Origin of the sequence: Hymenobacter sp. 15J16-1T3B (assembly GCF_020711235.1) — a bacterium.
Taxonomy (GTDB): domain Bacteria; phylum Bacteroidota; class Bacteroidia; order Cytophagales; family Hymenobacteraceae; genus Solirubrum.
On sequence record NZ_JAJFAV010000014.1, the window covers coordinates 106,246 to 161,646 of the forward strand.

Here is a 55,401-nt window from a genome sequence, read left to right on the forward strand (position 1 = left end):
GCTGCAGCTCGTGGTAGAGGCGCACGTGGGGCGTGCGGTTGAGCACCAGCCCGTCGAGCAGCTTGTTCAGCCCCGACATAAAGCTGAGCAGGGCCACGAACATGGTGATGCTGAACGTGACGCCCAGGGCGGCCACCAGCGTCTGCCGCCTCCGCGCCCGCAGCAGGGCCCCGGCTACTTCCACCAGCAGCGGCGCGCTCATGAGGCCGGCACGGTTAGCTCGTCGCCGGGCCCGAGGCCGCCGAGGATTTCCACCATCTGGTAGTCGCGCAGGCCGACGCGCACCGGCACCGGCTCGCCCCGGCCGTTCAGCACCGTGGAGTCGTTCACCAGGGCCCGGCGCGGCACCAGCAGCGCCCGGCGCTTGGTGCGCAGCACAATGCTGGCCTCGAAACTCAGCTGCGGGTACAGCACCGGCGGCCGGCGCACGAACCCGGCTTCGACCAGGAAGGTCTTGCTGCCGGCGTTCATCAGGGGCACCACCGCCGTCACCCGCGCCGGAAACACCTGGCCCGCGTAGCTGTCCAGCGTCACCAGCACAGGCTGGCCCGGCCGGATGCGCACGATGTCGGCCTCGTCGACCTGCATTTCCAGCACGTAGCGCCGGGCCTCGCCGAGCAGGGCCAGCGGCGTCTGCGGGCTCACGGCCTCGCCCGGCCGGGGGTAGAGCTTGTAGACCACGCCCCGCACGCGGCTGCGCAGCACAAAGTCGCGGGTCTGCTGCCGGGCAATCTGCAGGTTGGTACGCGCCTGCCGGGCCGCGAAGTCGAGCTGCCGCTGCAGGGTGTGGTAGCGAGCCAGCGCCGCCGTGTAGGCCGTGCGGGCGCCGGCGTAGGCCAGCTCGCGCTGCTCCAGCGCCTGCCGCGTACCGATGCTCTGCGCCCAGAGCCGGCGCTGCCGCTCCAGCTGCCGTTGCTCGTCGGCCAGGGTGCGGCGCTGCAAATCGACCTGGGTCTGGGCCTCGCGGAGCTGGTCCTGGTTGGCGGCCACATCGGCGTAGCGGGCGGCCAGGGCGGCATTTTGGGCGGCCAGTTGGGGTACGTCGCCAGCAATGGCCAGCAGGGGCGTGCCCACCTGCACGGAGTCGCCCTCGCGCACGTAAACCGCTTTGATCAGGCCGCCGACGCTGGCAAAGGCCTGGTACTGCCCGGCGCTTTTGACGGTGCCGGCCGCGTACACGCACTCGGAAATGGGGGCTACCACCGGCCGCACGTGCTCGGCCTTGGGCCCGCAACTGCCCAGAAGTACCAATACGAGGCCGCCGAGCCACAGCCACCGGGTCGGGTAGAAGCAGGGCCCGCCGCTTCTACCCGACCCGGTGGCATTCCGATGGTGTAGATGGCGGCTGACAGGCATGGCTAAACGATTGGAGTGGTAGCACAACGGGGGAGTCGGGCGCCCGCGTGGGTTGGGGCCGTTCTGGTTGATCAGTTCGGGGAAGAAGCTCAGGCGGTGCGAGAGGATGCGTCGCACCGCCGCAAGGCCAGGGCGCAGGACGTGTACACCCGAAGTTTCTTTGCCCAACAACACGGCACCGACATCGGGCAGTGTCGGTAGCCCGCCCCGGAGCTTCTGGCCTGCGTCGATCAGGTGCTGCACCCTGCCGACGGTGTGGCGCAAATACAAAGGAATGCACCTGGTGCGTGAGCCTACCGAGCAGCATCAGCGCGAGTGTGTCCGCCACCAGGGCGCGGTAGGACTGCGTGTAGACCACCAGCCGGTGGATACTCTGCCACCGCGTCATCGGTGTGGAGCGGATGGCGAGGTGGAGAACCGGTAAACTGGACTACAGGCCCGCCATGCCCTGGCGCGGCGGCCGGCTCAGGCGAAACAGGTAGCCCGCCTGCAGCAGCACGCCGGTGGCATATACCCGCGACGCGCCTTCCGCTGCGGGGGCGTCGAACATTTTGGTGAAGCTGCGGTAGTAACGTGCGTTGAGCGTCCAGCCCTTGGGCGCGCGGTAACCCAGGCCAGCTACCCCGCTCAGGCACAGCGGTGTCATCTGCTGCCGGCCGCTGTAGGCCCGGTGCTCCTGCTGCACCGAAGACTGGTTGGTAAATTCCGTGGTTCGCCGCTCATCGGTGCTGGCCTGGACGAGATAGTCGAGCTGAGGCCCCAGCTCCATGAACACTCGCGCCGTATTCATTTGCGCCAGCACGGGCAGGCTCAGGTAAGTCAGCATGCGGTTCTGGCGGTATGAGTAAGCGGCTGTGCCGTCGGGCAATCCGGCGGTTTGCGTCACGCGCTGCCGGTAGCCGGTGCGGGTTACCAGCAGCTCGGGCTGCAGGCTGGTTTCGTTACGGGCCGCCAGCGGAATCTGCAGGGCCACGCCTTCGCTGAAGCCAGGGCAGACGCGCTGCCGGGTGCGGTAGTTCGGGCCGTGCAGCCAGGTCACGTCGCCGGCCAGCCCAGCCAGGGAAAAGCCGGTTTTAGGCCCCAGGCAGAGGCCACGTGCTGGTTGGGCGTGGGCGCCGGCGGCGGCCAGCCAAAGCAAGGCCACCAGCCCGGCCGCGCCCAGCACCGGGCGCGGCTGCCGCCGCCCGGTGCTGGGCGCGGCCAACCAGCCACCCGAAAAGCAAACGCGCGAGGCCGGCCAGGCCGCCGGGCCTGCTTCCGGCGCGCAGAAATGGGAGGTGTACGCATAGTGCATGAGGACTGCGCAGTTGAGTTGAACAGACCTAAATAGCACGCCCGCTGCCCAAAAAACGATGAGCAATGCCACATGGGTTAATGACTTATGTCATTAATTTCAAGCGGTTTGTCATTTGCTTTCCTCCGCCTCCCGGTCGAATGAAGTTCCCGACAGCTAGGCGCTGAGGGCGGCCCGCGCCTGCTTTTTCGGCTGCCGCTTGAGGTAGCCGCGCTGCAGCACAACGTGCTGCAGCGCCTCCATGCTCTGGCTGAAGCCGGCCGTGCCCCGCTCCACGTGCTGCATTGGGCCAGCATAGGGGGACGGGGCGCGGTGATGCGGGGAGAAAGGATGAAAAACCGCCGACTCAGACGGGCAGTGCCGTCGCTGGCGCCGGCGTCAGCGCCGCTGCCAGCGCCTGTTCGGCCTCGGCCATGTTGCGCATGCCGGTCAGCAGCGCGTCGGGGGTAAAGGAAATGCTGTCGATGCCCTGCGCTACCAGGAAGCGGGCGAAGTCGGGGTAGTCGCTGGGGGCCTGCCCGCAGAGGCCGATGGGCCGGCCGCTGGCGTGGGCCGCCCGAATCACCTGGGCCAGCAGCTGCTTGACGGCCGCGTTGCGCTCATCGAAGAGCGGGCTGACGATGGCCGAGTCGCGGTCCAGGCCCAGGGTGAGCTGGGTCAGGTCGTTGGAGCCGATGCTGAAGCCGTCGAACACCTCGGCAAACTCGGCGGCCAGGATGACGTTGCTCGGAATTTCGGCCATAACGTAGATTTCCAGCCCGTCGGGGCCGCTGCGGCGCAGGCCGAATTCCTGCATCAGGGCCACCACTTTGCGCCCTTCTTCCACGGTGCGGCAGAAGGGAATCATGGCCTTCACGTTGCTGAGGCCCATGCCCTCGCGCACCCGGCGCAGGGCCTCGCACTCCAGCCGGAACCCCTCGCGGTACTGCGGGCTGTAGTAGCGCGAGGCCCCGCGGAAGCCCAACATGGGGTTTTCCTCCGCCGGCTCGAATTGCCGCCCGCCGAGCAGGCCCGCGTACTCGTTGGTTTTGAAGTCGCTCAGCCGCACGATAACCGGGCGCGGGTAAAAGCAGGCCGCCACGAAGCCAATAGCCTGGCTGAGCTGGTCGACGAAGTACTCCGGCTTGCTGGGGTAGCGCGCCGTCAGCTGCTCGATTTCGGCCCGAGCCGCCGCGTCCTGCAGCTTATCGAACTCGACCAGCGCCATCGGATGGATGCGGATGGCGTTGTTGATGACGAATTCCATGCGCATCAGCCCCACGCCCTGGCTGGGGTAGCGGGCCAGCTGCAGGGCGCGGGCGGGGTCGGCCAGGATGAGCAGGGGCTTGGTGCGGGGCCGGGGCACGGTTTCCAGGTCGATTTCCGTTTCCGTCCAGGCCAGGCGGCCGGCGTACACCCGGCCTTCGTCGCCCTCGGCGCAGGACACGGTAATGAGCTGCCCGTCTTGGATCTGCTCGGTCGCGTCGTGGGTGCCCACCACGGCCGAGAGGCCCAGCTCCCGCGCCACGATGGCCGCGTGGCTGGTGCGCCCGCCCTTGTTCGTAACGATGACCGCGGCTTTCTTGAGCACCACGTTCCAGTCGGGGCTGGTGCTGTCGGCCACCAGGATGTCGCCGGGCTGCAGGCGGTGGCCCTCGGCGGGCGAGGCCAGGATGCGCGCCACCCCGCTGGCAATCTGGCTGCCCACGGCCTTGCCCGCGGCCAGCACCGGTGCTTTTTCTGTGAGGTGGTACTCGTGCAGGCGCAGCTCACGGCGGCCGTGGTGGATGGTTTCGGGCCGGGCCTGCACAATGAACAGCTCGCCCGTCAGCCCGTCCTGGGCCCACTCCACGTCCATGGGCAGGCCGTAGTGCTCCTCGATGAGCAGGCACCAGCGGCCCAGTTGCTCCACTTCGGCGTCCCGGAGCACGTATTGCTGGCGCTTGGCGGCGGGCGTGTCGGTGTTGCGCAGGGCCTGGCCGCCGGCATCGTCTTCGGGGGCGTAACGCATGGTCTGGGCCTTGTCGCCGAGCTTTTTGCTGACCAGGGCTCGGCCGCCGCGGCGCACGGTGGGCTTGAAGAGGTAGAATTCGTCGGGGTTGACGGCGCCTTGCACCACGTTTTCGCCCAGGCCCCAGCTACCGGTCAGGTAGATGAGCTGCTCGTGGCCGGTTTCGGGCTCGATGGTGAAGGCCACGCCGGCCGAAGCCAGGTCGGAGCGCACCATCAGCTGCACGCCCGCCGACAGGGCCACGCGTAGGTGGTCGAAGCCGTGCTGCAGGCGGTATTTGATGGCCCGGTCGTTGAACAGCGACACGTAGCAGCGCTGCACGGCCGCCAGCACGGCCGCCTCGCCGCGCACGTTCAGGAAGGAGTCGTGCTGCCCGGCAAAGCTGGCGGTGGGCAAATCCTCGGCGGTAGCGCTGCTGCGCACGGCCACCTGCACGTCGGCGGCGCGGCCGGCGCACAGCTCTCGGTAGGCTACGCGCACGGCCTGCGCCACGTCGTTGGGCAGCTGGGCGGCCTGCACCAGGGCCCGGGCTTCGGCGCCGGCCTCCTGTAGCCCCTCAAAGGTTTCGGGGTCGATGCGGGCCAGCAGCTGGGCTAGCGGTTCCGGTAGGTGGTTAACTTCCAGAAAACGCCCGTAAGCGGCGGCCGTGGTGGCGAAGCCGTCGGGCACGCGCACGCCCTGCGGGGTGAGGCGGTTGTACAGCTCGCCCAGGGAAGCGTTTTTGCCGCCCACCACGGTTACGTGTTCGTTGGTCAGCGCGCCGAAAGGCAGTGTGAAAAGGTCGGTTGGGTTCATGGGGCAGGCGAAAAAGCGACGGGTGAGCGGGAGAAAAGCAGCCATCAATACAGTAGGCCGTCAACTGCGGTCGGCAGCAAAGCCGGGGCCGGCTCGGCCTCGGCCGGCAGTAGCAGCACCGGCACCGGGCAGCGACGCGCCACGGCAGTGGCCAGGTGGCAGGGCCACAGGCTGGCTAGAAGGCTACGCGGCCGGGCCACCAGCACCAGCCAATCGGCTTGGATATCCACCGCGGCCTGCACCAGCCCCGCGCTGCGCGAGGCGTGCTGCAACTGGTAAGAAGACGGGTCCGCCGCGGCGAGCAGTGCCCCTGCCTGGCGGGCGGTGGCCACCACGCGACGCATGTCCAGTGCCGGACCGGCGGGCCCGGCCACGTGCACCACCGTGTAGTCGGCCGACAAGCCTTGCAGCAGTGCTAGAAGCCGCCGGGAGGCCGAACCCAGGCGAAACGCGGCCCCGTCGAGGGCCAGGGCCAGCTGCCGGGGCAAGCCGGGGCCGCCGGCGGCTTCAGCCGGCACGAGCAGCAGGGGCAGGCGGGTGTCGCGCAGCGCCGGCAGGGCGTAGTTGTAAAGCAGTTGGTCGATTAGGTAGTGCTCGGGCGCGAGGCCCAGCACCAACAGGTGAGGAGCCTGACGGTGGATGAGAGCTTGCAGCGTATCGTGGAGTCCGTCGGCGGCCGGCTCCACGGAGGCAACGACCGGCAGCGTCCGCGCCAGCTCGGCCAGGGCCGCGGCCGCGTCGAGCTGCTGCTGGTCCAGGTACTCGACAGGCATGGGCAACAGACCAAACTCTGGCTCCACCACGGCTTCGGCTTTTAGGTGCACCAGCCGCAATTCAGCCCCGGTAGCCGCCGCCAGCAGCGCCGCGTAGTAAGCCGCCCGGTGCGCTTCGGGCGAAAGGTTTGATAAGACGACGAAAACCGGTTTCATCTTCAGCCAGGGCTAGAGTTACAAAGGTTTCGGCAAGCACGCCGCGCTTCGGGTTAGCTTAGGCAGCCGGCCCCGGCCCCGGCCCCCGCACTCGCAACAGGTTGAGGACCGAGCCGGCACCACCCTCGTAGGCACAGAGCGCGGCGGCCTGCCGGTCCAACCAGGTATTCACCGTGCCGGTAAGCGTGGCCCGCTCACAGCGCGCACGCCCCGCACGCTTTTCACCACGTGCAGCACCAAGTCTCTATCCGACCACGCCGGCACGTTGCCTAGCACCATTACCCGGCCTTCACAGGCGGTGCAGCTCACTTCGTAGTGGCAGGTAATAGCGTCCTGCAGCAGAGCCTCCTCTACGTCGCGGCGCAACGTCACGTCGGGCAAATCCACCCAGTCGCGCCCCTCGATGGTGTTGATGACGCCCCGTACCCCGCGCACAGCCTGAGCAATTTCCTCGGCTCGCTCCCGCGCCAGCAGGTGGTCTGCGTACCCCGATAATGCCACAATCCCCTGCGCGCAGTTGATAGCAATCCAGGGGTATTTTACCCCGCTTCTGATGGTCTGCAGGCGTTCCACGGCCGCCGTGATGTCATCATCAGCCAGAGCCGTTTCCGGGGCGAAACCGGGTTGTGATGTTTCCATGGCCGTTTCAGGTTCAAGGCCCCAGCCGATTGGTCGTAGTTGCTACCCGAAATTGCTCTTTCCATTCCCGTAGTAGCATGACGAACAGCATCTTACCCGGTGATTTATATCACTGTCGTGGCAACAGCATTCATCAAGCTAAGTCAACGGGGCGTCAGCCCGAATAAAATGGCATAGCCTCTGATTAGTTCTTTTATTAGCGCCACTGCCTGGCAGCTGAGCAAAGCCAAACTTGTCTTCCATAGTGTCCTCCAGCCAAACAAAAAGGCAGGTGGTAAGTCCCGTTATGTACACTAGGCCGCTCGTTATTGCTGCTAAGAAAAACCCCGCTGGTGCACCACCAGCGGGGCTTTTGTGATATCCAAACGAAGATTGCGCTGTGCAAATGACCAAATAGCAATTGATGGGTTATCCAAAAGTTGCTAAAGGATGACTCACGCCGCCAGCTAGTGAACCATATCGGGCAATTTGTCCAGGGAAATAGGTTTGTGGCCCAGGTTCTGCCGTGCGAACAGGGCTCCTTTTGCCATGGGCTCTATACAGCGCTTACCATTGTGCCCTGGCAACTCATCTCACGTTGGTGCATGAGCAAACCGGCGAGTTGGCGCTGAAGATCAGCCGCGGTGCCTCCAGCGAAAATTTCTTTGCCCACCTGTGCCGATTGAGCTGCTACCCGCTGCTGTGGGCGACGGCCGGGGGCGGCACGTCACGGGCCGACTTTCACGACGACCAGATTGCGGCCGCCCAGCACGCCGGCCCTACGCAGTGGCCGCCAGGTAACACCCGAGGCCAGAGCGGCGCTGACCGGCGGCCTCGCGGCGGAAAACCCTGGCAAACGGCCACACCAGTGGCCGAACAAGGGAACAACGACCATATGGGATACCAAAGCGGACCGGGCTGCCAAGGCAAGTGATGTCCGAAGAAAAGCCGCATCCAACCACGAAGGTCGGGAATCCGTATTTTCAAGCAGCCCTGCTTCATTAGGTCTGAAAAACTCTATACACGCGCCCGCTTTTGGCCGGCTTGTGCATTCAATATGGTAACGCTTCGATTATCAGCGCCCAGCGAGTTAGCCAGACTTCAGCAGCTGGTATCCTGGCCCTGTGCTGCTCGCACCCGGAACATGTACCGAAACCGTTGTGTTACCTTGCGTGCTTTCTCACCCGTTCCGAATGCCTGCCACCCGCCATTACTTTTCTAACGCTCTGGGGTCTATCGACTTCGTGCCGGGAGCTTACGTGCAGTTGCGCTGGTCGGGGCAGCCGTTGAGCAGCCCGGAGCTGCGCGCCCTCTACATCCATGTCCGTAACGTGCTGGAACGCAAAGGGCTGCATTGCCTGCTGGTGGACCACCGCGCCATGGCCTCAGCCCCGGACGCGGCGGATCAGCAGTGGCTGCTGACGCAATGGCTACCCGAAACCGCGGCTCGCACCCGAGCTACCCACTACGCGGCGCTGCCCGCACCGGATCCGGCCCGCCGCTTGCACACCGAGCCGGTGGTGCAGGACCTGCGCCGGTACCTGAGCGTGGCCCTGTTTGACGACCCCGAACAGGCGGCAGCCTGGTTCGACGCGGCTTAGTTCCCGGCAGATGCCCGCCGACCTCCCGTTGCTGCGCTGGCTGCGCCGGCGCTTCGATCTTTCCCGCGACATGGCCGACCCGGTCGACATCGTGGCGGACGTGCGAGAGGGCATGGCCTTCCGCGGCACCAACCTGTGGGTACTCATTTTTGCCATTCTGGTGGCCTCGGTGGGACTGAACGTCAATTCGACGGCGGTCATCATCGGGGCCATGCTCATTTCGCCGTTGATGGGCCCCATCGTGGGCATTGGCTTCGGCGCGGCCACCGTGGAGCTGGAACTGATTCAGCGCGGCGTCAAGAACCTGCTCGTAGCGGCCGGCATCAGCGTGGCGGCCTCGACCCTGTACTTCCGGCTCACCCCGCTCACCGACGCCGGCTCCGAGCTGCTGGCCCGTACCCAGCCCACCACCTGGGACGTGCTCATCGCCCTGTTCGGCGGGGCCGCGGGCGCTATTGCCCTCACCCGGCGCGAACGGGGCAATGCCGTGCCGGGCGTCGCCATTGCCACGGCGCTTATGCCCCCGCTGTGCACGGCGGGCTACGGGCTAGCCACGGCACACTGGACGTTTGTGTTCGGGGCGCTGTACCTGTTCAGCATCAACTGCGTGTTTATCAGCCTGGCCACCTTTTTGGTGGCGCGCATCTTGCCGCTGCCCCACCATACCTTCGTGAGTCGGCGCCGCGCCCGACGCGTGCAACTCAGCATCTGGCTGGTGGCCCTGCTCACCGGCGTGCCCAGCATCTACCTGGCCGCGCGCATTGTGCAGCGCACCGTGTTTGCCCACAACGCCCAGCGCTTTGTCGACGAGCAGTTCAATCAGCAGCCGGGCACCTACGTAGTCACCCGTCGCATCGAGGCCGACACGCGCAGCATCAACGTGCTGCTGGCCGGGCAACTCCTGACCCGGACGCAACTGCTGACCGCCCGTGCCACGTTGGGCCGCTACCGGCTCGACAAAGCGCAGCTGACCGTGCGCCAGGGCTTGGCCCAACTCGACTCCGCCGACGCCCAAACCATGCGCAACAGCCTGCTGGAAGACGTGCGCAGCCGCAACGAACAAACCCTGGCCGGCTACGATGCCCGCCTTGCCCAGCTGCAGCAGGTACTCACCCAGGCCGACAACCCCGCCGTGACGGGCCTGCCCGCGGCCCCAGCGCTGCTGCGCGAGGTGCAGGCGGAACACCCCGCCGTCCGCCAGCTCGGCCTGAGTCGCTTGGTGCAGCCCGCCGTCGATTCGCTGCGGGCCGACACGACCCTAGTGGTTTCCGTGCGAACGGAGCGCCCGTTGCCCGCCGCCGAGCAGCAGCGGCTGCGCCAGTGGCTGGCGGTGCGCGCCGGCGGCAAGCGGGCTGTACGGCTGCTGGTCAACGAGTAAGTGCGGAGCTGATTCAGACTTCCGCCGGCTTGGCAGGCGCTGTAAGGTACCTGCTCAAACAAGCGCGCACGCCTTCAGGGTTTAGGACAGTCGCTGTTGGAACGCCTCCAGCAGCTGCAGCACGGCCCGCCAGGCAGCGGCGTGTTCGGTGGCCGTGGCAGCAGCACGGAGCTGGTTGGCGGCGATGAGCAGTTGGCGCAGCACCGGGGTCAACTCCTGGGCTACCTGCTGCCAAAAGACGGATAATTCTTGGCCTTCGGCGGCCGAAGCCCGCAAGTCGATTAGCAGGGCCGCGGCTGCGGCCAGTTGCCGCAGCACCAGTAGCTGAGCAGCCTCGGGCGGGCGCGGCGTGGCCGCCGCCAGGCACAGTGCCCCGATGGTGATATGCAACCGCGTTACCAAAGGCTGCACGACGTGCCGCTGCAGGCCCAGTTGCTCCGCCACGCCGGCATCGATGAGGGCACTAGGGTGCCGGTGCGCTGCTTCCAAGCGTATCAGTTCGCGCTGAGCAATGGCGGCGGCGCAGAGGCTCGCCGGCCGGGGCAAGTAGGCCGGCTCGGCCGCCGATACCGCGTCCTGCCAGTCATAGGCCGCGTCCAGCAGTACCAGGCAGATGGGCACGTCGAACAGCCGTGCCGTGATGAGCGCCAGTTCGTCCAGTAGTTTTTTGCCGACCGCGTGCACTACGCAGTACCCGGCAACGCTGGTTACTGTGGCAGCGGGAAAGGGCATATCGTGTAGCAGAACGAGGCCGGTGGCAATGCTCATGAAGGGTAGCTGGGGAACGGGCTGCGCTGTCTAAATATATTAAAATAACGATGCTCGGCACCCTCTTCACGCTGGAGTGCTTAACCTGGAGAAGCCGGTGACCTCGCTGCTGGCCGGCATGGGTATCATAGTACTGGTGCTGGGCTTTGTCTTTCCGGACTTTGCGGCCCGCTTCATCAGCGGCATCATTGTCGCCGTGCAACGGCCCTTCACGGTCAGTGACGCGATGCAGATTGACGCCTACTTGCCCGCTCGACGTGTTGCCGCAGCTGCGCCCGGCCCCGGAGTCATCGACCAAATAAGGCCAATCGGCGTAAGCTTAAGCCAGCCGTTACACTTGCCACGGGCCCGTCTGCGGACCGCAGTGGCACTACCACCCTGCACGTATGCCTCAACACACCTACCGCACCTTTGCCCTAATGCTGGCCGCCTCGTTCGTCGTCATGTACACGGTGATGTTTCTGAACGTGGACCGCTTGGCGCACATCTACCTCAGCCTGACGCGCACCTACATGACCCTGCTGATGGTGGCCCCGATGGCCGTGTTGATGCTGGTGTTCATGCCCCACATGTATCCAGACAAAGCGCGCAACACGCTTATCCTGGTGAGCAGCGCGTTGGTGTTCGTCCTGGCCCTGCTGGGGCTGCGCACCCAGGCGCTGGTTACCGACGAGCAGTACATGCAGGCCATGATTCCGCACCATTCCTCGGCCATCATGGTCAGCCAGCAGGCCCGGCTAAAGGACCCGGAGCTGCGGCAACTCGCGCAGGACATCATTCGGGCGCAGGAACGGGAAATTGCCCAGATGGAACGCATTCGCGCCCGTCTGAAGCACTGAATCCCGGCGGTCTGGCCGCTGACATCCCCTGACGACTTGTGTAGTTTGCGGCCCAGTCGCTCCGTTTTGCCTATGGATTTGTTTGCCCTCATTACGCTGCTCATCGTGGTAGCGGCGGCGTTTGCCTACCTGAATTCGCGTTTTCTGAAGCTGCCCGACGCCATCGGTATCATGGTCGTGTCGCTGGGCTTCTCGCTGCTGTTGCTCGGGCTGCACGCCGTGCAGCCCACCTGGTTCGCCCTGGCCCGCCGCACGGTGGCCGGCATCGACTTCGATCAGGTGCTCTTCGACGTGATGCTGAGCTTGCTGCTCTTTGCCGGCGCCTTCCACACCGACGCGGCCCAGCTGCGGGTGGAGCGGCGCTCGGTGATGCTGTTCGCGCTGGTGGGCACGCTCTTGAGCACTTTTTTCATCGGCACGGGGCTGTACGGCATCAGCCAGTGGCTGGCGCTGAACCTCTCGTACCCGCTGTGCCTACTGTTCGGCGCGTTGATTTCGCCCACCGACCCCATTGCCGTGCTCGGCATTCTGGCCCGCTTCAAGCTGCCGGAAAGCGTGAAAACCAACATCGTGGGCGAGTCGCTCTTCAACGACGGGGTGGGCGTGGTCGTCTTCGCCACCATTTACGAGCTGGTGCTGGGCAAGGAGCTGGGCGTAGGCGGCATCGGCTGGCTGTTTCTGCAGGAAGCCGGCGGCGGCCTGCTATTTGGCTTGGTGCTGGGCTACGGCCTGTACCGGCTGCTGCGCTCCATCAACCACTACCAGACCGAGGTGCTGCTCACGCTGGCCGCCGTGATGGGCGGCTACCTGCTGGCCCAGCACCTGCACATTTCGGGGCCGCTGGCCATGGTGGTAGCCGGCCTGTTCGTGGGCGACCGGGCCCGGCAGGACGCCATGAGCCACGAGACGGAGGAGTACGTGGACAAGTTCTGGGAGCTAATCGACGTGATTCTCAACGCCCTGCTGTTCGTGCTCATCGGCGTGGAACTGCTGGTCATTGAGTTCGAGCCCTCGTACTGGCTCATCAGCTTGCTGGCCGTGGTGCTGGTGCTGCTGGCCCGCTACGCGGCCGTGTGGCTGCCCTTCCGCCTGGCCCGGCGCTGGCTCAACCTCGACCACAAAGCCCCGCTGATGATGACCTGGGGCGGGCTGCGCGGCGGCATCTCGGTGGCGCTGGCCCTGTCCATCAGCAACGAGGTGCCGCACAAAGGCTTGATCGTGGCCATTACCTACGCGGTGGTGCTGTTTTCCGTCATCGGGCAGGGCCTCACGCTGGAGCGGCTCATCCGCCGGCTGTACCCGCCCGGCGCCAGCGAGTCGGCGGAGGGGCCCGGGTAGCACCCACCCAAAAAAACCAGTCTGGCGGTGTAAGGAAACGCGGGGCCGCGCGTCCAGCCGGTTACCTTTCACCAGCTTACCTGCTGCCGATGCCTGCGCGCCCGTTGTCACTTCCCACATCCGCGGCCCGATGAGCCAAGTTGCTACCACGGCCGAGCCAGCGCGCTGGCTGGAACGCTACGGCGACGAGCTGTACCGCTTTGCCCTGGGCCGGGTGACCGACGCGGCCACGGCCGAAGAGCTGGTGCAGGATACCCTGGTCAGCGCCCTGGGCGCGCTGACCTCGTTTCGGGGGCAGGCCTCGGAGCGGACCTGGCTGTTTGCAATTCTCAAGCGCAAGGTCATCGACCATTACCGTCGCCAGGCCCGCTCGCCCTTCATCCCGCTCGACCTGAGCCCGGAACAGGCCCCGGAAGCCGAATTTTTCCGTCCCGCCGACGGACACTGGCGCCCGGAGCACTACCCCACGGACTGGGCCGCCGACGAGGCCAGCAGCCGCAGCGACGCGGCGCTGGAGCAGCGGGAGTTTCAGGCCGTGCTGCAGGGCTGCCAGCAGCGCCTCGCGCCGCAGCACCTGGCCGTGTTCGTGCTGCGCTTCGTGGAGGAGCAGCCTGCCGTGCTCATTTGCCAGGAGCTGGGCTTGTCGTCGGCCAACTACTGGGTGATTATTCACCGGGCCAAACTATACCTGCGGCGCTGCCTGGAAAAGAACTGGTTTCGCCCACCCGCCCCGCCCCATTCCTAGCGTCATGCCCATTTCTTCGCCCCTGTTCAACTGCCAGCAGGCCACGCTGCTCATCGAGCGGCGGGCCGACGAGGCGCTGCCCCTCAAAACGCAGGTCCAGCTCTGGGCCCACCTGCGCCTGTGTCCGCTTTGCCGCCGCTACGCCGTGCAAAGCGTCTTCATTGCCCGGCAGGCCCAGGCCGCCGTCGACTACCGCGTGCCCGCCGACGTGGTGCTGCCCGCGGCGGCCCGGCAGCGCATTCAGCAGGCGCTGGACCAGCACTCGGCCGAGTAGCCGGGCGCGGAAAAGCAATGTGCAAGCTGGTGTAAGGCCCCACCGACCGCCGCGTCTACCGGGGCAAATCAGTTTACCTCACTTTTTCCGTAGCCCATGCGCCAATTCCCCGTTGCCGCCCCCCAAATTCTGCTGGCCGCCCTGCTGCTGGCCGCGCCCTTCATCCACGCCCAGGACGGCGGCAAAAAGCCCGCCGATAAGATGCAGACGGCCAAAGACAAAATGACCAAAGACAAGATGGCCAAGAAAAAGATGAGTGAGGGCAAGATGTAAGCTGCCTCAGCCCAACAGCCCACGGCCCCGTTCACTGATGCGTGAGCGGGGCCGTGGGCTGTTGGGCTAGTGTATTTGGACAGTAAGCCCAAAGCACCTCATGCTGAGCCCCGTCGAAGCAGCTCTACCGACTAACGGAGCGGTAGAGCTGCTTCGACGGGGCTCAGCATGACGGCCTATACGGCCTCAGAGCTCCATTTATTAGTTGTTCTTCCACAAACTAAACCCGACCGGGCTTACCGAATGCGCTCCAGGTGCCAGGTGCCCACGGGCGGCCCGTCGGCGGCGGTGCCGGTGGCGGGCGGGAGGTGCAGCGGCCGGATGGACTCGGCGGGCATGGTGGCCTGGTTGGGAGCGGTAAACGAGGGGCCGCTGTCGGTGCCGGCGTCGTAGGCGCGAGCGGGTACGGAGCGGCGCGCCACCCACTGGCCATCTACCAGCAGGTTTTCGCTTTCGAGGGCGGCAAACCAGTCGGGGCTGGGCGCAATCATCGTCACCACCGTCAGCAGCGGGTGGGCGGCGTCGAGGCGGATGGTGTCGGTGAAGGTACCGGGCGAGTTGAAGCCGCCCGCCCCGTCGAGCAGGGCCAGGGCCGCGCCGCTGCTGCGCAGGGCGTTGATTTCGGTGCGCAAAAAGCCGTTGTGGCCCAGCTCGGCCATGTCCTTGATGCCCCGGCTGGCCAGCTGCCCCGAACGGTACACCAGCCCGTCGGCGCGATGCGAAACACCCATCGGCGGCGAAAAATGGGCGCCGTAGGGAAAGTCGGCGTGGGTGCTTGCGCTCCACGTGGCCTCGAAGGTCACGCGGTACACGGCCGGCAGTACGCTGGGCGCCGCCTCGGCGGGGGCGTCATCGTCGCGGCCGCAGGCGCCCAGCAGCAGGGCCAGCAGGCAGGCGTAGCGGGTGGTTTTCATTGGAAGGGCCAAGGATGGAGGAACAGAAATGCAAGGGATAATGCGGCCGGTTAGTGGCCGGCGTGCCAGTCGTAGCCGCGCTCGGCCCAGTAGTCGGCGGGGCGCTGGTCGGCGAAGCGGATGGTGCCGATGCGCTTGAGGTGCTTGATGCCGTACTTCAGGGGCGTGACCAGCCGCAGGGGCGCGCCGTGCTCCAGAGTGAGCGGCTGCCCGTTCATCTCGTAGCACAGCAGCGTCTGCGGGTGCAGGGCGCTGGCCAGCTCCAGGCCCACGTAGTAGGCCGCGTTGGGGGTGGCCAGGCCCACGTAGGGGGCCGCATCGGCCGCGGGGTGGTTGGGGTCGGCCAGGGGCTGGCCCGAGCGGGTGGCCAGCGGGTAGCGGGCCAGAAAATCGGCGAAGCGCACCCCGGCCCAGGTCACCACCACGCTCCAGCCCTCGATGCACTTCAGCTCGGTGGTTATTTCGGTGCGCGGCAAGGCTTTAAGCTGCTCGATGCTGAACTCCTGGCGGGCCGAGCGGCCGTATGGCTGCACCACCAGGCGCCAGGCCGCCGGGTCGAAACCGGCCTCGTCGAGGCCCACGTGGCCGTTGACGCGCGGCGTGCGGGCGCGGGCGGCGGCAAATTCCGGGGCCAGGCGGGTATTGCTGTAATAGGCGTTGCTGAGGCGGGCGTTGGCGTCGAGCACCCCGCGCAGGCCGCTGGGAATGCCGTCGGCGTCGGGGGTGTGGAGCAGGTAGCGCCAACCGGCCAGCCCAGCTATGCCCGCCAGGCCCAGCGCCAGAAAGGAGCGGCGCGAGCGGGTGGCAGCGGCGCGCAGGGCGGCGGCTTCCTCTTCGGGTGTGGCGGGCAGCTTCGGGGGCGTTTCGGGGAGCATGGGCGCGGCAGTTAAGGGCGGACAGCAGTGGCGGCCGAGGGGGCTGCCGGGGCGGTGGTTTCGGTCGGCGCAGTCGGCACATCCTGGATTTCGAAGCCGGCCACCATGGCGCGGAAGTTGTTCCAGCCGGCCCGCACTACTTGGGCGATGTGCACCAGGAAAAACAGCACGTAACCGATGGTGAGGGCGAAATGCTCGGCGCGGGCCCACTCGTAGCCGCCCAGCGCGGTGGTCAGCCAGCCCAGCTGCGTGGGCTTGTAGATGGCCAGGCCGGTGAGCAAGGAACCCGCGCCCATGAGGATGACGGTGGTGTAAGCCAGCTGCTGGGCGCCGTTGAACTTGCGCGGCGGCAGCGGCTCCTTGCGCAGGCCCACGTCGTGCAGCACCACCTGCCAGGCCTCACGAAAGGAGCGGCGGGTGGGCAGCAGGTAGCGCCACTCCCCCGACAACGCGGTGTAGAGCACGTACAGCAGGCCGTTCAGGGCAAATACCCACATCAGCACGAAGTGCCAGGACATGCCCTGGGCCAGCTTGTGGTCCATGTGAAAGGCCGCGTAGAACGACTGCGGGAAGAACTTCAGCAGCGTGGTGCGGCCCCAGCCGAGGCGGTACACGTCGTTGGCCCAGTAAATCCACAGCCCGCTCCAGATCATCAGGGCCAGCACGGGGAAGTTGAGCCAGTGAAACCAACGGATGGCCAGCGGGTGTTTTTCGACGACGACTTTCATGGGCAAGGCGGCTTGGCAACGGACGACGCTAGGTACGAAACCGCCGGCGCAACTGGGTTCAAAGCCGGCAGCAGGTCCACTTAAGGCGCTAGACGCACGCTACTACTCGACCTTACACGGGACGCCCTATTTTTTTTCCACCGAAAGAAGCCGTGCGCCAGCCGATTAGCTGGCAGCCGCTTGTAAGGTTTTCGCCCGCGCCGCGTCTAGTTCCCCGCCGGCCCTTGGCCCGCTTCCCCTACATCTTCTGCCCATGCTCCGCGCTGCCTTATCCCTGTCCGCTGCCGCCTTGCTGGCGCTGACGTTTCGCCCGGCCCCCAAGCCGTCGACCACCCCGCCGCGGGCCGCGGCTGCCCGTGTGCCGGTTGTGGTGGAGCTATTCACCTCCGAGGGCTGCTCCTCCTGCCCGGCGGCCGACGAGGTGCTGCGCGAGCTGGCGCGCACCCAGCCCGTGCCCGGGGTGGAAGTGCTGGCCTTGGGGCAGCACGTGGATTACTGGAACCGCCTGGGCTGGAAGGACGCTTTTTCTGCGCCCCAGTTCACCGAGCGGCAGCGCGACTACGCCCGCCACTTCGGCACGAACAGCTACACCCCGCAGGCCGTGGTGAACGGCCGCTACGAGCTGGTGGGCAGCCAGCGCAGCCGCCTGCTGGCCACCATCACCCAGGCCGCGCAAGAGGCGCCCGCCACCGTGGCCCTGACGCGCACCGCCGGCCACTTGCAGGTGCGCGTCGACCAGCTACCCGCCGGCACTGCGGCCGCCACCGTGCTGCTGGCCCTGACCGAAACGGGCCTGTCGAGCCTGGTGGGCCGGGGCGAAAATGCCGGCCGGCTGCTGCGCCACGCGGCCGTGGTGCGCACGCTGCGCCCCCTCGGCCCGGTAGGCCCGGACGGCCGCTTTACGGCCACCGTCCCGCTAACCCTGGCCGCCGGCTGGCAACCCGCCCAGTTGCAGGCCGTGGTGCTGGTGCAGGAAGAGGCATCCCGTCGCATCGTCGGGGCGGGTTGGCTGCCGCTGGCTGCCGATTAATTGATTGGGAGTTCGGGGGCCGAGAAACGGGGCGCTCTGGTAGCGGGCTTGGCCTCCTGGCTGAGCGTTTCGCGCAGAAAGCTGGTTTTGAGGTGCTCGTAAAGCGAGTGGGAGTCGACCAGGGAAGCCACGGCCTGGGCCATCATGCCGCTGAGCAGCAGCTGAAAAATGGCGCCGTGGCGGTCGGTCATTTCCAGTACCAGGATGGCGGCCGTGAACGGGGAGCGGACCACGCCGGTCAGAAAGCCCACCATGCTCACCAGGATGAGCAGGTTGCGGTCGTCGAGCGGCACCTGGCCCACGCGGCAGAGCACGTCGCCGAGCACGGCCCCGGCGCTGAGCGAGGTGGCAAACACGCCGCCGGCCCCGCCGCCGCTGTAGCTCAGGGCCATGCCCACGAAGCGCACCGGGAAGAGATACCAAGGCGTCAGCCCGTCGTTTTGGAACAGCAGGCGGTTGATGATGGGCTTGCCCGTGCCCACGCCCTCCGAGCCCACCCAGTAGGCCAGCCCGGCCAGCAGCAGGCCGCAGCCCAGCACCCAGCCCGCTTGCTGGGCCGTGGTGGCGAAGCGGCGGCGGAAACCATTAATCCAAAGCAGCGTCTTGGCAAACAAGGCCCCGGCCAAGCCGCAGATGATGGCCACCAGCGCCACCGTGGCCAAAAACCAGCCCGCGTGGGCCGTCACTTTGGGGTAGCCCAGGTAGAGGTAAGGCCCGAGAATGGCCTGCGCCGTGAGCCCGGCCACGATGACGGCCGAAAACACGGCCATGCGAAAGCGCGCCATGTGCATCTGCGTCAGCTCCTCTACCACGAACACGATGCCGCCCAGCGGGGTGTTGAAAGCCGCTGCCAGGCCGGCCGCGCCGCCCGTCACCAGGGCAATCTGCCTAGAAAGCTGCGGCCAGCCCGGGGGCTGCAGGCGGTTGATGGCCCGGAAGATGGCCGCCGAAATCTGGATGGTCGGCCCCTCACGCCCGATGACGCCGCCGCCCAGCAGCAGCATCGCGCTGCTGAGCACCTTCACCACGGCCACCTTCAAGCTCAGCAGGTAGCCGGTGCGGTGGTAGTGCCCCGGCGTCGACAGCTCGATGCCGGCCATGACCTGCGGAATGCCGCTGCCGCGCGCCGCCGGCGCCCAGCGTTGCACCAGCGCCCACGACGCCAGAAAGGCCAACGGCGTGAGAAGAAAGGCCAGCAGCGGCTGGGCCCGCAGCCAGGCAAAACTGGTTTGCTCGGCCCACACGAACAGCTTTTCGTAGCCGACGGCCACGCCGCCCACGATGATGGAGGCAAACCAGAACGGGAAGCTCTGCAGGACAAGCCGGCGCACACGGTCGGAATACAGGCGTTTGAGGAAGTGGCGGTCAAGCCAGGCCAGCACCCGGGCGTAGCGAGTCGGAGAATCAGGCATGCGAAGCAAAAAAGGGAACAGCGGAAACGCCCCGGCGCTTCCGCTCAGCCGCAGAATGGCGGCACAATATTAAGATACTACGTAGCCAACCGGCCGGAAGTGCCCCGCCGGCGCAAATAGGTGTCCTAGGCCCGGGCGCCACCCAGGGCTGCTGGCCGCCGTAGGAATAGAGCAGGCTCCACCCACTGTGGGGCCAGAACTTTAGCGCCGCGCTTTATGGAGTTCCTGACAATCAAGACTATGCCTGGCACCCGCGAAGCTAGGGCAGCTGTCCGACCCGTAGAAAATAAGTTAGAGCTGGCAGGGCCGCAGCCGCCGTGGACGGCTCTCGGTACCGACGACCACGCTGGCCGACAGGGGACGCTGGACCAGGTCGACTTTCGGGACATGCAACTCAAACAAGCTTAGCCGCGCCCGTATGCTCATGCGCTTCCGTCCCCTCTGGCAACGCCTGCGCGAATCCCTGTGGTTTGTGCCGGGGCTGCTGGTGCTAGGCGCTTTCGGTTTGGCTTACGCGCTGATTGCCTTCGACACCCGCACCTCTTTCGACGGGGCCAAGCGGTTTCCGCTGCTGTTTGGGGCTGGGGCCGAAGGTTCGCGGGGTATGCTCACGGCCATTGCCGGCTCCATGCTGACGGTGGCGGCGCTGGTGTTTTCCCTGACGTTGTCCACCATCTCGCAGGTCAGCAGCCAGTACTCGCCGCGGGTGCTGCGCAACTTCATGCGCGACCGGGGCAACCAGGTCGTGATGGGCTACTTCGTGGGCGTGTTTGCCTACTGCCTGATCGTGCTGGGCACTATCCGCTCGGCCGACGAGCAAAAGTTCGTGCCCTCCACGGCCGTGCTCGTGGGCCTGGTGCTGGCGCTGGGCGGGGTAGCGGCGCTGATTTACTTTATCCACCACATTGCCGAGTCGCTGCAAACGGGCACCATCCTGCACCGCATCAGCCGCGAAACCACCCGCGCCCTCGACGTGCTGTTTCCCGAAGAACTAGGCGAGCCCGCCGAGCCCCTGACCGCGCCGGCGCCCGCCGCTGGGCCGGGGCAGCCCGTGTGCGCGGCCCGCACGGGCTACGTGCAGCAAATCGATGCCGAGGCCCTGCTGCGCTGGGCGGCTGAGCACCGGGTGTTTGTGCGCTTGGAGCAACCAGTAGGCGCGTTCGTGGGCGAGCAGGATAGGCTGGCCCGCCTGCAGCCGGATGAGCATTCAGCTTCACCGCTGAGCGCGTCGGACCTAGCCGGGCTGCGGGCCTGCGTGGTCATCGAGCTGCACCGCAGCATCGAGCAGGACGTGGCATTTGGCCTGCAGCAGCTAGTCGACATTGCCCTGAAGGCCCTCTCGCCCGGCATCAACGACACGACCACCGCCATCATGGCCGTCGACCACCTCGGCCGGCTGATGCAGCGCCTGGCCGGGCGGACCTTTCCGGCTCGCCTGCGCGCCGATAACCGCCAGCAGCCGCGCGTGCTGGTGCCCGCCCCCGACTTCGACGCCTACCTGCGCCTGGCCTTCGATCTGGTGCGCATCAACGCCAAGGGCAACCACGCGCTGCTGCGCCGCCTGCTGCGCGCCCTGGCCCGCACCGCCGAAGCGGCCAACACGGCCGAGCGCCGGCGGGCCGTAGCCCGGCAGGCCGAACTCTTGCGCGAGCTGGCCGAGCAGAACCTGAGCACCGACTACGAAAAGCAGTCGGTGCGGGCCCTGTTGGCTGAGCTAAGCCCGAGTTGGGAGCCGACGCCCACGGCGTAGGCTAGATGAACAATAACGCTGCAAAGCCCCGCCGGAGCATCCCAACTAATAACTGATGGAGAAGCGTTGGCGGGGCAGACGCCAGATGAAGTAGCTGATTCTTCCGGGGCTAACCCGCTGGGCAGCCGCTACAGCAGGCGGCGCAGCAGCGCGCGCACGTCGGGCACACCGGGCACGTGGTAGCGTGCCAAGGAGCGCGGGGCGCTGCCGACTTTCACGGTGTAGGCCTGGGGCGGCAGGGTGCGGAAGGTGTCCTCGTCGGTGCGGTCGTCGCCCAGGGCCAGGATAAAGTCGGCCGGCTGGGTTTCGAGCCAGCGGGCGGCCGCGGCGCCCTTGTTGATGCCGCTGTGCTTGAGCTCCACCACCCGGTTGCCTTCGAGCACCTGCAGCTCGGTATTAGCAATGAGGAAGGTCAAATGGCTCATCAGTTCCCGCGCCCGTTGCCGGCCCAGGTCGGGGTCGGCGCGGCGGTGGTGCCACACCAGGGAGTAGTCCTTTTCCTCGATGAAGGAACCGGGCGTACGGCGCACGTACAACTCCAGCACCGGCCGGATTTCGCTTTTCCAGTCGGCCTGCAGCTCCCGGTACAGCGTCCACTCGCCGCCGGCGGGCCGCAGCCAGACCCCGTGCTCGGCAATGAAATGCACCGGCAGATGGCCCAGCCAAGCTTCCAGCGTGGCCCGGTCGCGGCCGGTGATGACTACCACCCGGTTGCGCGGGTCGTCGGCCAGGGCGCGCAAGAGCAGGCGCAGCTCCTGGTCGGGGCGGGCGCGCTGCGGGTCGAGGCGGAAGGGCGCCAGAGTGCCGTCGTAGTCGAGCAGCAGTAGGCGGGTTTCGGCCTGCTTATACTCCCGCACGAGTTGGGCGGTGGTGGCCTCGTCAAGCAGGGCAGTGGCCAGGGTGCGCTGCCGCTCCTTGGCCTCGGCCAGCCGGCTCATAAACAGCTGCGTCCACTCGAACACGTCGTAGCGGCGCACCAGGTCCTGCAGGTGAGCCAGGCGCTGCTGCTGCTCCTCCTCGGGCATGGTCAGCGCCTCGTGCAGGGCGGCTACCAGCTCGCGGGTGCTGGTGGGGTTGATGATGAGCGCGTCGGACAGCTCCCGCGCCGCGCCGGCCCGCTCGCTGAGAATAAGCACGCCGCGCTGGTCGGCTTTGCTGGCTACAAACTCCTTGGCCACCAAGTTCATGCCGTCCCGAATCGGCGTCACCAGCGCCACTTCGGCCAGGTGGTAGAGGGCGGCCAGCTCGTCGAAGGGAAATGAGCGGTAGAAGTAGTGAATGGGGTTCCAGCTGATGGTGCGGTACTGGGCGTTGATGCGGCCCACCAGCTCGTCGATTTCCTCCTTGAGCGCCGCGTACTGCGGCACTTGGTCGCGGGAAGGCACTACCACCATCAGCAGGCACACCTGCCCGCGCCACTCCGGGTAGCGCTGCAGCAGCTGCTCGAAAGCCCGCAGGCGCTGGGCAATGCCTTTGGAGTAGTCGAGCCGGTCGATGCTGAGCACCACGCGGGTGTCGCGCAGCACCTCGCGGTAGGTGGCCGCGTGGGCCAGGGCGGCTTCCGATACGGCCGCCTCGGCGTAGCGCTGGTAGTCGATGCCCATGGGGAAGGTGTCGACGAACACGGTGCGGGTGGCGGTTTCGATCTGCCCGTTTTGGGTGGGCAAGCCCAGCAGCTGCGAGACGGAGCTGAGGAAGTGGCGCAGGTAGCCGAAGGTGTGGAAGCCGATGAGGTCGGCCCCGAGCAGGCCGCGCAGCAGCTCGGTGCGCCAGGGCAGCACCCGGATCAGCTCCTGCGAGGGAAACGGGATGTGCAGGAAAAAGCCGATGGTGGCCTGCGGGCGGGCCCGGCGCAGCATTTCCGGCAGCAGCAGCAGTTGGTAGTCGTGCACCCAGATGGTGTCGTCGGGGCCGGCCAAAGCCAGCACGGACTGGCAGAATTTCTCGTTTACGGCCACGTAGGCGTCCCAGTGGGCGTCCTCGTAGCTGGCGTATTGCGGGAAATAGTGAAAGGTCGGCCAGAGCGTTTCGTTGCTGAAGCCTTCGTAGTAGTCCCGGATTTCCGTTTCCGTCAAAAAGACCGGCGCCATGCTGTTGAGCTGCAGCTGCTCGGTGACAAACTCCTGCTCGGCCGCATCCTCGACGAAGAGTCCCGGCCAGCCCACCCAGACGTTGTTGCCGGCGCGGTAGATAGAGCCTAGGCCGGTGGCTAGGCCGCCTTCGCTGGGGTGAAAGGAGAGGCCCTGTTCGGTGCGCAGGACTTTGGTAGGCAGGCGGTTGGAAACGATAATCGTTCTGGGCATGCTCAGGAATTAGGTGAAACATGGGCGGCACCGGGCCGCCGGCAACAAGCTGGGCGCTGCCCTCGATCCGTCAGCGGATTGAGGGCACAAGCGGAACCGGGAAGCCTAAATGGCGAGTGGCCGGCTACTGCAAGCTACGCGTTTCCGCCTGTTTCGGCTGAGTCTGGAAAGCGTCGTAGGAGGACGTAGTGGCTAAAGCGGGACGGGCGGGCAGGGGGTAGCAAGGCCAAGCGGCTTGCGCTACCAAATGACAAGCCCCGGAATAAACGAAAGCCGCGCCTTGGCAGGGGGAGCGGCTTCATTCGGAAGTATATGGCGGTTGAATGCCGGCCTTATGGCACTGGCAGGCGCACCGAGGGGCCGCCACAGCGCACCAGGCATCCCGCTCGGCAGTCCCGCCGGCAGGGGCAGCACCGCCCTGCCCACGGCGTCGGGGCGGCGCAGAGCTGCATGCGGCCCCGGGCGTCTTACAGTTGCACCGCCGCGTCTGGGCAACGCCGCGCAGCATGGTCGGGATACGGGCCGGGGTGGGGCCCGGGCCTAGGCCGGCAGGGCCACCAGGCGCGGGTCGCAGTGGCCCGTCGTGCCGTCCTGGTCAACCTCGCGCCGGCGGGTAATTTCTCGTCGCGCAGGCTGTAGGCTCAGCTGCTGCTGGCCACTGCCACCGGCCCACCGGGGCGTAGCCGTGCCCATCGAGGCTGCGCTCCACCTCAAAGTAGGCGCTGGTCGTTTCCTGGGCCCTAGTTCAGGCTACGCGCACGGCGGCCGGGCCGTCGGCCTCGGCCGTAAAGCGCGACAGGGGCACGGGCAGGTGCCAGAATAACTGCCCAGCGTAAACACGGCCAGGCTGCTGACGCCGTTGGCCGTCAGGCTGTTGGTGGAAGTACGCTGGCTGGGGTGGGTAATGGCTGCCAGGGCCCGGTGAGGCCGCCGCTTCAGTTGTGGCAGTCGTTTCCGCCGGCGCTTTGGGCGTCGGTTCAGGTGGCCGTGGTGCCCGTAGGGCCCGCACCGTGTTGGAGGCTGTGGCAAGGCTGACGCCGATATCCGAGTAGGTGAAGGTGGTCTTGCTCCGGCTCAGGGCGCTGGCCGGGGCCAGGCGACAGTCGGCGGGCTTTTTTGAATTTTACCCGAGTAACTCAGCGGGGCTGGCAGCAAGCTGGATTTTCATCGACCAACGTTGCTGCCAGCGCAAGGGAAATTAACCCCAAAGGTGGTTTTCAATGGAGCAGCGCGTGGCGGCAATCTGGGAGCCGAGAGAACAGAACGACAGCAGGATTCTTCCTTACTGAAACCCGTTCAGCATGTTATAAAATGCCTCGGCGTAGGTGTCGCTGATGGGAATAATCTGATCCGCAATCTGGATGCGGTTTTTCTCGATGTGGTCGATTTTGTCCAGCGCGACGAGAAAGGAGCGGTGCACGCGGGCAAAATCCTGGGCGGGCAGCAGCTCTTCCAGCTTGGCGAAATTCAGCAACGTCATGATCTTCTCTTCCGCGGTGTGAATCCGCAAATAGTCTTTCATGCCTTCCACAAACAGAATGTCGCGGATGGCTACTTTCTGAATGCGGTGGCCCACCTTGAGAAAAATATAGTCGGGCTCGTTCTTGGCGGCTGCTTTGTCGGCCGGCTTTTCCAGCGTTGGCCGGGGGCTTTGTTCCCGGTACAAGCGCAACACGCCTTTGTAAAACCGCTCGAAGGTGAAGGGTTTGAGCAGGTAGTCTTTCACCTCTAAGTCGTACGCTTTCAGCGCGTACTGATCGTAGGCGGTGGTGAGGATAATGAGGGGTTTGGGGTTCAGCATCGGGATGAAGCTGAGCCCGTCCAGGTCCGGCATGTTGATGTCCAGAAACAGCAGGTCGGGTTTGTCTTCCGCCAAATGGGACGCGGCCTCCAGGGGACTTGCGTAGCACCCTTTCAACTCCAGGAAGGGCACCTTGCGGATGTATTCTTCCAGTATTTCCTGGGCCAGGTGCTCGTCCTCAATGATATAGCAGGTGAGCTTGTCTTTCATGAGCCTGGGAATGAAGACCGTGAATCGTCAGAACGGCGGTAAACATGCCGCCGGTTTGTTGAATGGCCAAGGTATGCTGCTCCGGGTACAGCAAGGCCAGTCGTTTGCGGACGTTGGGCAGCCCGATGCCGCCGGGGCCTTCCAGCGGATTGGCCGGTTTGTTTGCTACGGGGTTCTGCACGCTGAAGGTCAGGGTGTCGTGGTACAGCGCCACCCGCACCTGCAGGTCGCCGGGCGCCAGGCGGGCGGGGCTGTGCTTGTAGGCGTTTTCCAGCAGGTGGATGAACAGCAACGGGGCAATGAAACTGGCCTCGGTTTCGCCCTCCACCTGCAGGTCGGCCACCGGGTGGTTTTTGTAGCGCAGCTGCTGCAAGTTCATGTAGTCGCGCAGGTAGTCTAGCTCCCGGGCCAGCGGCACGGTGGCCGCGTTGGATTCGTAGCTCATGTAGCGCATCAGGGAGGCCAGTTGCATGACGGCATCCGGCGCGGCGGGGGCTTGCTTGTAGACGAGCGTATGGATGTTGTTGAGGGTATTGAACAAGAAGTGCGGATTGATCTGCGCTTTCAGATAATGCAATTCCGCCTCTGCGGCCTGTTTTTCCAGCTGTTCTTTTCGGATGGTATTGAGCACCAGATTCTCGGTGGTGCGGGCCAGCCAGCTCAGGAAAAGAAAAAGCGCTACGGTAATCTGGTGAATCGAGTAGTAGCTCAGCACCAGCCTGGGAGTACTCAGCGCCCGGTGGTGGAAAACCAGGAAAGGCAACGGCCCGGTTAGGATGATTCCTGCCAACCCAAGCAAATAGGCCCGCCGGTTTTTCTTACCCGAATAATGCGTGAGCAGGTAGAAGTGGCAGTAAAAAACGAACAGGCAGGTGGCAATAAACCCTGTGGTGGTGCTCCCCCAGTGGACGGCGTCATCGGTGCTTAGCTGCAAGCCGACCAAAAAGGTGAACAGGCCCCAGACGACCAGGTGAATCAGCCCGAAGATGTTTTTGATTCGCTGCATAGCCCAAAGGTGGTATTTCCGGCCTTGCCCCGCCCGCCGCTTTCTGCCAGTTGCGGGTTTTGATCTACGGGACGCGAAAAGCAGCCGGCCGGTGCGTTGGTGGAAGCAATGCCCAGCTTGGCAGATTGCTTTGCCGCATTAGCATATCCGGTTTCGCATTCCGGTTCGGTCAGCATTGCTTCGTTCCGAGATAGAGCAAGCGCCCCATCTCGGGGCTTGGCTGCTCTTATCTGACCGGCAAACCGCAGCAACACCGATACCATGGGAAAGCACCCGCTGGGCCTCTCCATCCGCAACGTTTCCAAAACCTACGCGAATGGCGTGCAGGCATTGCATAATGTCAGCCTGGATATTCCGCCGGGCATGTACGGGCTGCTGGGGCCCAACGGCGCCGGCAAATCGACCCTGATGCGCACCCTGGCCACGCTGCAGGAGCCCGATGCGGGCAGCATCCGGCTGGGCGGCATCGACGTGGTGCACCAAAAGGAGGCCGTGCGCCAGACGCTGGGCTACTTGCCCCAGGAATTCGGTGTGTACCCCAAGGCCAGCGCGCAGGAGCTGCTCAACTACTTCGCGGTGCTCAAAGGCCTGACCGACCGGGCTGCGCGCCAGGAAACCACCGAGGCCCTGCTCCGGCAGACCAACCTGTGGGACCAGCGCAAGCAGAAGCTGGGCGGCTTTTCGGGCGGCATGAAGCAGCGTTTCGGCGTGGCCGTGGCCCTGCTGGGCAACCCCCAGCTGCTCATCGTCGACGAGCCCACCGCCGGACTGGACCCGGCCGAGCGGGTGCGCTTCCTCAACCTGCTCAGCGAGTTGGGCGAAAACAGCGTGGTCATTCTCTCCACCCACATCGTGGAGGACGTGGCGGAGCTGTGCACCCACATGGCCATCATCAACCGGGGACAGATTCTGCTGGAGGCGCCGCCCCTGGAGGCCGTGGCGGCCCTCAGCGGCCGCATCTGGCGCACGCTCACCGATAAGCAAGCCCTGCCGGCGCTGGAGCAGGAGCACCGCATCATTTCGGCCAAGCTGCTCAGCGGCCGCAGCTTGGTGCGCGTGTACAGCCCGGAGAAGCCTGGCCCCGGCTTCGAAGCGGCGGAGCCAGACCTGGAAGACGTGTATTTCAGCACTTTGACGGGCTGCTTCGTCCCGGTCAGCCAGCAACCCAAAGTTGAGGACCTCGCGCTATGATGTTCCAAACCATTTTCGCGCTGGAACTCCGCTACCAGCTGCGCCGCGCCACCACCTGGCTGTACTTCGGGGCCCTGCTGGTCCTCGCGTTTCTGATTGTCACGGCCAATTACCTCTCGGATGCGCAGGACGGGTACTTTCTGCTCAACGCGCCGATTGTCGTAGCGTCAGTAGCGGTGGTTTGCAGCAATTTTTGGTTGGTCATCGGGGCCTCGGTGGCGGGCGAGGCCGCCGCCCGCGACGTGCAGACGCGCATGCACCTGCTCACCTACCCGGCCCCCACCAGCAAGGCTGCCTACCTGGGCGGGCGGTTCGTGGCGGCCCTGGCCCTCAACGGCTTGGTGCTGCTCGCCGTGCCGCTCGGCATGCTGCTTGCCATGTACGGCTCTGGGGTCGAGGCGGAGCTGCTGGGGCCGTTTCGGGCGGCCACCTACCTGAGCGCCTTAGGCTTTATCCTGCTGCCCAACGCCGTTTTTGCCACGGCCACTCAGTTTTCGGTGGCCACGCTCAGCCGCCGGGCCATCGGCAGCTATGTGGGCGCCACGGTTCTATTGGCGGTGGCCTACCTGCTCGGCCTCGCGCTGCAGCAGGCCGGCGAATGGCGGCACCTAGTGGACCCCATGAGCTATTCCTCGGTGATGAGCTACCAGCTGAAGTGGAGTCCGCTGGAGCGGAACGCGCGCCTGGTGTTGTCCGAGGGGGCTTTTCTGCTCAACCGCCTCTTTTGGTTGGGGGCGTCGTTAGGCCTGCTGGCCTTTACGTACGCCCGGTTTCAGCTCGTGCTGCCCGAAACCCGGCGCAAACCGCAGGCGACTCAAGCCCTGCCAGCCGAGGAACTGACGCCCCGCGCGCGGCTGGGCTGGACCACCGGGCAAGCCCGGCCGCAGGCCCGGGGAAGGTTTGGCGTCGCCACGCAGCTGCAGCAGTTGCGCCTGCTCACCGGGGACGCCTTTTGGCAACTCGCCAAGAGCAAAGCCGGGCTGCCCTTGCTGGCCATTTTGGCTGCGCTGGTGGGGTTCACCGTTCAGGGCAACCTGAAGGGCCGGGGCACGCCCCTGCTGCCCCGCACCGATTTCGTGCTGCATCAGCTGACGGCTCCTCTAACGGAACCGAAGTTTTTCGGGATTATCATCGTCCTGCTCACCATTTTCTACGCCGGCGAGCTGGTGTGGCGGGACCGGGAAGCGCGGGTAAGCGACATCACCGACGCAGCGCCGGTGCCGGAGTGGGTGCTGTTCGCGAGCCGCTTGCTGGCCCTGAGCCTGGTGCTGGTGGCGTGGGTGGCCTTGCTGATGACGGCCGGCATGGTGGCGCAGGTGGCCCTGGGTGGCCTCACGCCTGAAGTGGGGCTCTACCTGCAAGCCTTTTTCGGGCTGCAGCTGGTGGATTATCTGCTGTTCGCCGCGCTGGCCCTCACGGTGCACGTGCTCGTGAACCAGAAGTTTGTGGGGCACCTGGTGGCGCTGCTGGCCTACGGTTTTATTGCGTTTGGCGCTGCCCTGGGCGTGGAGCACAAGCTTGTCATCTTCTCGGCCAGTCCGGGTTGGACGTACACCGACATGGCGGGCTTCGGGCCGACGCTGGCGCCCTGGCTGTGGTTTAAGAGTTATTGGTCGGCCTGGGCGCTGTTGCTGATGGTGGTGGCGGTGCTGGGCTGGGTGCGGGGCCGGGAAACCAGTGCGCCGGCGCGGCTGCAGCTGGTTTGCCGGCGCTTTACCCGCCCCCTGGCGCGGGTGGCTGCGGCGGCAACGACGGCGGTGCTGCTGGCCGGCGGGTATATTTTCTACAACACCAACGTGCTGCACGACTACACGTCGGCCGCCACGCAGGCGGCGCAGCGGGCAGCCTACGAGCAGCGCTACGGCCGCTACCGGAACGCAGCCCAGCCGCTGTTGACGGGCGTGCAGCTGCAGGTGGAAATGCATCCCCGGCAGCGGGCAGTGGCCATCCAGGGTACGTACCGGCTGGTGAACAACAGCGGAGCCCCCATTGATTCGGTTCATCTGGCCACGGGCACGGACGCGGGCGTGGAAACCAGTGCCATTGCCTTCGACCAGCCAGCCAAGGCCGTGCTCGTGGACGCGGCGCAAGGCTACCGCATCTACGCCCTGGCCCGGCCCCTGCTGCCCGGCGCCTCGCTGCGGCTGCGCTTTCAGGTCCGGCACGTTGCGCGGGGCTTCGCCAACGACGGGGCCGACGCGCAGGTGCAAGCCAACGGCACCACGTTCCGGAATCTGGAGTGGCTGCCCGTCCTCGGCTACCAGCCCTACCGGGAGCTGGACGAGGCCGGCGCCCGCCGGGCCTACGGCCTGGCACCCCGGCCCGCCACGGCCTCACTCTACGACGTAGCGGCCCGCCGGTACGCCCCGTTTGCCGAGCAAATCCGCTTCGAGGCCACCATCGGGACGGATGCCGACCAGACGGCGGTGGCGCCGGGCACCCTGCGCCGAACCTGGACCCAGGCCGGCCGCCGCTACTTTCAGTACGCCACCGAAGCGCCCATCCGCAACGAATACGCCGTGTTTTCGGCCAACTACGCCGTGCAGGAAGGCATTTGGCGCAACCCCGCGGCCGGGACAACGCAGCCCGCCGTGGCCGTTCAGATTTTCTACCCCCCCGGGCTGGCGGAAAACCCGCGGCGGATGCTCCGCAGCGCCCAGGCGTCGCTGGACTACTATACCCGGCAGTTCGGACCCTACCCGCACCGCCAGCTCCGCTTCGTGGCCCATCCCAGCTACGGCTTCGGCAACCACGCCGCGCCCATCGACATCACGGCCGACGAGGGCTTTTTCCTGCTGAACCCCAAGGCCGATGAGCGGGGCTTCGATCTGGTGACGGCCGTGGTGGCCCACGAGGTAGCCCACCAGTGGTGGGGCAACCAGCTCAAACAAGCCTACGTGGAGGGCGCCGGCCTGATTACCGAAAGCCTAGCCTGGTACTCGGCCATGGGCGTGCTGGAAGATAACTATGGCCCGCAGCACCTGCAGGCACTGCTGAACTACTTGCGGGAAGAAAACGAAACCCCGCGTACCCGGGCCGCCCAGCCGCTGCTGCAGGCCGACGACTGGTACCAGAACTACCGCAAAGGCCCCCTGGCGCTATACGCGCTAAGCCAGTACATGGGCCGCGACCGGGTAAACGGCGCCCTCCGGCAGCTGCTGACCAAGCACCGCCCCGGCACGCTGCCCCGGCCCACCTCGCTGGACCTGTACCAAGAGCTGCAGGCGGCTACCCCGGACTCGCTCCAGCCGCTGCTGCGCGACTTATTCAAAGCCAATACCTTCTGGGAGCTGGCCGCGCAAACCGCCACCGCCAAACGGCTTAGCAGCGGCCAATGGCAGGTGACGCTGCAGGTGCAGGCCCGCAAGCTGGCCGTGGACAGCGCCGGCACCGAAACCAAGCTCCCGATGCGGGAGTGGGTGGAAATCGGGGCCTATGCGCCCGCCCAAGCCGGCGAGCAGGTTGGCAAGCCGCTCTACCTGCAAAGGCACCAGCTCAGATCCGGTCGGCAAACCGTCGTGTTGACCCTGCCCAGGCGCCCCGCGCAAATAAGCGTTGACCCACGCAATTTGCTGATTGACTGGAATCAGATGGACAACTACAAGGTGGTGAAACCAGCTCAGTAGCACAGTGCGCGCTTTCCACTGCCGTGGGCTAATGCGCTTGCGGAAAGCGGTGGACAGTCCTGTGGGGCGTCCGTAGGCTGGGCAAGCGGCGCGCCACAAGCCGACCGGTAAATGAACGGGCCCCACGGCCGCAACCCCGGATCAAGCCCCGGCTTCCACGGCTATCATGTCCTGGGCCATGCACCACAGCCGCTCGGCGTTGGCGGCGTTCAGGGCGTAGGCGGCTACGCCCCGGTAATCGGCGGGGCGGCGGAAGACCGTGGCGGCCTCGTTGCAGTCCTCGAAGTAGCGCCCGCCGATGCCCTCGAGCAGGGGAGAGGCCGCCAGCAGCACGCTGGTAGCAGCGCCCTGGGCCGGGGTTTTGTGCAGCTCGGGCGGGCTTTTTAGCCCTCCGGTGTGCTTTTGCAGGTTGGTGGCAATGGCGCCGGGGTTCAGGGCATTGGCGTAGATGCCCTCGGCGGCCCAGCGGCGCGTGAGTTCCACCGCCAGCAGGGCGCAGGCCGATTTGGATTGCCCGTAAGCCAGCAGCGGATTGTAGGGCAGGAAGTGAAAATCGGGGTCGTCGAAGAACACGGGCGCGAACAGGTTGCCGCTGGAGCTGACCGACACCACGCGGGCGCGGCCCGCAGCGGCCAGGGCCTCGTGCAGCCCCAGAGTCAGGGCGAAGTGGCCGAGGAAATTGGTGGCAAACTGCATTTCCCGGCCCTCGGCGGTGCGCGTCAGCTCGGGTAGCGCCATCACGCCGGCGTTGTTGACGAGGATGTGCAGCGGCCCGCGCCAGGCCGCCACAAAGGCACGCACCGACGCCAGCTCGCTCAAATCCAGCGCGGCCACCAGCACCCGCGCATGGCCCGTCGCGGCCTGAAGGTCGGCGGCGACCCGGCGGCCGGCCTCCACGTTGCGGACGGCCAGGGTGACTTCGGCGCCGGCGCCGGCCAGCGCGCGGGCCGTATCAATGCCGATGCCCGAGGAAGCGCCGGTGACGATGGCGCGCTGGCCGCTTAGGTCAACGCCGCGGACAACATCGTCGGCGGTGGAGCCAAAGCCAAAGGGAGTGGTAATAAGTTCTGGGCTGTTTTTCATGAGACGAAGCGGCTGAGCAGCCGGGCAAACGTGGCCCCGCCGTACCATCACAAAGGTCGGCGCGAAGCCGGCGGCCGGCTTTGCTGAGCGGCTCAAAGTAGCTTTGTTGAACAGCTCATCGACGGCCCCCGGTGGTAAGATCAGCCGGCGCCGAGCTACGCTGAACTTCCGGGGCTAAGGCCTTGCTGACCAGCCAGGTATCCTCGTACAGGTGTAGTTGGCGGATTTTGCCCTCCACCACTTTCAGGTGCAAGGCCACCGGCGTCTGGAAGTGCTGCCCGGTGCTGGCCGCCGTGTGCGAGAACGTGCCGAAAATGACCGCATCCTCGCCCGAAACAAGCAGGTTTTGCACGCTGGCGCTGCTCTGGCCGGGCACGAAATGCGGCCACATGGTGTGGAAATAGGCCGCGACTTCGCTGCCGCGCGTCCGCGCGCCGGTCCAGGGCAGCGCCGGGTCGCCGGGCACGTACCAGTCGATGGTATCCGCGAAGCTGGCCTGGATGCCGGCGGCATCCTGCCGGGCCAGGTTCTGGAGAAAATTGTTCAGGACGGATTCAGTGGTTGACTGCTGCATGGCGGTTGGCGTGTGTGGTTTCGGAACAAAGCCGTCCCGGCCAGCGGGCCGGCTTATACGGGCAGATCCGTGGGGGCGCCCGCGGTCAGCAAGAGCAGGCGCTGGCTTAGCCCAAACGTGCTGAACGCCTGCGCAAAGGCCGCGCCGTGCTGGGTGTAGTGCGACCAGCCTTCGTGGTGCAGCGGAATGATGGTGGCCTGCGGGAAAGCCGCGGCCGTGTCGAGGGCGTCGTTGGTGTCCATGGTCACGTTGAACGGCCCGCGGGGCTGGGCCGCGCCGGCAAACACGAACACGTACCGGGGCTGGAAGCGGCGGGCCACCTCCTGCACACCGGCGTAGAACACGGTGTCGCCGGTCAGGTACACCTGAAACGGGTGCGCGCCGCCCACGGCCAGCACAAAGCCCGTCACGTCGCCGGAGGCCGGTTCGATGCCGGCCGGGCCGTGGCGCGCAGGCGTCGCAGTGACGGTGATGGGCACGCCGCCGGGCGTGAGCAGCTCGGTGCTTTCCCAGGGCGATAGGCCCCGGCTGTTGCCCGGCAGCCGCGCCGCGCTGGCCGGCGTGGTCAGCACGAGCTGAACCGTTTGTAACAGCTCCCGGCCCTTGGTGTCGAGGTTGTCGTGGTGCTGCTCGTGGCTGAGTAGCACCACATCGATACGGCCCAGGTCGACGGCGGCCGGGCCGGCGAGCTTGGTTACCGTCAGGCCGGGCACCACGGCATACGTGCCCCCGGGCGGGTCCAGTGTCGGGTCGGTCAGAAAGCGCAGCCCGCCCAGGTCCAGAATGGCCGTTGGCCCGCCGAGGTAGGTGACGCGGCAAGCAGCCGCGGGCTCGGGCTGGGCCAGCACGGCGTCCCACATGGTGTCGCCGCACTCCTCGTGCACGAAGGGCGGCTCGTCTTCGGGTACCGGCGCAGCGGAATCGGCAGGGTTCATGGCGTTGCGGTTGAGCGTTGGGGCAATCCGAATTGGCGTTTCATCGGTCAGGCACCGGCGCCGGGCGGCTCTGCTACGGGCGGATTGAAGGGAGAATAGCCGTCGAAAACCCAGCGGAAGGGCAAGGCGTGGTAGAGCGGGCGCACCTGGGCCACGGCGAAGGTGAGCACCCGCTCGGCGCCGGGGTAGCGGCGGGCGTGGGCCGGGCTCCAGTCGGTGCGGGCCTGGCCGGTGAGCTGCAGCACGTGGCCCGCGGCGAAATCAGGGAACAGTAGGCCGGCTCGCGCGTCCAGGGCCAGGTTGCCCAGGGACTGAAACATGCCGTTGCCCGAGTAATCGGGCCACTCCAGGGTGCCCGCGTCCAGCACGCGCACGAAGCCCGGCTGCCCGCCGCGGTGCGACACGTCGGCCCCAGCGCTGGCGTGGGCCGTGGCCAGAAAAAACGTGTCGGCGGCGGCAATCCACGCGCGCTGCTCGGGCGTGAGCGTGGCGGCCACCGGGCCGGCCTGCGCCGGGGCTGCCGGTGTGGGCAGCGCCTGCCATTCCCGCGCCTGGATGTACTTCGGGCAGTTGAAAAACACCTCGGCCAAGGCCACCGTCAGGCCCTCGGCACTCAGCCGGGCCCGGCCGTTAAGGCGAATGCGCCGGCGCCGCTCAAAATCCACCACCGTCATGCCCACGGCTGCATCGTGGGCAAGGTTGGCGGCGAGTACGTCGCCCGCCGCGGGCTGGGCGCGGACGAGCAGGGTGTGGGGCTCGGGCACCTGCAGAAAGCCCGGCGGTCCGGTCAGCACCGAGGCCCACAGCTGCCCCTGCGCGTCGGTGCTGCCCAATACCAACAGCGGTTGCGCGCTGAGAAAGGCTTGGGCCTGCGGCGGCAGCTCGGTTTGCAGAATCTGCGCCAGGTGCGCTGCCTGGTGCCGGGTGTCCGCTTGCTCCTGCACGGCTACCTCGCCGGGGTGGTAGGGAATCGGTTTCATTACGCGTCAGATGAAAAGCTGGCCGCCGTCAGGGCTCGAGGATGTGCACCAGCGGCGGCGGCCCCCAGATGGGCAATTCGGCGCTCAGCACGGGGTAGGCCGAGGTCAGGCCGCCGACGTGCGCCGAGGGCCGGCCCACGACGACACGGGCAATGCCCACGTGCCGAATGACGTAGGAGCACAAAATGCACGGCTCGTGGCTGGAATAAAGCGTGGCGCCGGCTAGCTTGGGCTGATGCAGGGCCTGGCAGGCGGCCCGGATGGCCACGACCTCCGCGTGATAGGTAATGTCCTGGGTTCGGCGGCTGCTTTCCTGACCCTCGGCGACGATGACGCCCTCGTGCACAACCAGGGCACCCACCGCGGATTCGCCGTGCCGGGCGGCCGCTGCGCCCAATTCGCGGCAGCGCTGCAGGTAGTACCTAGGGTCGGGCGGGGAAGGCGGCATGGCAGTACGGCAACAACGCCGCGGGCCGCTCGGAGCAGCGGCCCGCGGCGGGCAAGGTAGCACAACCGGCGCGACTACCGCTGAAGCCCCGGCCTACCGCGGCCGGCATACTGGAGGGAATTACAGTCTCAGGTCGTGCGGAGCTTGTCGAAGCAACTCGACCGCTTCGTTCGGTAGAAATGCTTAGACAAGCTCCGCACGACGTTCGAGAGGCTGTTGGCAAAATCCGACCCCGCTCTTAGCGAACCGACGCTACGGCGGGGAGTTTTTGCGTGGCTTCGAGGATGAAAGTCGCCACCTTCTGGGGCTGGGAAAGCATGGAGACGTGACTGGAATTCAGCTCCAGGGTCGTGGCTTTGATCATCTTGGCCTCGGCCCGCTCCAGATTCGGGTCGATGCTGCGGTCTTGGGCGGCGATGATGCACCAGGAGGGCTTGGTTTTCCAGGCGGCGTTGGTGACTTTTTCGGCGGTGTAGCTCTTGGCCCAGGGCGTCTGGGTGGCGTACATCACCTTTCTTTCCGCCGCCGGCAGGTCCTGGGCGAAGTTTTCGTTCATGCCCTTCATGCTCAGCGACAAAAAGCCCGAGGCGTCTTCCCGCACTTCGGCATTGCCGGGCGCCGGGTGCCCCGCCACCACATCGGCCACCGACTGCCCCTCCGAGGGAATCAGGGCCGACACGTACAGCAGCCCGGCCACTTTCGGATCGGTGCCGACTTCGGTGATGACCATGCCCGCCGACGAGTGCCCGACGAGCAACACCGGGCCTTCCATCATGGCCAGGGCCCGCCGGGTAGCGGCCACGTCCTCGGCCATCGATAGCATGGGGTTTTGCACCGAAATGACGTTGAGGCCCTTGGCTTGCAGCAGCGGAATCACCTTGGCCCAGCTGGAGCCGTCGGCGTAGGCGCCGTGCACGAAAAGCACGTTTTTGATGCCCTTGGCGGGGGCTGCGCCTTGTGCCCGCACCGGGGGCGAGAGGGCCAGCAAGGCCACCGAAAGCAAGCTGAGGGTCAGAAATTTGAAGTAGGACATGACGGCAAATGTTGAAGGTGAAAAGTGGATTGGCGCGGCGCCTCGACAACTGGAGTCACCGGCTTCAGAGGCCGCCGGGCCCGCGCCGCGCCCCGGCCTCAGTGCTTGGCCGCGCCGGTTGCCTTGTGCTCGGGCACCACGAAGCTGACGGCCTGCCGCTCGATAATCTTGTGCGTCGGATCGGCCAGTTCAATCAGCACGCGGTGCGGGCCCGGCGGAAAGCCGTTGAGGATCAGGGGCTCGTTGCTGGCGTCGGCCCAGTGCCAGGGCGCGTCGTCGACCGTGACGTGGATGTGCCCGATGCGCGGCGACACGTCCAGCGCCTCCGGCCCGTACACCGGCACGATGCGCAGGTTTTCGGTGCGGTACTGAATGACCACCCGGCCCAGGGCCAGCGGCTCGGGCAGCGGCGGATCCACGATGAGCTTGGGCGGTGGCTCCGAGGCGAGGGGCACCACCGGCGCCGCGCCCCGGATTTCCCGGGCCGTGGCCTGGGCCGAGGCGTTGAGGGCCAGCCCGAGCAGCAGGCAGGCGGACAGCAGCAGGTACAAAACGGCGTGAGTCATGGCAAAGAGCGTGAGGAGAGTAGCCGCGGCGCCCGGCTGCGGGTAGGCGGCGCCCGGCGGCGAAAGGCCTCCGGAGCTGGCCTCCGAATCAGGCGGGCAACAGGTAGACGATGACGAACAGGTACCCGCTGACGACCAGCCCGGCGGCCACCACGGCCGCGTGCAGGCGCACCCCGTCGAGGCGGTGGCCGTGGCGGCTGCCGGCCCAGCCCCCGGCGACGGTGCCGGCCAGCAGCACCAGCGTCTGCGGCCAGAGCAGCAGGCCGGAAGCGGCAAACACGGCCGCCGCGGCGGCCCCGTTGCCCAGGACCAGCTGGGTGCGCAGCAGGTTGAGCGCGTAGCGGTTGTGCATGCCGGCCAGGCCCAGCGCCGCCAGCAGCACCAGCCCCAGGTTGGCACCGAAGTAGCCGCCGTACACCCCGATGAGCAGCTGACTCAGGAGCCCGCCCGCCGTGGGCGCTGGGGCCAGGTGCGTGGTTTCGGGCAAGTGGTCATCCACCCGGTGCCGGGCCAGCAGGTGGCCGCTGCCCGCAAATAAGAGCGTGCTGGCCAGCAGCAGAAACGGTACCAAGTGCAGAAACACCGTCGGCGGCGTGCGCAGCAGCAGGCTGGCCCCGGCCACCGCGCCCGTCACCGTCAGCAGCAACAGCCAGCCGACGTGCCGGTGGCGCGGCAGGCGGGGGCGCGGCCGGGCGGCGGCCACGCTGGTCAGCAAGCCCGGCCACAGCGCCACGGCAATCATGGCGTTGGCGCTGAGCGGGGGCACGCGGGCGGCAATCAGCGGGGGCAAGATGGCCAGGAAGCCGCCCCCGCCAGCCACCGCGTTGAGCCCGCCCCCGACCACGGCCGCCCCAAACAACAGCGCGGCTTCAGCAACGGTCATCGGAAGGAGCGGCCCGGCGCCCGCTCGTCGGCGCGGCCTCCTGCAGCTCCGGCTCCCGGTGCTTCTGCAAGAACGCGTCGATGAGCTCGGCCACGTGCGCGTGCTCTTCTTCCAGGGCGAAGTGCCCGGCGTCGAGCAGGTGCAACTCGGCCCGGGGCAAGTCGCGCAGGTAGGGATGGGCCCCCGAGGGCGGGAAGATGTAGTCGCCCTTGCCCCAGGTGATGAGCGTGGGCGGCTGATGCTCCCGGAAATACTGCTGCCAGCTGGGGTACAGCGGCGGGTTGGAGCCGTAGGAGAGGAACAGCTGCATCTGCACCGCGTCGTTGCCGGGGCGGTCGAGCAGGGCCTGGTCCAGGGTGTAGGCGTCGGGGCTGACTTTCTCCAGGTCGCGGGCTCCGTTGGTGTACTGCCAGTAGGTCGCTTCCTTGGTCAGCAGAAAGCGCAGCTTGCCGATGGCTTCCGAATCCTGCTGGTTTTGCCAGTAGGCTTTGAAAGGAATCCAGAAGTCCTCCAGGCCTTCGTCGTAGGCGTTGCCGTTCTGAATCAGCAGGGCCTCAATCCAGTCGGGGTGCCGGGCCGCGATGCGGAAGCCCACCGGGGCGCCGTAGTCCATCACGTAGAGGCTGAACTTCTTCACCCGCAGCACCTTGAGGAAGCACTCCACCACGTGGGCCAGGTTGTCGAAGGTGTACTCGAATTCCTGCGGGGTGGGCGCGCTGCTGTGCCCGTAGCCTGGGTAATCGGGCGCCAGCAGGTAGTAGCGGTCCTCCAGGTCGCGCATCAGGTCGCGAAACATGGCCGACGACGTGGGAAAGCCGTGCAGCAGCAGAATGGCGGGGTTGGCCGGGTCGCCGGCTTCGCGGTAGAACAGGTCAAGCTCGTTGACCACCACCTTCTTGAATTTCATGGCTTAAGGGAAAAGAAGAGCCTGCGTGCCAACAAGAGCGGCGCCCCAACCGGGGCGCCGCGGCCGGGGCCTAGCCCAGGTACTTGCGCAGCTCGGCGGCCGCGTGCACAAACAAATCCTTGGTGGCCGGCACCTCGGCCATGCCGTTGAGCAGGCCGAAGTCGTGAATCACGCCGTTGTAGCGGATGGTGGTGGCCGGCACGCCCGCCGCCCGCAGCTTGCGGCCGTAGGCCTCGCCCTCGTCGCGCAGAATGTCGTTTTCGGCCACCTGAATCAGGGCCGGCGGCAGGCCCTGCAGCTGCGCCACGGTGGCTTGCAGCGGCGAGGCGTGAATGTCCTTGCGCTTGGCCGGGTCCTTGATGTACATGTCGTACATCCACTTCATGGTGGGCGTGGTCAGAAAGCGGTCCGCCCCGAACATCTGGTACGATTCGGTGGTGAAGTCCGCGTCGACGATGGGCCACATCATGATTTGCAGTTTGATTTTCGGGCCGCCTTTTTCCTTGGCCTGCAGGCAGGTGACGGCCGTCATGTTGCCGCCCACGCTGTTGCCCACCACGGCCATGTTCCCACCGTCCACGTTGATGGAGGCCCCGTTGGCGGCCACCCACTTCGTGGCGGCGTAGATTTCGTTGATGGCCTGCGGAAACGCCGCGTCGGGCGTGCGGGTGTACTCGACGAACACCGCCGCAAAGCCGGACAGCACCACCAGGTCGCGCACCATGCGCTGGTGGGTGGCAAAGTCACCGAGCACCCAGCCGCCGCCGTGGATAAACATGAACACCGGCAGCACCTGCCCGGCCGTGCCGGTGGGGCGCACGATGTAGAGCGGCACGCGGTAGCCGTCCTGCTCAATGGTTTTCTCGCTTACCTCGATACCGGACAAGTCCACCTTGACGGACTTTTGCGCCCCTTCCAGCACCGCGCGGGCGTCGTGGGCGGTCATGGTTTCGAGGCCGGGCCCGCCGGTGTTCAGGCCCTTCAGGAACTCAATTACCTGCGGGTCCAGGTGCGGGTCGGTGGCGTAGTCCCGGACGGTAATGGTCGGGGAGTCGACAAGTAACGTGGCGGTGCTGCTCATGAGGGTGTTGGGTTAAAAGTGAGAAGGTGCGGCCATGCGCTCCGCGCCGAAGGCGCTCAGCGGGCTTCGGTGGCCCGAACGGCGGCATCCGAGGCAGGAAGCGCGGAAGTAAAGGTGGCCGTAGTTGCCGGGGCGGAAAATGGATAATTGGCGCTATTGCATAGACAATTGGGCGCCGAACACCGGCGTAGCCGGCGCTGGCCGCGGTGGTTTAAGCTAGCGGGAACCGGGACCGACCGGGGCGCTCCGTGCGAAGCGGGGCTGAGCTAGGGCGCTGGCGGATGGCGCACGATGCCGTGGCGCGCCATTTTGGCTTCCAGGGTCGTGGGCTTGAGCTGCAGCAGCGCGGCGGCCCCCGCCGCGCCCCGGATGCGGTAGTGAGTCAGTTCCAGCGCCGCGAGCAGGTTGTCGCGCTCGGCCTGCTCAAAGGATTTGATGCCAGCGGCCGGCGAGGCCGGCGCTGCGGCCACCGCGCCCAGCGGCTCGACCAACGACACCACCGGAGAAGTGGCCATGATGGCGGCGCGCTCCAGCAAATGCTCCAACTCCCGCACGTTGCCCGGCCAGTGGTAGGCCAGCATTTGGCGCAGCGAATCAACCGAGAGGCCGGTCAGCGGCTTGCCCAGCTGCTTGGCAATTTTGCGCAGGAAATAGGCGGCCAGGGGCTGCAGGTCTTCCAGCCGCTCGCGCAGGGCAGGCATGGTGATGGGAAACACGTGGAGCCGGTAGTAGAGGTCGGCGCGGAAGCGGCCGGCGGCCACTTCCTGCTGCAGATTGCGGTTGGTAGCCGCGATGATGCGCACGTCGCTGGTCAGCTGGCGTTTGCCGCCGATGCGCTCAAACTCCTTTTCCTGCAGCACCCGCAGCAGTTTGGGCTGCAGCTCCAGCGGCAGCTCCCCGATTTCGTCGAGGAAAATGGTGCCGCCGTTGGCCAGCTCAAACTTGCCGATGCGCTGCTCGGTGGCGCCGGTAAAGCTGCCTTTTTCGTGACCGAACAGCTCCGACTCAATCAGCTGCGGGGGCAGCGTGGCGCAGTTGATTTTGATCAGGGGCTTGCCCTTGCGCGCCGAGCGGTTGTGCACGGCCCGGGCAATCAGCTCCTTGCCGGTCCCGGTTTCACCCAGCAGCAGCACCGTGTAGTCGGTGGGCGCCACCTGGCCCACGCTTCGGAACACGTGCTGGAGCAGCGGGCTGCTGCCGATGATCTGTTCGAAGTCGGCTTTGGTTTTTACTTCTTCCAGCAGGTAGCTGTTTTCCAGCTCCAACTGCTGGCGCAGGCCTTCGATGCGCTCAAAGGCCAGGTGATTTTCGAAGCCCAGCGCCATTTGCAGGCCGAGCCGCTGGAAAAGCTGGAAGTCCTGTTGGGAAAAGCCGTAGGCCTGCCGGCTGGCCAGCACCAGCGACGCCATGGGTTGGCCTTTGATGACGATGGGCACAATCACGCACGAGTGCAGGCCGAGCGAGTTGCTGTAAAACCTGGTCACCTCGTTTTGGTGCGCCAGCTGCGCGTACGACTCGCCCACGTACAGCCCGGCGCGCCCGAATACGGCCGATATTTCGTCGAGCTTGCGCTGCCACTGCGGTTGGTCCTCGGGCTGGGGCAGCAAGTCGATCAGCGCAAACGGGGCAAACGCGCCGGCTTGCTTGACGAACGTCACGTCCATCACCGAGCCCTCGAGCCGCATGCCGGCGCGGTACACGCTGAGCAGGTCGCAGGGAATGAGCCCGTCGATGACCACCGCCACCTGTTCGATGGTGGCCGCGTAAGGCTGCCCGCGGGTAAATGCCTGGATGATGGCCAGTTCCGCCGCCGTGACCTGCTTTTGGGCCTCTATTTCCTCGAAGGCCATCAGCCGATCCAGCGTCAGGGCCAGCGAGGGTTGCAGGCGTTCGAGCAGGTGCAGGTGCTCGGGCCGGTAGCTGGCCGGCTGGGCGCTGTAAAAGGAAAAGAAAAACGTGCCGTGCTGGGCCGTTTTGAGCGGTATCATCAGGTTGGACTGCAGCTGATAGCTCGCGGCCAGCAGGCGCTTAAGCGGGTTGTGGCGGCAGGCCTGCGCAAAGTCGTCCCCGTTGCTGAGGGTGGGCGCGTCGTAGGGGTTGGCGTCGAGCACCTGCATGGCGTCGTCCCAGGTCAGCCGGGCCGCTTGCAGAAACTCGCGCAGCCAGATGGTTTGGTAGGTGTCGGGCCCGGTTTGCAGGAAGGCGCAGGCCCGGAACACGTTGGCGCTGTGGTCGTTTTTCAGGCCCAGAATCAGGTAGTCGAAGGGCACGTGCGGCCGCAGCAGCTTGGCAACCTGCAGCAGCCGCGCTTCCCAGGTGCCCGCCCCGGACAGGGCATCGGTCAAGGCAATTTGAAGCTGTTGCTCCTGCTGCCCGCGCGCCGCCGGGCCGTGCGTGTGCCGGTACCAGGCCAGTTCGAGCGTGGTCAGCACGTCCTGCCGGCGGCAGGGGTGGGTGATGCACCCGGCCGGCTGCGTGGCTTGCGTTTCCGGCGTCAGGCCACCATCCGCATCGGCCACCAAGTACACGAAGGGCACGTCGAGCTCGTGGAGCTGCGCGGCCAGGGCCAGGGGAGCCGGCGGACCCGCCAGCAGCAGGTCCAGCAACACCAGCGCCGGGCGGTTGCTTCGGATGAGGGGCAGCACCTCGGCCTCGGTGGCGGCGGGGCCGCGCACGCGGTAGCCGGCCGGCGCCAGCAGCTGCCGCAGCTCTTGGGCCAGGGTCGGGTCGCCGGTGGCAAGCAGGATGGTGGGCAGGGCAGGGCCAGGCAGGAGAGGCGCGGGAGCAGGCATGGCCGGGGATGATAACACGAAGACGAGCCCTCACGGCAAACCGCCGACGGCGGGCAACGAGCGGGCCGGAATGCCGCGGGCGCGAATGGCAGGGTAGGCGCGGCTTACTCCACTGTCATTCGCAACAACTGCCGCGCTACCTTGGCTCAATATACCGATATATAACTTGTTGGATAGTAATACCTCCAGCCTCGTGGAGGGCATTGCGCCCGTCCTCCATTCGGGTGGAGGGTAGGGCTGCGGGTGCTGCCGGGGCAGGAGCTTGGCCGCAACGCCCAAACCAGGTTTTTCCCGTGATGGGAGCTTTTTTAGGGTTGATTATCAGCTCCGCAACCAAGCTGGCATCTTTTTCGGATACCCGCACCTGCCCCGCTATTAGACCGGCTAGGGCACCTTTCGCAGTGGGTAGCCGACGGCCGCTGCCCCGCTCAGAAGCTAGAAAGCTCGTCTGGAGTGGCCGCACGGCAAAGCCAACGACGTTATGATGACACCCCCACAGCAGCAAGGCCTGGTCAGCAGATTGAGGGGCAGGGCTCCGGCGGGCGACCCGCCGGCCCGCGCCCCATGCTGCGGGGGAGCAATGCTGCCGGCCGCGGCTGTTCGTGCCGCCGTCAACCCTTACTCGTTCCTGACCGAGGCGCTGAACAACCCGATTCCGCGGGGACAACAGCCCAATTCATCGGCACCGCTCATGACCATGCTTCTTCCGCTGGCTGCTCTGCGCCATGATAATCAGTTGTTTCAGCTGCGCGAGCTAGGCCTCCCCGCCGACTGCCAGCAGTGGCAGCACCAGCCCGCGCATTCCGTGCTCTGGATTCGGGAGGGCGCCGGCCGCTGCGAAATGGCCGCGGGTGCCGCGCCGTTTGCCGCCCGCACGCTGCTGTTTTGCCCGCCCCATCAGCCGTTTCGGCTCTTGCCCGCCGAGGGCACGACCCTGCGCGGGGTGGCCCTGCACTTCGGCCTGGATTTCTGTTGCCCGGAGAGCGGCGCCGCCGATGACTCCGAGCTGCTGTTCCGCGCGGCCGCCGGTCCGGTGGTGTTGCACGTCGATGCGGCGGCGGAGGCCGCTTTGGCCCACGTAGTAGCCATGTTGCGGGAGGAGCTGCTCCGGCCAGCCCTGGCCCAGGACGACATGCTGCGGGCTTACCTGCGCATCCTGCTCATCCGCGCGTCCCGGCTCCGGCAGGAGCAAGTGGCGGCCACCTGGTGCGGAAGCCCGGTGCCGCTCGTGCTCCAGCAGCTCGAAAAGCTGATTGAGCAGCACTACCACCAGAAGCATACCTCCGCCGACTACGCCGACCTGCTCAACCTGACTCCCAAGACCTTGGCCAAGCTGGTGCGCGTGCATTACCGCCGCACCCTGACGGAAGTCATTCAGGCGCGCATTGTGCTGGAAGCCAAGCGCCTGCTCTTTTGGACCAACAAATCGGTCAAGGAAATTGCGTTTGCCCTGGGCTTCAACGACCCGTACTACTTCAGCCGCTTTTTCAAGAATACCACCAGCCTGGCCCCCCAGCAGTACCGCCGCGCGGCCGGTGCCCGGCGCCTGCCCGGTGTGCCGGCCTGAGCAGCCGCCGCGCTTACTGCATGTTGCGCCGGACGCGACTCAGAGTTTCGGTGGTCATGCCCAGGTAGGAGGCCACCATGTGCTGGGGAAGGCGCAAGGCAAACCCGGGAAACTGCTGCAAAAACGCCCGGTATTTCTCCTCGGCCGAGTAGCTGATGGCCGCGTGAATGCGGTTCTGCGAGGCCGTCAGGCTGCGGTAGATGATGGTGTTGATGACCTGATCGAACACCGGCAGCGCCCGGCGCAGCTCGTCGAAGTCCTGCTTGTGGATGAGCAGGACCGTGGAGGGCTCGATGGCCTCGATGGTGTAGCGGGCCGGTTCGCCCGACGCCAGGCTTTGCTGGTCGCCCGCCCACCAGTTTTCCACCGAAAAGTTGATGATGTGCTCCGCGCCCTTGGCGTCGGTGGCGTAGGTGCGCAGGCCGCCGTGGGTCACGAAGGCGTTGTACGTCCACACGTCGCCGGCCCGCAGCAGCACCTCGCGTTTGCGCAGGGCCTTGAGCTGGCTCACGGCCTCGATGCGCTGCAACTCGGCGGGCGTGAAGTCCGCCTTGCTCAGCAGGTATTTCGCAAACACATCAAACATAACAGCAACGCCCGGGGCCAGCGCAAATAAATAGCTTTTGCGCTAGTCCCGGGCGTTAGCCGCCGAGTTTGCACCAGCACTGATGCCGGTAGCCGGAGGCATTCTGGGCTGGTGAGGTTCGTCGGAGCGGGTTGCTCAGCCACCAGCAGTGGCCCAAAAAACCGCCGGCCCGACGCCAAACCCGCCGGCCCGGCAGCGGGATTATGCACACTGAGTCAGCTGCTTGGCCTTGATGGCGGCGCAGGCGGCGACAAACTCCTGGCCGGTGCCTTCGGCCACGGCGTGGAGCGGGTCGCGCAGGGGCCGGGTGCCGTCCGGCGCTGCCCGCCGCCCCTCCGGAGGTTAATCAACTGGCGCGCCAGCCGGTTTAGGCTCTGAACCCCGTTTCCCCACTTCGTTTTCCATGCACCAAGAACCCATCCGCAGCGCCGGCCGGCCGCTGGATTCCGCCGCCCAGGCCCTCATTTTGCTCCACGGCCGGGGCGGCAGCGCGGCCGATATCCTGTCGCTGGCCCAGCACCTGCACGTGGCCGATTTTGCCCTGCTCGCGCCCCAGGCCACCCAACATACGTGGTATCCGTTTTCTTTTCTGGCCCCGCCCGCCCAAAACGAGCCCTGGCTGAGCGACGCGCTGGTGGCCGTGGGCCGGGCCGTGGCCGAAGCCGAGCGGCACAACATTCGGAAGGAGCGCATCTACTTGCTGGGCTTCTCGCAGGGCGCCTGCCTCACGCTGGAATACGTGGCCCGGCACGCGGCCCGCTACGGCGGTGTGGCTGCCTTCACCGGCGGCCTCATCGGCGACCAGCTTTACCCCGCCAATTACACCGGCGACTTTTCCGGCACGCCCATCTACCTCGGCAGCAGCGACCCGGACCCGCACGTGCCCGCCGAGCGGGTGCGCGCCTCCGCCCAGTTGCTGCGCGGCCTGGGTGCCGCCGTCACCGAGCAGATTTACCCGAACATGGGCCACACCATCACCGCCCAAGAAATCGGGGAAGCCAACCGGCTGCTGTTCGACGCGGCCCCGTAGCTGCGGGCGGTTACCGCCCCGGTGGTCTGAGGCCTCCACGTCGCCGACCCATTACCGATGACCGGCCTGCTCAGGGCGCCGCCACCCGGCGCTCCACCGGGCGCGTTCCTCCCTTTTTCAACTTCTCATTTTTACCGCTATGGAACCTCGCATTCTGGGCCTGCACCACGTCACGGCCATTGCCGGCCAGGCCCGCCGCAACTTCGACTTCTACTCCCAGGTGCTGGGCCTGCGCTTTTTGAAGAAAACCGTCAACTTCGACGACCCGGGCACCTACCACTTCTACTTCGGCGACGAAACCGGCTCGGCGGGCACCATTCTCACGTTCTTCCCCTGGGAACATATCACGCCGGGCCGGCGCGGCACCGGGCAGGCCACCGAAATCGGCTATGCCGTGCCCGCGGGCAGCCTGGAGTTCTGGCTGCAGCGCTTCGAGCAGCGCGGCATTATCTACAACAAGCCCGCCGAGAAGTTCGGCGAGCAGTACCTGACCTTCCTCGACCCGGACGGGCTGAAATTCGAGCTCATCGTGCCGAAAACCGCCGACCCGCGCACGCCCTGGACCACCGCCGACGTGGGCGCCGACGTGGCCACGCGCGGCTTCCACACCGTCACGCTCACGCTGGCCAATATCAAAGCCACCGCGGAGGTGCTCACCGACGTGTTCGGCTACCGCTTGGCGGAGCAGCACGTGAACCGCTACCGCTTCGCCACCGACGCGGTGCCCACCGCCAACTTCATCGACCTGGTGGAGGCGCCCGGCGAGGCCCGCAGCGTGACGGCCGGCGGCTCGGTGCACCACATTGCCTTCCGCGTGCCGGACGACGCGGCCGAGTTGCATTTCCGCCAGAAGCTGCTCGCCAAAGGCCTGCAGCCCACGCCGCAAATCGACCGGGACTACTTCCACTCGGTGTACTTCCGCGAGCCGGGCGGCGTGCTCTTCGAAATTGCCACCGACAACCCCGGTTTCACCGTCGACGAGCCGCTGGCCGAGCTGGGAACCGGCCTGAAGCTGCCCAAGCAGCACGAGCACCTGCGCGCCCAGTTGGAGGCCCACCTGCCGCCCATCCCGGCGCCGCTGGTGCGGTAGGAGCAGAAGGGGGAAACCAGCCCGTCCTGGCGAGCTACGCCAGCGCAACCATGGACGCTGCGGTTGTACGCTGTTCCCCGCTGTTTCATGACCTGTGAAACAGCAAAAAGGCCGCGCACCCAGCAGGTGCGCGGCCTTTCGCGTTGCTTCGGGTTTCGGCCTACCGTACGGAGCCGATGTTCCAGTGGGTGAAGGTGGTGAAGCCTAGGAAAGTTTTGTCGCCGGGGGCGCCGTAGGGGGCCTGGCGGTTGCGCAGGGAGGCCAGCTTGGCGGTGCGGTAGTAGTTGTAGGCCGTTTCCACGCCGGGGAAAATCTGGCTGCCCGAGCAGTTGCGGGTGTAGTTGCCGGCCGCCGCGTCCTCGAACTTCTCGAAGTTGCGGCGAATCTGCTCGTTTTGAGCCGCGTACAGAGCCGTATTGCCCTGGATGCGGGCCGTTTCGGCGGCGTACACCATGGCGCAGAGCGTGTACTGCGGATGCACGCAGTCCCGGTCGCGCTGCTCCTTCAGGGCGCCGTCGGAGTAGGTCAGCTGGGGCATGATCTGCAGCAGGTAGTCGTAGCCCGAATCGTACACGGTGGTGCTGTTGAACCACACGCCCAGGGCCATTTTGGCGTAGCAGTAGGAGGCCTGCCAGTTGTTGATGTCGCCGATGGCGCCGGGAATGTTGTTGACGTAGTTGTTTTTCAGGTTGTTGAGGAAGTCCGAGAACTTGTTGATGTCGGTGCTCGACCAGCCCGCCCCCGTGCCGTTGACCTGGTAGTAGCGGATGATTTCGCCGGCGGCCACGAACGACGGGGCCACCCAGGCGGCTTCCAGGTAGGTCTGCCGAAACTCCGTGGGGCTGCCGTCGGGCTTGGGCGCGGTGTCGTAGCGCTGGAAGTTGTAGGCGTAGCCGTTCAAAATCTGCTTGGCCTGCCCGGCGTAAGTGGCGTTGCCGGTTTTCACCCAGCGCAGGGCACAAGCGTAGGCCAAGATGGCGTCGCGCCGGATCTGGTCTTCGGTGGGGCTGCCGCCGCTGCCCACCGCGTACACCACGCTCGGGAAGGAGGTAGGCACCGCGTACTGGTTCATGTAGTCGACCACTTTGTTGTAGCCGCCCGTGCGGGTGGCGTCGCCCCCGTTGACCTGGGCGGCAATCAGATCGAGGCTGGCGCGGCTGTTGACCACGCCGGGGTGCACGAAAGTGGTGATGGTGGAATCGGCGGTGCTGCTCAGGGCCTCCTCGGGCTTCGCCGCGTCATTCTTCTGGCAGCCCGAGAGGGCAACAAAAGTCAGGGCCAGTCCCAGGCGGGACAAGCGGGTGAGCATGGAAATGTGCATCATGGTTGTGGTGGGATTGGGAATGCGTGAAGGGCGGTTGTCCGGAAAGCGCAAAGGGAAATTCGGGCTTTTTCAGGCCATTGGTGCCTGAATCACCGGCTTTATTCGCGTAATCGTTTACGCTGGAGGAACATTGCGCATCAGGTGTCGAAAGCTGATTTGTTCAATTCTGCTCGTCTTTTTGGGCGCTGTCATCCCGAGCCCAAACGAAGCGCCTCCCTCGCGCCCAGCACCGCCGCTAATGCCAATGAGCAAATGCTAATCCGCTAAACGACCAAGCGCAGCCACCTTGCCCCACACGATTGGGCGGTAGTAGCTGCGCTTCTTAGTTGGTGCAAGCTTAGAGGAATGTCCTTGGCTGCGCCTTCCCTCGGTCCGCTGCGCTCAGCAGGACAGGGGGCTTCAGCTCGAACTTAAGACCGCCCTACGCTACAGCTTGGCCTGGCTGCCGGTGTCGAGCACCTTGGCGCCGGCGGCCAGGTTCTTGCGGCGCTGCAGGGCTTCGAGGAAGTAGTAGTCGGCGTAAATCAGCGGCACGTCGATTTCGCTGTTGGCGGGCTTGTGACCAGTGCTGTGCAGCAGCAGGAAGCCGTGGCTGCCGCCGGGCTTGGCGGTGTAGCTTTTGGCGAGGCTGCGCACCATCTGCTCGGCCTTGTCGCGGTAGAGCGGACCGCTGGCGGGGCTGTAGGTGCTCAGCTCGTAGAGGGCCGAGGCCATGATGGCGCCGGCCGAAGCGTCGCGTGGGGCGTTGGGCAGGTCGGGGGCGTTGAAGTCCCAGTAGGGAATCAGGTCCTTGGGCAGGTTGGGGTGGTTGAGGATGAAGCCCGCAATGTGCTCGGCTTGCCGCAGATAGGCTGGGTTGCGGGTTTCGCGGTAGCACATGGTGAAGCCGTACAGCGCCCAGGCCTGCCCGCGCGCCCAGGCCGATTCGTCGGCGAAGCCCTGGTGCGTCATGCGGCGGCGCACCTGCCCGGTGGCCGTGTCGTAGTCGACGACGTGGTAGGAGCTGTAGTCGGGCCGGAAGTGGTTGCGCAGGGTCGTGTTGGCGTGCGTGACGGCCAGCTGGTAGAACGAGGAGTCGCCGCTGAACCGGGTGGCGGCGAAGAGCAGCTCCAGGTTCATCATGTTGTCGATGATGACCGGGTACTGCCAGTTGTCCTTGTGATGGTCCCAGGAGCGCAGCGTCTTGGTGACGGGCGAGAAGCGGGTGCTGAGCGTGCGCGCCGCCTGCAGAATTACTTCGCGGTAGTGCGCGTCCTGGGTGAGGCGGTAGCCCTGGCCGAAGGGGCAGTACACCATGAAGCCCAGGTCGTGGGTGGTGCCGTTGGTTTTCTCGGGTTCGATGCGGGCCGAGTACGTGCGGGCGGCGCTGCGCCAAGCCTCCTGCCCGGTGGCTTCGCTCAGCAGCCAGAGGTAGCCGGGAAAGAACCCGCTGGTCCAGTCGCGGGAGGGCACCACGGCCAGCTCGCCGGCCGGCGTGAGGCTGCGCGGCGACACCGGCGCGGCCTTGCCGGGCGCCGCGGGCTGGCGCTGAATGGCTTTGGGCACGTCCCGCAGCATCAGCGCGGCCTGGGTTTCGGCCAGTTTCAGGGCCTTTTTGTGCAGGGCATCCTGGGCCCGGGCCGGGGCCGCCAGCAGCGTCAGGCCCAGGCCGAGGAGTAGCAAAGTCCGGTTCATATTGGTGGAGTTGGGAAATAACATCGGGTGAGTGGGGGAAGAGGCAGGAGGTGGGGGCTGAAAGCCGGGCGGTAACGCGGGCGGAGCCAGTGCTAGGGCGCGGCCTGGGCGGGCGGTTGGGTCGCCACCGCGGGCAGCCAGAGCAGCGGGTGGCGCACCGGCAGGTTGCGGATGACTTCCTCCACTTCGGGAGCGTGGTCGAGGCGCTGCCAGGTCTCGAACCAGGGCTGCTGCCCGAACTGCACGGCCCCAAACACCAGGAAGGGCGGCGCCACCGGCCAGTTGTCCCAGTACATCACGTCGGGCGGCAGGGGCCAGCGGCTTTTGTCGGCCACGAAGGGGTGCAGGTAGGCTATGCCCCGGCGGATGCCGCGGCCGTCGGCGGTCTGGAAGGCCCAGAGGTCATCCGCCTCGGTGGAGAGAATCTGACAGATGGTGGCCATGGCGTCGAGGTTGAAGAGCGAGTAGCCGTAGGGCTTGGTGCGCTTCAGCTCCAGCGGGAAGCTCCCGTTGGCGGCCATCTGGGTGGGCAGCAGCACGGTTTTGTACCGCTCGCGGCAGAATTGGAGCAGCTCGGCGTTGCCGGTCAGGCGGGCAAAGCAGGCCACTTGCATCACCCAGCAAGTGCCGTGGTTGTTCCGGGCGTTCATCTCGTCCTGCCCGTACGGGTGGGTGGTGAGCCAGGTCAGATACCGCGCAAACCAGTTCTTGATGCCCGCCAGGTCCTCGGCGCCAAAGGCCCGGGCGCCTTGCATCACTAGCACCCCCTGCGCCACTTCCATGAGCTGAATGGTGTCGATGATACCGATGCCGCGGCCGGTGAAGCGGCCCTGAATGGCCTGGGCGTAAAGCAGCGAGGGATTCATCAGCGTGCCCGCATCGAGAAACCAGGCGCGCAGGTGCCCGAGGGCGTGGCGCACGTACTGCTCGTCGCCGGTAAGCTGGTAGGCCGCGGCCAGCGCCCCCACGATGCGGCTGAAGCGAATCATGGCCTGGCGGTGGGCCACGAAGTTGTCGGGGTTGGTCAGCCCGTCGCGCTGAATGTAGGGGCCGGTAGGGTGTTGCGGGTCGGGCCACCAGTAGTCGCCCTCGGAAAAAAAGTCGTGCGGGCCTCCGGCGCTGCGCGGCGAGTGGCTGCTGGTGACGGTGACGGGCGCCTGCTGCAGGGCCCAGGCGGCTTCGCGCAGCACGTGGGCGCGCAGCACCTTGGCAGTCTGGCGCACCAGCTTTCGGTCGGGCGGGGCCGCGGCCGGGCTGCGGCTGCCGAGCAGCAGCAAAGCGAACAGGCACAGAAGCAAGCGGGAGGTCATGGCGAAGAGAAGCGGCAGCATTTGCCGGGTAAGTCTGGCCCGCGCGGGCGGGAATCGTTTGAAGAGTAATTCAGGACGCCACGTTCAGCTGGCGCCCGCGGACTTTTTCAATGGCACCGTGGCTACCTCCCAATCGGGCGCCCGCGCCGCCGGGGCGACGGACCAGGCCGGCGGTGTTCCCACGCACCGCGGCTCCGGCGGGTCGCGTCAGCCGGTTTGGCTTGTCTCACTCACGCAGGAAGCGGCAGCGGGCACCCGATGGGTTGCTAGTCAGCAGTGCGCAGCCGGCGGTTCCGGCGGCGGGTTCGGCGTTGGTGGTCAGAGCGTCAGCAGCACGGGTTCCAGGCCCGGCGACTGCACGGCCACGGCGGTTTTGCCGGGCTGGGCGGCGCGCAGCCGGATGAGGGCGCGGCCGTTGTAGGCCTGCACCTTGCGCGAGCCGCTGCTGGTGCCCAAATCGTCGAGCAGCTGCCCGGCGCCGGCCAGGGAGAAGTTCACCCAGTTGGCGGCGTCGAGGCAAAGCACGCCTTGCGCGTCGTGGAGCTTGACTTCCACCGTAGTCAAGCCGTCGGCGTCGGCCACTTTGGTGAGCGTGAGCCGGGCCGGCTTGCCCCATTTCTGGGTCTGGTACTGGAAGCTCAGCTGATCCGTCACCGTCTGCCGGCCCTGGCGGGCCACCACGCGCAGCTCGTTTGGCCCGGCTTGGAAGGGCACCTGCCAGTGCAGGCCGGCGGCCGGAAAATCCTGGGAGTTGCGCTGCTTCACGCCGTAGCTGTGGCCGTTGACGAACAGCTCGGCCTCGGCGCAGTTGGAGTACACTTTCACCATTTTCAGCTCGCCCGCCTCGCCCCAGCGCACCGGCCAGCTGTGCCCGTAGAGGCGGGCCATCGGGCGGGTCGTCCAGTACGACTGGAACACGTAGTAGCTTTCCTTGGGCGTGAAGTCGCGTTCCACCACGCCCTTCTGGTTCATGTAGGGCACGGGGTTGTCGGGGCGCACGGGCGTGCTGAAGTCCTTGAAAGGCCAGTAGGCCGCGCCGCTGAGCCAGGGCATGGTTTCCTGCTCCTTCAGGTGCCAGTCGACGAGGTTGCAGAGGTAGGATTCGCTCCAGTCGCCGTCCTTCGATACGCGGGCCGCGCCGCCCACCAGCGAAGCGTCGCCGGCCCGCTCGTCGGCGCCCTGCCCGCGGCCGATGTGGGCCAGGGCGTTGTCGGGGTTTTCGGAGTGGCGGCCGGCGTGCGAGTCGCCGCCCCATTCCACGTGCAAAAACCGCTTGACGCCCTCGAATTCCCGGCGGCTGGCGTCCTTGTAGTCGGTGTAGATGCCGCGGTACCAGCCGGCCCAGATGGAGGGCGAGTACACGTCGACGATGTCCTTGCAGAAGTCGCAGCGGCGGATGGCGGTGTAGCGGGCCGGGTCGAGCTGGTGCGCGAGGTCGTTGAGCTCGGTCATGAAGGCCCGGATTTTCTGCTTGTCGAACTCGGGAAAGTCGCCGGGCCAGTCGTTTTCGTTGCCCAGGCCCCAGATGATGACCGCGGGGTGGTTGTAGTGCTGCGCTATCATGTTGCGGAGCATGCGCCGGGCCTGCGCCTGGTACACCGGCCCGCCCAGGCCGCCCCGGCACCAGGGAATTTCTTCCCAGACCAGGATGCCCAGCGAGTCGCACAGACTGAGCACGATGGGCGACTGTTGGTAGTGGCCCAGACGGATGAAATTCACGCCCATCTGCTTCATCAGCAGCATTTCCTGCCGAATCAGGGGCTCGGTCATGGCCGCGGCCACGCCGGCGTGGTCCTCGTGGCGGTGGGTGCCGCGCAGCAGCAGGCGCTGCCCGTTGAGCTTGAACGGCCCCCGCTCCACGAACTCGATGTGCCGGAACCCGACGCGCTCGGTCTGCCGGTACGCCTGCGCCCCGGTGCCCACCGTCACTTCCACTGCGTACAGCTGCGGCGTTTCGGGCGACCAAAGCCGCGGGCTGTTCAGCTTGAATTGGTGCACGGCCTGCTCACCCGCTTGCAGCGGCAAGGAGCCCTTGAACTGCACTACCGGCTTGCCGCGCGGGTCGAGCACCCGCACCGCAACGGGCGTTGCACCGCCTGCGGCGGGGTTGTAGAGCGTGGCCCGGACCGTCAGCGTGCCCGTTTTGCCAGCCGCGTCCACTTCGGCTTTGGCCACCACGCGCTCCAGAGCCACGGCGGGCAGGTACTCCAGGCGCAGGTAGCGGTAGAGGCCGCCGTAGAGGTTGAAGTCGGAGAGGTCGGAGGGTATCAGCTCCAGGTCGCGGGAGTTGTCGCAGCGGATGCTGAGCGGCACCTGGCCCTGGAACTGCTGCTGGTAGGCGTCGGTGCGCTGGAAATCGGCCAGGGCCGGGGTGAGGTCCACCGTCCACTCGTCGTAGCCGCCCACGTGGCTGCCCACTTTGGTGGTGTGCAGGTACACCTCGGTTTTCTGGCCCGCGCCCTCGAAGTGCAGCAGGGTGCGGCCGCCGGGGTAGGGGTTGCGGATGCGGAGCCGAGTGCGGTACCAGCCCGGGCCCTGGTAGTAGTTCACGTCCGGGTCCACCGCGTCGCGGGCGTTGAAGCAGTGCGGCAGCGTGACGGGCGTCCACAGCGGCACGCTCTCGGGGTTGCCGGCCCCGACGGGTCGCACGGCTTCCCACACGCCGCCCAGGTCCTGGCGCACGAACTCCCAGCCGGCCGTGAGCCGCTGCGTCTGCTGGCTGCGCGCCGCCGTGGCTGCCGCCAGCAGTAGGAAGAGGAGGAAAAGCTTGAAAGCGGAGTTCCGCATGAATGTGTTGGGTGAAAGGCTTCGGCAGCGAATCCTAAACTTCTCGGCCCCGTGGGCCGTCATGTCTCGACTTCGCTCGACATGACGTTCTTCATCAAGCCGCTACACGCCGCCGTAGATGGAGAAGCCGCCGTCGACGCAAATCATGGAGCCGGTGACGAAGCGCGAGGCGTCGCTGAGCAGCCACACCAGGGCGCCCTTGAGCTCGTCGGGGTGGCCGAAGCGCTGAAACGGGGTCTGGCGGATGACTTTGGCGCCGCGCTCGGTGAAGGAGCCGTCGGCGTTGGTGAGCAGGGCGCGGTTTTGCTCGGTGAGAAAGAAGCCGGGCGCCAGCGCGTTCATGCGCAGCTGGTCGCCGTAGCGGGCGGCCATTTCCACCGCAAACCACTGGTTGTAGCAGTCCAGCGCGGCCTTGCCCATGTTGTAGCCCAGCACCTTGGTAATGGCCCGCTTGGAGTTCATCGACGAGATGTTGACGATGCTGCCCCCGCCCGACTGGGCCAGGGCCTCGCCAAACACCTGCGTGGGCAGCACCGCGCCCCAGATGTTGAGCTCCATCACCCGCTTCATGCCCGCCAGGTTCATCCGAAACACGTCGGCGGCCGGGTCGAGTACGCCGTCGGGCGCGTTGCCACCGGCCGCGTTGACCAAGCCGTCGATGCGGCCGTAGGTGCTCATTACCTGCTGGCAGGCGGCGCGCAGCTGGTCTTCTTCGAGCACGTCGGCCACCAGGGCCAGGGCCTGCCCGCCGCGGCGGCAGATGGCCTCGGCGCGCTGCTGGGCCACGGCCCCGTTGCGCCCCAGGATGCCCACCGCGGCGCCGGCCTCGGCCACGGCGTCGATAAAGGCCTGCCCGAGGATGCCGGTGCCGCCGGTGACGACGATGACCTTACCGGCCAGGGAAAAATCTTGACTCATGCGTTGGGGAAGAGGGCGCGCCGCCGCGGCGCGCTGGTGGAAGCAGGGCCGTTACAGGGCCCAGGGCGTGCGGTTGAAATCGGGGTAGAGCGCCAAGATCTTGTCGGCCTCCAGCGCGGGGTACTCGCGGCCGGCGCGGCTGTACACCGACAGCACCAGGGTGTTGCCGGCGGGCGTCACGTCGGCTTTGTCCATCTGCTTTTCGCGCAGCAGGTAGGGCCGAAACCAGGCCACGGCCGGTTGCAGCCCGCGCCCGTCGGCGGTGCGGTAGTGCCAGAGGTCGACGCCGGCGCGGCGGGCCAGCACGGCCAGCTGGGCCCAGCCCTGCAGGTTCATGCCGGTGTAGTTCCAGGGCCGGGTGCGGGCCAGCTCCAGCGGCTGCGCGCCGTCGGGGCCGATTTGCTGGGCTACGCGCGGCAGGCTTTGCTGCTCCAGGGTGCGGCGGGCCAGAGCCTGGTCGCCGGTGAAGAGGGCGAAGTCGACCACCTGCACGTCGTAAAAAGTGCCGTGGTTGTTCTTGGTGGCCGCTTCCTCCCGGCCCAGCTTGCTGGTCGTCAGCCACTGGGTGTACTGCCGAAACCACTCCTGCACGCCCGCCGTCAGGGCTTTATCTACCGCTTTGCTGCCGCCGAGCAGGGCCAGCGCGTCGGGCACGTTCACCAGGTGGCGCGTCTGGATGATGCCGTAGCTGCGGCCGTTGGTGGTGCCCGGAATGCCCTGTCCGAAGTTCAGGTTGGGGTTCATGCGGGTGCCGGCGTCGAGAAAGAAGGCGCGCAGCAGCCCGGCGGC

At 66.5% G+C, this 55,401-nt stretch carries 49 protein-coding genes (2 of these 49 cut by a window edge); 14 read left to right on the top strand and 35 right to left on the bottom strand.

All coding sequences use genetic code 11. The annotated features are described in order from the left end of the window. From LJ737_RS20990 to LJ737_RS21015, 7 genes are all read right to left on the bottom strand, one after another. Positions 1 to 202: the start of an ABC transporter permease gene (locus LJ737_RS20990; protein WP_227768721.1), read on the bottom strand. Its footprint begins 1,058 nt before the window's first position; 202 of the gene's 1,260 nt are visible here — the first part of the coding sequence; it begins with the start codon at positions 200 to 202; the stop codon falls past the left edge of the window. After that, entirely contained in the window at positions 199 to 1,356 is a 1,158-nt protein-coding gene (locus LJ737_RS20995) for an efflux RND transporter periplasmic adaptor subunit (protein ID WP_227768722.1), read from the bottom strand. The genes LJ737_RS20990 and LJ737_RS20995 overlap by 4 nt, the downstream gene beginning before the upstream one ends. A 430-nt stretch (positions 1,357 to 1,786) precedes the next feature. Beyond that, positions 1,787 to 2,650 (bottom strand): porin family protein, encoded by an 864-nt coding sequence (locus tag LJ737_RS21000; protein WP_227768723.1) that lies wholly within the window; start codon positions 2,648 to 2,650, stop codon positions 1,787 to 1,789. Positions 2,651 to 2,806: 156 nt separating this feature from the next. Then, positions 2,807 to 2,935, bottom strand: coding sequence for a hypothetical protein (locus tag LJ737_RS26980; protein ID WP_262907999.1), 129 nt, complete (start codon positions 2,933 to 2,935; stop codon positions 2,807 to 2,809). Positions 2,936 to 2,996: 61 nt separating this feature from the next. Next, positions 2,997 to 5,435 (bottom strand): phosphoenolpyruvate synthase, encoded by a 2,439-nt coding sequence (gene ppsA, locus LJ737_RS21005; RefSeq protein WP_227768724.1) that lies wholly within the window; start codon positions 5,433 to 5,435, stop codon positions 2,997 to 2,999. A gap of 44 nt (positions 5,436 to 5,479) precedes the next feature. After that, on the bottom strand, positions 5,480 to 6,364 hold the full coding sequence (locus tag LJ737_RS21010) for a universal stress protein (protein ID WP_227768725.1): 885 nt from the start codon (positions 6,362 to 6,364) through the stop codon (positions 5,480 to 5,482). A 168-nt stretch (positions 6,365 to 6,532) separates the two neighbouring features. Further along, positions 6,533 to 7,003 (bottom strand): BON domain-containing protein, encoded by a 471-nt coding sequence (locus LJ737_RS21015; protein ID WP_227768726.1) that lies wholly within the window; start codon positions 7,001 to 7,003, stop codon positions 6,533 to 6,535. Positions 7,004 to 8,175: 1,172 nt separating this feature from the next. Here LJ737_RS21015 and LJ737_RS21020 point away from each other — a divergent pair. Continuing rightward, the gene (locus LJ737_RS21020; RefSeq protein ID WP_227768727.1) at positions 8,176 to 8,583 is read left to right on the top strand and encodes a hypothetical protein; all 408 of its coding nucleotides are present in this window, start codon (positions 8,176 to 8,178) and stop codon (positions 8,581 to 8,583) included. Positions 8,584 to 8,593: 10 nt separating this feature from the next. After that, a complete protein-coding gene (locus tag LJ737_RS21025) occupies positions 8,594 to 9,961 on the top strand; it encodes a DUF389 domain-containing protein (protein WP_227768728.1) in 1,368 nt (455 codons plus the stop codon). Between the two features lie 81 nt (positions 9,962 to 10,042). Here the strand turns inward: LJ737_RS21025 and LJ737_RS21030 are convergent, their stop codons facing one another. Continuing rightward, on the bottom strand, positions 10,043 to 10,693 hold the full coding sequence (locus LJ737_RS21030; RefSeq protein WP_227768729.1) for a hypothetical protein: 651 nt from the start codon (positions 10,691 to 10,693) through the stop codon (positions 10,043 to 10,045). Between the two features lie 422 nt (positions 10,694 to 11,115). Between LJ737_RS21030 and LJ737_RS21040 the strand changes: the two genes are divergently transcribed. The 5 genes from LJ737_RS21040 (at position 11,116) to LJ737_RS21060 (ending at position 14,198) form a co-directional block, all read left to right on the top strand. Beyond that, entirely contained in the window at positions 11,116 to 11,568 is a 453-nt protein-coding gene (locus tag LJ737_RS21040) for a DUF305 domain-containing protein (protein WP_227768730.1), read from the top strand. Positions 11,569 to 11,640: 72 nt separating this feature from the next. Continuing rightward, entirely contained in the window at positions 11,641 to 12,906 is a 1,266-nt protein-coding gene (locus LJ737_RS21045) for a cation:proton antiporter (protein WP_227768731.1), read from the top strand. A gap of 130 nt (positions 12,907 to 13,036) precedes the next feature. Continuing rightward, positions 13,037 to 13,651 carry a sigma-70 family RNA polymerase sigma factor gene (locus tag LJ737_RS21050; RefSeq protein ID WP_227768732.1) on the top strand — a complete coding sequence of 205 codons (615 nt, stop codon included), beginning with the start codon at positions 13,037 to 13,039 and terminating at the stop codon, positions 13,649 to 13,651. Between the two features lie 4 nt (positions 13,652 to 13,655). Continuing rightward, positions 13,656 to 13,925, top strand: coding sequence for a hypothetical protein (locus LJ737_RS21055; RefSeq protein WP_227768733.1), 270 nt, complete (start codon positions 13,656 to 13,658; stop codon positions 13,923 to 13,925). 96 nt (positions 13,926 to 14,021) lie between these two features. Continuing rightward, a complete protein-coding gene (locus tag LJ737_RS21060) occupies positions 14,022 to 14,198 on the top strand; it encodes a hypothetical protein (protein ID WP_227768734.1) in 177 nt (58 codons plus the stop codon). A 236-nt stretch (positions 14,199 to 14,434) separates the two neighbouring features. Here the strand turns inward: LJ737_RS21060 and LJ737_RS21065 are convergent, their stop codons facing one another. The 3 genes from LJ737_RS21065 to LJ737_RS21075 are packed head-to-tail and all read right to left on the bottom strand — an operon-like array spanning position 14,435 to position 16,715. Continuing rightward, positions 14,435 to 15,112, bottom strand: coding sequence for a spondin domain-containing protein (locus tag LJ737_RS21065; RefSeq protein ID WP_227768735.1), 678 nt, complete (start codon positions 15,110 to 15,112; stop codon positions 14,435 to 14,437). 50 nt (positions 15,113 to 15,162) lie between these two features. Continuing rightward, positions 15,163 to 15,987 (bottom strand): molybdopterin-dependent oxidoreductase, encoded by an 825-nt coding sequence (locus LJ737_RS21070; RefSeq protein WP_227768736.1) that lies wholly within the window; start codon positions 15,985 to 15,987, stop codon positions 15,163 to 15,165. Between the two features lie 11 nt (positions 15,988 to 15,998). Further along, positions 15,999 to 16,715: a cytochrome b/b6 domain-containing protein gene (locus LJ737_RS21075; protein WP_227768737.1), complete on the bottom strand. Its 717-nt coding sequence runs from the start codon at positions 16,713 to 16,715 to the stop codon at positions 15,999 to 16,001. A gap of 253 nt (positions 16,716 to 16,968) precedes the next feature. Here LJ737_RS21075 and LJ737_RS21080 point away from each other — a divergent pair, with 253 nt between their 5' ends. Further along, the gene (locus tag LJ737_RS21080) at positions 16,969 to 17,745 is read left to right on the top strand and encodes a DUF1223 domain-containing protein (RefSeq protein WP_227768738.1); all 777 of its coding nucleotides are present in this window, start codon (positions 16,969 to 16,971) and stop codon (positions 17,743 to 17,745) included. Here LJ737_RS21080 and LJ737_RS21085 read toward each other — a convergent pair. Beyond that, the gene (locus LJ737_RS21085) at positions 17,742 to 19,157 is read right to left on the bottom strand and encodes a chloride channel protein (RefSeq protein WP_227768739.1); all 1,416 of its coding nucleotides are present in this window, start codon (positions 19,155 to 19,157) and stop codon (positions 17,742 to 17,744) included. The genes LJ737_RS21080 and LJ737_RS21085 overlap by 4 nt on opposite strands. Before the next feature lie 424 nt (positions 19,158 to 19,581). Here LJ737_RS21085 and LJ737_RS21090 point away from each other — a divergent pair, with 424 nt between their 5' ends. Further along, on the top strand, positions 19,582 to 20,907 hold the full coding sequence (locus LJ737_RS21090; protein WP_227768740.1) for a DUF2254 domain-containing protein: 1,326 nt from the start codon (positions 19,582 to 19,584) through the stop codon (positions 20,905 to 20,907). 128 nt (positions 20,908 to 21,035) lie between these two features. Here the strand turns inward: LJ737_RS21090 and LJ737_RS21095 are convergent, their stop codons facing one another. From LJ737_RS21095 to LJ737_RS21115, 5 genes are all read right to left on the bottom strand, one after another. Next, positions 21,036 to 23,210: a bifunctional alpha,alpha-trehalose-phosphate synthase (UDP-forming)/trehalose-phosphatase gene (locus LJ737_RS21095; protein WP_227768741.1), complete on the bottom strand. Its 2,175-nt coding sequence runs from the start codon at positions 23,208 to 23,210 to the stop codon at positions 21,036 to 21,038. Positions 23,211 to 23,750: 540 nt separating this feature from the next. Then, positions 23,751 to 23,924, bottom strand: a complete 174-nt coding sequence (locus tag LJ737_RS21100) for a hypothetical protein (protein WP_227768742.1) — start codon at positions 23,922 to 23,924, stop codon at positions 23,751 to 23,753. Positions 23,925 to 24,492: 568 nt separating this feature from the next. Further along, positions 24,493 to 25,221 (bottom strand): LytR/AlgR family response regulator transcription factor, encoded by a 729-nt coding sequence (locus tag LJ737_RS21105; protein WP_227768743.1) that lies wholly within the window; start codon positions 25,219 to 25,221, stop codon positions 24,493 to 24,495. Next, positions 25,190 to 26,227: a sensor histidine kinase gene (locus LJ737_RS21110; RefSeq protein ID WP_227768744.1), complete on the bottom strand. Its 1,038-nt coding sequence runs from the start codon at positions 26,225 to 26,227 to the stop codon at positions 25,190 to 25,192. The genes LJ737_RS21105 and LJ737_RS21110 overlap by 32 nt, the downstream gene beginning before the upstream one ends. Continuing rightward, positions 26,197 to 26,403: a hypothetical protein gene (locus LJ737_RS21115; RefSeq protein ID WP_227768745.1), complete on the bottom strand. Its 207-nt coding sequence runs from the start codon at positions 26,401 to 26,403 to the stop codon at positions 26,197 to 26,199. Before LJ737_RS21115 ends, LJ737_RS21110 begins: the two co-directional genes overlap by 31 nt. An 85-nt stretch (positions 26,404 to 26,488) precedes the next feature. Here LJ737_RS21115 and LJ737_RS21120 point away from each other — a divergent pair, with 85 nt between their 5' ends. Both LJ737_RS21120 and LJ737_RS21125 read left to right on the top strand, forming a co-directional pair. Further along, positions 26,489 to 27,418, top strand: coding sequence for an ABC transporter ATP-binding protein (locus LJ737_RS21120; RefSeq protein ID WP_410779961.1), 930 nt, complete (start codon positions 26,489 to 26,491; stop codon positions 27,416 to 27,418). Then, positions 27,415 to 31,044, top strand: a complete 3,630-nt coding sequence (locus LJ737_RS21125; protein WP_227768746.1) for a M1 family aminopeptidase — start codon at positions 27,415 to 27,417, stop codon at positions 31,042 to 31,044. The genes LJ737_RS21120 and LJ737_RS21125 overlap by 4 nt, the downstream gene beginning before the upstream one ends. Before the next feature lie 141 nt (positions 31,045 to 31,185). Here LJ737_RS21125 and LJ737_RS21130 read toward each other — a convergent pair whose 3' ends face one another. From LJ737_RS21130 to LJ737_RS21180, 11 genes are all read right to left on the bottom strand, one after another. Next, on the bottom strand, positions 31,186 to 32,127 hold the full coding sequence (locus LJ737_RS21130) for an SDR family NAD(P)-dependent oxidoreductase (RefSeq protein ID WP_227768747.1): 942 nt from the start codon (positions 32,125 to 32,127) through the stop codon (positions 31,186 to 31,188). Positions 32,128 to 32,242: 115 nt separating this feature from the next. Beyond that, entirely contained in the window at positions 32,243 to 32,701 is a 459-nt protein-coding gene (locus LJ737_RS21135; protein ID WP_227768748.1) for a nuclear transport factor 2 family protein, read from the bottom strand. A gap of 53 nt (positions 32,702 to 32,754) precedes the next feature. Beyond that, positions 32,755 to 33,636, bottom strand: coding sequence for an MBL fold metallo-hydrolase (locus LJ737_RS21140; RefSeq protein WP_227768749.1), 882 nt, complete (start codon positions 33,634 to 33,636; stop codon positions 32,755 to 32,757). 47 nt (positions 33,637 to 33,683) lie between these two features. After that, positions 33,684 to 34,616 carry a pyridoxamine 5'-phosphate oxidase family protein gene (locus tag LJ737_RS21145; protein ID WP_227768750.1) on the bottom strand — a complete coding sequence of 311 codons (933 nt, stop codon included), beginning with the start codon at positions 34,614 to 34,616 and terminating at the stop codon, positions 33,684 to 33,686. A 28-nt stretch (positions 34,617 to 34,644) separates the two neighbouring features. Next, on the bottom strand, positions 34,645 to 35,064 hold the full coding sequence (locus LJ737_RS21150) for a nucleoside deaminase (RefSeq protein WP_227768751.1): 420 nt from the start codon (positions 35,062 to 35,064) through the stop codon (positions 34,645 to 34,647). A 238-nt stretch (positions 35,065 to 35,302) separates the two neighbouring features. Continuing rightward, entirely contained in the window at positions 35,303 to 36,097 is a 795-nt protein-coding gene (locus LJ737_RS21155) for an alpha/beta fold hydrolase (RefSeq protein ID WP_227768752.1), read from the bottom strand. A gap of 98 nt (positions 36,098 to 36,195) precedes the next feature. Beyond that, complete coding sequence (locus tag LJ737_RS21160) at positions 36,196 to 36,663, bottom strand: DUF6130 family protein (protein WP_227768753.1); 468 nt, start codon at positions 36,661 to 36,663, stop codon at positions 36,196 to 36,198. An 88-nt stretch (positions 36,664 to 36,751) separates the two neighbouring features. Next, entirely contained in the window at positions 36,752 to 37,546 is a 795-nt protein-coding gene (locus tag LJ737_RS21165) for a sulfite exporter TauE/SafE family protein (RefSeq protein WP_227768754.1), read from the bottom strand. Beyond that, positions 37,533 to 38,453 (bottom strand): alpha/beta fold hydrolase, encoded by a 921-nt coding sequence (locus LJ737_RS21170; RefSeq protein ID WP_227768755.1) that lies wholly within the window; start codon positions 38,451 to 38,453, stop codon positions 37,533 to 37,535. The genes LJ737_RS21165 and LJ737_RS21170 overlap by 14 nt, the downstream gene beginning before the upstream one ends. Positions 38,454 to 38,523: 70 nt before the next feature. Then, positions 38,524 to 39,534 carry an alpha/beta hydrolase gene (locus tag LJ737_RS21175; protein ID WP_227768756.1) on the bottom strand — a complete coding sequence of 337 codons (1,011 nt, stop codon included), beginning with the start codon at positions 39,532 to 39,534 and terminating at the stop codon, positions 38,524 to 38,526. Between the two features lie 266 nt (positions 39,535 to 39,800). Continuing rightward, complete coding sequence (locus tag LJ737_RS21180) at positions 39,801 to 42,326, bottom strand: sigma 54-interacting transcriptional regulator (protein ID WP_227768757.1); 2,526 nt, start codon at positions 42,324 to 42,326, stop codon at positions 39,801 to 39,803. Positions 42,327 to 43,017: 691 nt separating this feature from the next. Here LJ737_RS21180 and LJ737_RS21185 point away from each other — a divergent pair. After that, positions 43,018 to 43,893, top strand: coding sequence for a helix-turn-helix domain-containing protein (locus LJ737_RS21185; RefSeq protein ID WP_227768758.1), 876 nt, complete (start codon positions 43,018 to 43,020; stop codon positions 43,891 to 43,893). A gap of 13 nt (positions 43,894 to 43,906) precedes the next feature. Here the strand turns inward: LJ737_RS21185 and LJ737_RS21190 are convergent, their stop codons facing one another. Beyond that, entirely contained in the window at positions 43,907 to 44,479 is a 573-nt protein-coding gene (locus tag LJ737_RS21190) for a Crp/Fnr family transcriptional regulator (RefSeq protein ID WP_227768759.1), read from the bottom strand. A 403-nt stretch (positions 44,480 to 44,882) separates the two neighbouring features. On the opposite strand from LJ737_RS21190, the gene LJ737_RS21195 reads away from it, so the two are divergent. Together LJ737_RS21195 and LJ737_RS21200 are read left to right on the top strand one after the other, a co-directional pair. Then, positions 44,883 to 45,509, top strand: a complete 627-nt coding sequence (locus LJ737_RS21195) for an alpha/beta hydrolase (protein ID WP_227768760.1) — start codon at positions 44,883 to 44,885, stop codon at positions 45,507 to 45,509. 139 nt (positions 45,510 to 45,648) lie between these two features. Then, positions 45,649 to 46,599: a ring-cleaving dioxygenase gene (locus LJ737_RS21200; RefSeq protein WP_227768761.1), complete on the top strand. Its 951-nt coding sequence runs from the start codon at positions 45,649 to 45,651 to the stop codon at positions 46,597 to 46,599. Positions 46,600 to 46,759: 160 nt separating this feature from the next. On the opposite strand, the gene LJ737_RS21205 is transcribed toward LJ737_RS21200, so the two are convergent. The 6 genes from LJ737_RS21205 to LJ737_RS21230 all read right to left on the bottom strand — a co-directional run. Further along, entirely contained in the window at positions 46,760 to 47,923 is a 1,164-nt protein-coding gene (locus LJ737_RS21205; RefSeq protein ID WP_227768762.1) for an alginate lyase family protein, read from the bottom strand. Positions 47,924 to 48,349: 426 nt separating this feature from the next. Next, complete coding sequence (locus tag LJ737_RS21210; RefSeq protein WP_227768763.1) at positions 48,350 to 49,597, bottom strand: glycoside hydrolase family 88 protein; 1,248 nt, start codon at positions 49,595 to 49,597, stop codon at positions 48,350 to 48,352. A 92-nt stretch (positions 49,598 to 49,689) separates the two neighbouring features. Then, the gene (locus LJ737_RS21215; protein ID WP_227768764.1) at positions 49,690 to 50,907 is read right to left on the bottom strand and encodes an alginate lyase family protein; all 1,218 of its coding nucleotides are present in this window, start codon (positions 50,905 to 50,907) and stop codon (positions 49,690 to 49,692) included. Between the two features lie 318 nt (positions 50,908 to 51,225). Further along, a complete protein-coding gene (locus LJ737_RS21220; protein ID WP_227768765.1) occupies positions 51,226 to 53,694 on the bottom strand; it encodes a glycoside hydrolase family 2 TIM barrel-domain containing protein in 2,469 nt (822 codons plus the stop codon). Between the two features lie 102 nt (positions 53,695 to 53,796). Beyond that, a complete protein-coding gene (locus LJ737_RS21225; RefSeq protein ID WP_227768766.1) occupies positions 53,797 to 54,612 on the bottom strand; it encodes an SDR family oxidoreductase in 816 nt (271 codons plus the stop codon). Positions 54,613 to 54,663: 51 nt separating this feature from the next. Beyond that, positions 54,664 to 55,401, bottom strand: the 3' portion of a protein-coding gene (locus LJ737_RS21230) for an alginate lyase family protein (RefSeq protein WP_227768767.1). The gene runs 459 nt beyond the window's last position; only the last 738 of its 1,197 coding nucleotides appear in the window; its start codon lies beyond the right edge, outside the window; the stop codon is at positions 54,664 to 54,666.

Excerpts from the sequence above, each read along its gene's own strand:
- LJ737_RS21055 (WP_227768733.1), top strand. The coding sequence starts at position 13,656 with ATGCCCATTTCTTCGCCCCTGTTCAACTGCCAGCAGGCCACGCTGCTC.
- LJ737_RS21210 (WP_227768763.1), bottom strand. The coding sequence starts at position 49,597 with ATGAACCGGACTTTGCTACTCCTCGGCCTGGGCCTGACGCTGCTGGCG.
- LJ737_RS21040 (WP_227768730.1), top strand. The coding sequence starts at position 11,116 with ATGCCTCAACACACCTACCGCACCTTTGCCCTAATGCTGGCCGCCTCG.
- LJ737_RS21010 (WP_227768725.1), bottom strand. The coding sequence starts at position 6,364 with ATGAAACCGGTTTTCGTCGTCTTATCAAACCTTTCGCCCGAAGCGCAC.
- LJ737_RS21030 (WP_227768729.1), bottom strand. The coding sequence starts at position 10,693 with ATGCCCTTTCCCGCTGCCACAGTAACCAGCGTTGCCGGGTACTGCGTA.
- LJ737_RS20995 (WP_227768722.1), bottom strand. The coding sequence starts at position 1,356 with ATGCCTGTCAGCCGCCATCTACACCATCGGAATGCCACCGGGTCGGGT.
- LJ737_RS21165 (WP_227768754.1), bottom strand. The coding sequence starts at position 37,546 with ATGACCGTTGCTGAAGCCGCGCTGTTGTTTGGGGCGGCCGTGGTCGGG.
- LJ737_RS21225 (WP_227768766.1), bottom strand. The coding sequence starts at position 54,612 with ATGAGTCAAGATTTTTCCCTGGCCGGTAAGGTCATCGTCGTCACCGGC.
- LJ737_RS21125 (WP_227768746.1), top strand. The coding sequence starts at position 27,415 with ATGATGTTCCAAACCATTTTCGCGCTGGAACTCCGCTACCAGCTGCGC.
- LJ737_RS21090 (WP_227768740.1), top strand. The coding sequence starts at position 19,582 with ATGCGCTTCCGTCCCCTCTGGCAACGCCTGCGCGAATCCCTGTGGTTT.
- LJ737_RS21135 (WP_227768748.1), bottom strand. The coding sequence starts at position 32,701 with ATGCAGCAGTCAACCACTGAATCCGTCCTGAACAATTTTCTCCAGAAC.
- LJ737_RS21070 (WP_227768736.1), bottom strand. The coding sequence starts at position 15,987 with ATGCTCCCCGAAACGCCCCCGAAGCTGCCCGCCACACCCGAAGAGGAA.
- LJ737_RS21175 (WP_227768756.1), bottom strand. The coding sequence starts at position 39,534 with ATGAGCAGCACCGCCACGTTACTTGTCGACTCCCCGACCATTACCGTC.
- LJ737_RS21115 (WP_227768745.1), bottom strand. The coding sequence starts at position 26,403 with ATGCTGACCGAACCGGAATGCGAAACCGGATATGCTAATGCGGCAAAG.
- LJ737_RS21105 (WP_227768743.1), bottom strand. The coding sequence starts at position 25,221 with ATGAAAGACAAGCTCACCTGCTATATCATTGAGGACGAGCACCTGGCC.
- LJ737_RS21020 (WP_227768727.1), top strand. The coding sequence starts at position 8,176 with ATGCCTGCCACCCGCCATTACTTTTCTAACGCTCTGGGGTCTATCGAC.
- LJ737_RS21150 (WP_227768751.1), bottom strand. The coding sequence starts at position 35,064 with ATGCCGCCTTCCCCGCCCGACCCTAGGTACTACCTGCAGCGCTGCCGC.
- LJ737_RS21185 (WP_227768758.1), top strand. The coding sequence starts at position 43,018 with ATGACCATGCTTCTTCCGCTGGCTGCTCTGCGCCATGATAATCAGTTG.
- LJ737_RS21130 (WP_227768747.1), bottom strand. The coding sequence starts at position 32,127 with ATGAAAAACAGCCCAGAACTTATTACCACTCCCTTTGGCTTTGGCTCC.
- LJ737_RS21000 (WP_227768723.1), bottom strand. The coding sequence starts at position 2,650 with ATGCACTATGCGTACACCTCCCATTTCTGCGCGCCGGAAGCAGGCCCG.
- LJ737_RS26980 (WP_262907999.1), bottom strand. The coding sequence starts at position 2,935 with ATGCAGCACGTGGAGCGGGGCACGGCCGGCTTCAGCCAGAGCATGGAG.
- LJ737_RS21145 (WP_227768750.1), bottom strand. The coding sequence starts at position 34,616 with ATGAAACCGATTCCCTACCACCCCGGCGAGGTAGCCGTGCAGGAGCAA.
- LJ737_RS21140 (WP_227768749.1), bottom strand. The coding sequence starts at position 33,636 with ATGAACCCTGCCGATTCCGCTGCGCCGGTACCCGAAGACGAGCCGCCC.
- LJ737_RS21025 (WP_227768728.1), top strand. The coding sequence starts at position 8,594 with ATGCCCGCCGACCTCCCGTTGCTGCGCTGGCTGCGCCGGCGCTTCGAT.
- LJ737_RS21180 (WP_227768757.1), bottom strand. The coding sequence starts at position 42,326 with ATGCCTGCTCCCGCGCCTCTCCTGCCTGGCCCTGCCCTGCCCACCATC.
- LJ737_RS21075 (WP_227768737.1), bottom strand. The coding sequence starts at position 16,715 with ATGAAAGTCGTCGTCGAAAAACACCCGCTGGCCATCCGTTGGTTTCAC.
- ppsA (WP_227768724.1), bottom strand. The coding sequence starts at position 5,435 with ATGAACCCAACCGACCTTTTCACACTGCCTTTCGGCGCGCTGACCAAC.
- LJ737_RS21080 (WP_227768738.1), top strand. The coding sequence starts at position 16,969 with ATGCTCCGCGCTGCCTTATCCCTGTCCGCTGCCGCCTTGCTGGCGCTG.
- LJ737_RS21200 (WP_227768761.1), top strand. The coding sequence starts at position 45,649 with ATGGAACCTCGCATTCTGGGCCTGCACCACGTCACGGCCATTGCCGGC.
- LJ737_RS21120 (WP_410779961.1), top strand. The coding sequence starts at position 26,489 with ATGGGAAAGCACCCGCTGGGCCTCTCCATCCGCAACGTTTCCAAAACC.
- LJ737_RS21045 (WP_227768731.1), top strand. The coding sequence starts at position 11,641 with ATGGATTTGTTTGCCCTCATTACGCTGCTCATCGTGGTAGCGGCGGCG.
- LJ737_RS21215 (WP_227768764.1), bottom strand. The coding sequence starts at position 50,907 with ATGACCTCCCGCTTGCTTCTGTGCCTGTTCGCTTTGCTGCTGCTCGGC.
- LJ737_RS21190 (WP_227768759.1), bottom strand. The coding sequence starts at position 44,479 with ATGTTTGATGTGTTTGCGAAATACCTGCTGAGCAAGGCGGACTTCACG.
- LJ737_RS21065 (WP_227768735.1), bottom strand. The coding sequence starts at position 15,112 with ATGAAAACCACCCGCTACGCCTGCCTGCTGGCCCTGCTGCTGGGCGCC.
- LJ737_RS21050 (WP_227768732.1), top strand. The coding sequence starts at position 13,037 with ATGAGCCAAGTTGCTACCACGGCCGAGCCAGCGCGCTGGCTGGAACGC.
- LJ737_RS21060 (WP_227768734.1), top strand. The coding sequence starts at position 14,022 with ATGCGCCAATTCCCCGTTGCCGCCCCCCAAATTCTGCTGGCCGCCCTG.
- LJ737_RS21155 (WP_227768752.1), bottom strand. The coding sequence starts at position 36,097 with ATGTCCTACTTCAAATTTCTGACCCTCAGCTTGCTTTCGGTGGCCTTG.
- LJ737_RS21220 (WP_227768765.1), bottom strand. The coding sequence starts at position 53,694 with ATGCGGAACTCCGCTTTCAAGCTTTTCCTCCTCTTCCTACTGCTGGCG.
- LJ737_RS21205 (WP_227768762.1), bottom strand. The coding sequence starts at position 47,923 with ATGATGCACATTTCCATGCTCACCCGCTTGTCCCGCCTGGGACTGGCC.
- LJ737_RS21160 (WP_227768753.1), bottom strand. The coding sequence starts at position 36,663 with ATGACTCACGCCGTTTTGTACCTGCTGCTGTCCGCCTGCCTGCTGCTC.
- LJ737_RS21110 (WP_227768744.1), bottom strand. The coding sequence starts at position 26,227 with ATGCAGCGAATCAAAAACATCTTCGGGCTGATTCACCTGGTCGTCTGG.
- LJ737_RS21170 (WP_227768755.1), bottom strand. The coding sequence starts at position 38,453 with ATGAAATTCAAGAAGGTGGTGGTCAACGAGCTTGACCTGTTCTACCGC.
- LJ737_RS21095 (WP_227768741.1), bottom strand. The coding sequence starts at position 23,210 with ATGCCCAGAACGATTATCGTTTCCAACCGCCTGCCTACCAAAGTCCTG.
- LJ737_RS21015 (WP_227768726.1), bottom strand. The coding sequence starts at position 7,003 with ATGGAAACATCACAACCCGGTTTCGCCCCGGAAACGGCTCTGGCTGAT.
- LJ737_RS21195 (WP_227768760.1), top strand. The coding sequence starts at position 44,883 with ATGCACCAAGAACCCATCCGCAGCGCCGGCCGGCCGCTGGATTCCGCC.
- LJ737_RS21085 (WP_227768739.1), bottom strand. The coding sequence starts at position 19,157 with ATGCCTGATTCTCCGACTCGCTACGCCCGGGTGCTGGCCTGGCTTGAC.